Here is a 56760-nt window from a genome sequence, read left to right as displayed (position 1 = left end):
CGCTCGGACGGTCGATCCGCTCCGCCAACCGCGTTCGGCCCGTTCGCGGGTTCGGTGATGTTCCCTGGCGCGGACCCGTCACAGGTCGACGACCCTCGTTCTCGCGACGCACGCGACCGCAGCTGAACACCCGGTTAACGGCGTTTGAGCGGCCCGGACCATCGCACCGGACGGGTTCGCGACAACGGCCGATACCCATTACCAGTTGTTCCAACCGCGTAGAATGTCCTCCACTCATTTACGGAGTGGGTTAGTACACAGAGCCGCGTCACATGACAGCACAGACGAGACGCGACGTCCTTCGACTCGCAACGGCGACGACTGCGGCCGGCACCCTCCCCATCGGGTTCGCCGCCGGCCAATCGAATGGAACCGACTGGACCGTGGCCGAATCGCCGACCAGCAAGGCGCTCAACGACGCGGTCGGCACCCCGTCCGGGCCGTTCGCGGCCGGGGCAGACGGCAACGTGGTCGCCCGGTGCGACGACGGTTGGCACTTCGTCGTCAGGTACGGACCGCAAGCCAGGAGCCGCCGCCTGACCGGGATCGACGTCACGGACGACGGCGCCGCGGTCTGGTTCGTCGGCGGCAGCGGCGTCATCGGCGAGTACAACATCGAGACGCGGACGCTGACGAACTACTCCGCGCCGATGGGGATGACGAGCACGTGGGAGGACTGCGCCGTGCGGGGAACCGCCGGGGAGAACGAGCGCGTCTACTTCGTCAACGGCTCCGGCGAGTTGCTGGTCGGGACCCGCCAGGATAGCGGCGCGATGCAGTACGAAGACGTGATCAAGCCCGGCGGCGGTTCGACGATTCCCGGCATCGACTTCCACGCGCGGACGGCCGGCCACGTCTGCTCGACGAGTCAGTTCGTCGGGGAGACGACCGACGGCGGGGCCTCCTGGGAGCAGGTCGGCATCGATTTCGCGGGCGGCGCGTTCTACGACATCGCGAGCCAGGGGTTGCGGGACGCGAACGTCGCCGGCGGCGCCGGGATCGTCTACCGATACGACGGCTTCCGCTGGACGCCCCACGTGATCGACGACGGTCGGCGCGCCATCCGCGCGGTCGACCGCGCCGGGGACGCGGGCCTCGCCGCCGGCGACGGTGGAGCGGTGTACGAGCGACGGTCCGCGGGCCAGTGGGACCAGTTCCAGACGCCGGTCGAATCGACCCTCCGCGGGGCCGCGAAGGGCGACTCGTACGACGTCGCGGTCGGCGACGGCGGCACGATCGTGGAACGACAACTCGACGCGACGGGGGACGGAACCGACGAGACGACCGCCGCGGCGAACGCCGTCGAGACGTTCTCGACGGACGGAACCGTCGGCGCCGAACCGCCGTCCGTCGACACCGTCGTCCAGGGCGAGTGGACCCGAGCCGACGAATGAGGTGGCGCTTCCGCTTCGGTCCCGGCCAGGGCGGCGGTATCGGTCACGGATCGATTCAAGACGGAGATCGCAGGGCCGGATCGAGCACCGAGAGTACGGCCTTTCGGTTCCTCGACGGAACTGAATACTCCGGAAAAATACTTGTCGATGAACGTGACACGGGACGGTAGGGGATGGAATGATCGAGACAGTTACGTCACTCCTCTTCGGCGGCGAGGGAGCCGTCGTCTACGAGTGTCGCCGCTGCGGGACGACCGTCGACGCGACGGCGACGGCCTGTCCGAACTGCGGCGACGACGACATCGTCACGCACACGACGCGGTGACACGAGAGACGGATCCGTCGGCGGTCGCCCGGCCGTCGAGAACTCGGGAAAGCGCAAGCCCGTCGAACGAGGCTGGTGGACGAACGGCGCCAACCCGAGGCCGGACTACCGAGTCCGACACGATCACAGTGAGACGAATCGGCGTCGAGACTCGAGCAGGAGCGCGGACGATCGACTTCGAGTAGCCGTTTCGGAGCGGTAGCCGACTCAGAGGTGGCCGTCGTCCTTGAGGCCCGCGATGAGGTCGTCGACGAGCGAGTCGACGTCGTCGTAGGGGAAGTCGGCCTTTCCGGCGGCTTTGGAGTTGAGTTCCATCGCCGTCATGGAGAAGTCGCCGGACTCGAATTTGGTTCCCGGGCCGTTCGGCAGCGCCGGGACGAGGTCCATCGGGTTGGAGACGGGGTAGTCGGCGCCTTTGAACGCCTCGGTGAACTGCTCGCGGAGTTCGGCTTCGTCTGTCATTGCGAGTGGGGCTTCGCCCGCATAAATAATAAATTTTGAGGTAGTTGATTCGGGTCGACGCCGTCCGTACCGCCTCTCTCCGACCGGAACACGCTGGCGTCGTTGAGACACGTCTCGATCGGGTACGGCTTCGATACGAGTCGGTCGAACGAATCGATCCCGGATCGAGTGGACGAGCGGCGTGTCAGCAGTACGGAAGCGGACGGTCCGCGGTGACAGCGGATGGTCGTCACACGCGTCGCATGAATCCGGGCAAGACGCCGCGATCCGGCGTCGACTCGTCTTCCGGCGTCCCCTCGGTCGTCGACGCATCCGCGGGGCCGGTCGGCGCCGAATCGGTGGCGCTGGCCCCCGACGGATCGCTGGGATCGGTCGAGGGACGCTCCGCGCCAGCCGTCTCGCCCACGCCGGCCCTCCCATCCCGTGGAGACTGTGCGTTCGCGGCCGATTCGTCCGTCGAGGCGGCGTCACCTCGGAGGGTCGCCGCGATGGACCGGCCGGCGATCGCACTGGAGAGCCCGGCCCCGGGATCGTCGTCGGATCGCTCGACCGGGTCGCGAGTGCCCCACTCGCTTCCGTCGGCCGGCACCTCGTCGGGAGAGTCGGGCCCGAAATAGTAGGGCTCCACCGGGTGGAGAACGGCGAGCAGGTGCATGTTGGCGTAGCCCGCGACCGCGAGGGCGACGACGAACAGAATCTCCGGGAACAGGAGCACGAGGACCACCGAGAGCGGCGAGTAGAGCAGGTAGGCGGCCAGCCGGAACGGCTCCCCGACGTAGCCGTCCACGACGTAGGCGTACAGGCCGTAGAGACCGACGAAGAGCCCGACGTCCACGTACAGCGAGAGCGGCGCCCACAGCCCGCCGTTCAACAGGCTGTGGACCGAGAGCACGATCGCGGCGGAAAGCGGCGTCGTCCGGTTGACGTACGTCTCGTCGAGGGCCATTCCGGCGATCAAGACGGTGAGATACAGCATCGGGACGGCGATCCACCAGGGAAAACTATCGAAGAGTATCGCAGGAGCGCTGGCGATCATGGAGGCCCGATAGGCGAACTGACGTGGATTTCACCCTTCAACGTATCCTCCGTATCGAGCGTCGAATCGAACGCCGAGTCCGATGGTCGGCGGCAGATCCGTCCGTCAGCCCGCCGTCCCGTCGAGATACCGCTCCGTCCAGTAGGCGGCGGCCCGATTCGAGAGGACGACGCCGACGGCGGCCAGGATCGCGCTCGTCGCGACGAAGACGACCGCAATCCCCGGAGTCATCGACCCGAGGACAAACCCGACGACGAGCGTCGGGACGAGCGCGAGCGCGACGCCGAGTCCGAACGCGCCGAATCGCAGGCCGTCGAAGAGGAACTCGTTGGGCGAAAAACCCGCGAGTGCGACCGTGAGCCCGTAGTAATAGAGCGAGTAGCCGGCCAGGACGCAGGCACCCACGGCCGCGTCGAGGGCCGTCGCGTCGAACCAGACCACGGCGAGTGCGTATGGAATCGCCACCGTCGGCGCACCGACGAGGACGAACGCCAGTCGCTTCGCCGCGAAGAGATCCGGCACCGAGATCGGGTGGATGCGGTAGGCCTCGACGTCGTCGAACTGAGTGAGCCAGTTGTAGGTCGTGAAGGCGCTCAACCCGAGGACGCCGCCGAAGAACAGCCCCGGCGCGGGCGCGACGCCGGTGATAGACGCGACGACGTCGACCAGCCCGCCGACGAGGACGAGCAGGATCGTGACCGAGACGAACGGCTTCGCGTAGCCGCCGCTCGACCGGCCCAGATCCAGAATCGACTTGGCGACGAGCGGGTCACCGCCCGGAATTCGGGCCCGTAGCCACTCGTAGCGTCCCGGCGTGGTCCGCGACGGGGGGACGTGAGCGGGGTCGTAGATCGACAGGCCGCCGACGCTCATGACCAGCGTGAGACCCGCGAGTCCGGCCATCTCGACGACGACCCCCGCCGTCGTCACCAGCTCGACGACCGCGAGAAGCGAATCCGTCCACCAGAGGGCGACGATGGTTCCCCCGACAACTGCACCGATGGCCGACGACGGGACGCCCCGCGTCCGGACGGCGATGGCGCAGACGGTGACGGCCATTCCGAACGCGAACGCCAGCCAGAGCGAGAGCCACTGGATCGCCGTCGACGAGAGCGCAGCCGGCGCCGCGCCCTCGAGTCCGAGGACGGCCAGGGCCATCGGTCCGACGAAGAAGATGCCGTAGAAGACGGCGTCTTTCAACAGGAAGAGTCCGAGGACCAACCGTCGCGAGACGGGGAGCCAGGCGGCCGTCGTGAGCAGGAAGCTGTGCGGGCCGAAGACGTCCTCGATCATGTCCGAGCCCGCGAAGCCGCCCGTGCCCGCGTAGAGGCCGAACCCGAGCGCGAAGACGTGCAGCCCGCGAACGACCCCCGCCATCGAGGTTCCCGTCTCGGCGAGCGCGACCGCTGTCCCGACGGCGAACACCGCGAGGATCGCCGGAATCGCGAGGAATCGAACGCCGCCGAAGAGGCGGACGTGTAGTCGCCACTCCTCGCGGGCCAGCGCGCGGGCGATCGTTCGAACCTGCGCGGCTCGGCCCGGCCTCGTTCCCGGGACGGACTCGCCGCCGTCCGCGGCGACCGCAGGGGCCGAACCGTCTCTCGAATCGGCGCTCATGGCTGGATCGTCGGGACGTCACGCGGCTCCGCGTCGGAGACCGTCGTGAGGAAGGTATCGAGCAGCGACCCGTCGCGTCCCTCGACGGGCTGGTCGGCGACGATGCGTCCGTCCGCGACGATCCCCACCCGGGTGCAGAGTTCCTCGGCGACGTCGATGTTGTGCGTCGAGGCGAAGACCGTGTTGCCGTCCGCGACGTACGCGTCGAGGTGGGTCTTGACCTGTTCCTGGACGATCGGGTCGAGGTTCGCGAGCGGCTCGTCGATGAAGACGACGTCTGGATCGTGCAAGAAGGCCTGGACGATCATCGCCTTCTGCTGCTGGCCCCGGGAGAGGTCGGTCGAAAGCGTATCCAGCTTGCCGGCGAGGCCGAAGCGGTCGGCCAGCGACTCGCCGCGCTCCGCGACGCGGTCCGGATCGAGGCCCCGGATGCGCGCGACGTACTCGAAGTACTCGCGCGGGGTGAAGAAACTCGGCGGCGTGCCGTCTTCCGGCAGGATGCCGACGCGTCGGCGGGTCTCGATCGGGTCGACGGTCGGGTCCGTCCCGTTGACCTCGACGCTGCCCGCGTCCGGCCGGAGTTGCCCCGTCAGGATGCGTATCGTCGTCGTCTTCCCGGCCCCGTTCGGACCGAGAAAGCCGTACAGCTCCCCAGCGTCCACCTCGAAGCTCATTCCCGAGACCGCTTCGACGCCGTCGAAGGACTTCTCGAGGTTTCGAACCCGTATCTCAGCCATCGTTCGGCCAGGATTCGGTCGCGACACCTATAACGGTAGTGGCAGGGGAATTTTCGGGCGGTCTAGGTAAATTCGACCGCCTGGGCCGTGTTACGGATGACGAGAGAGCCAGCCGCCCGCGGAGAATCGAATCGAGGGTTTTCGCGAGACTGAGGTTGGAATATCGTGTCTCAGTACTCCGTCCCCTTTCGGGCGCGCTGACCGTCGTCGATCGGGTGGCGGTCTTTCCCCACGTGGGTCACCAGCTCCGCGAGGTCGGTCAGATAGTCCGGCCGATCGTGTCCCCCTGTGAGGACGAGTTCGAGGCCGGAGGGCTTCGATTCGACGAGGTCGCGCACGTCCTCGGGCGCGATCAGGTCGCGGTTGGCCGCGTAGCAGATCTCGTCGAGCACCAGCATGTGGACGCCGTCCTCGGGCGGCCCGTCGAGCGGTAGCGGGGCGTCAAGCGCCGCGTCGGCCGCGGCGTCGAGCAGCGTTCGAGCGCGATCCAGGCCCGCCTCGGCCTGCGCGACGTGATCCGCCTCCTCGGTTCCGTCCGCCATCCCGTGCCACCCGTAGTGTCCGATGTTCTCGTAGCTGATCCCGGGGAGCGCCTCGATCGCGTTGTACTCGCCGCGAACCCCCTCGACGCTCGACGCTCCGCCCTTCATGAACTGGAGCAGGTGCACCCGATAGCCGTGCCCTGCGGCTCGCATCGCCATGCCGAGCGCGGCCGTCGTCTTTCCCTTGCCGTCGCCCCACCAGACCTGCACCAGTCCGAATTCGGGTGGCGCGCTGGCCTCGATCGGTTCCGGCGTCGGCGGCTGACCCCCGCCCGGGGTCCGGGACCGCCCGTCGTCATCGCTCTCGTCGGTCGGCATGTCCGAGTCTCGGCGGGCGGCACCGAAGTAGATTGCCGTTCGGCCCGGTGGAGATGGCGAATTGCGGCGCGCGTCGGGGCTCCGAAACCGATCGCGTGACAGGAGACCCCCGCGGTGACGGAGTCGTTCTCTGAACGAACGCACGGTCGGTCCACCCTGCACCTACCGACTGATGGACCGAGCGACGACGGAAGAACGCCCGATCGCGTGACCTGTGACGGAATCGCACGGTGCTCAGGATTCGAACAGCCGATCGAGATCGACGTGGTCGACGAGGAGGTCGTGCATGCGCTCGACGGTCGCCTCGTCGCGGCTCCGGCCGCCCCTGACGACCGATTCCGCTCGTTCGACGGTGGTGAGCGTGTCCGTCCGAACGGCGATGACGGGAACCGACGCCTCCGAGGCGGCGCCGAGCACGGCCCCGGACGGGCGGTGGCCGCCGGTGAGGATGAGACAGCGCACGCCAGGGGCCTCCAGAGCGGCGGTCTGAATCTCCGAGCGGTCGCCGCCTGTCACCACCGCGGCGTTCTGGAGGCGGCGGAAGTGTCTGAGCGCGCTGTCGGGGCCCATCGCGCCGACGCTGAAGCGTTCGATCGTGTGGTCCTCCGTCGGTTCGACGAGGAGGTCGCCCCCGATCTCGGCCGCGAGTTCCTCCACGGTGACGCCGGCGAGCGTCTCGTTCCGGGGAACGATCCCCAGCACCGGAACGTCCCGCGATTCCAGGAACGAGATGCCGTCCGTATCCAGGCGCGATCGATCCGGCGATTCGACGGCGTTGAAGCAGACGCCGGCGAGGCGGTCCCCGAAGCGCTCGGCCGCGGCGAGCACCGAGTCGAGGTCGTAGACGTCGTCGTAGCCGGCGACGAGGAGGACCCGGGCGTCGAGCAGTTCGGCCAGGTCGACGTCCGTCAGCTCGATCACGCCGCCGAGGTCGATGCGCCCGCCGCCCTCGACCAGCATCCGATTGTGGTCGGCGGCCAGCGTCTCGAAGGCTTCGCGGACGCGCTCGCGTATTTCGGCCGGGTCGGCCCGGCCGGCGATCGCGCCCTCGACGAACGTCGGCGAGTAGACGACGGGTTCGAGCGTCTCGAGGTCGGCCTCGAGGCCGAGGACCGACATCGCGAGTTTCGGGTCCTCGTCGAGCGTCTTGCCGACGACGCTCCGGAGGCGGGTCCCCTTCGGTTTCATGTAGCCGGCCGACTCGCCGCGCTCCTTCGAGGCGCGGCCGAGCGCGACGGCGATCGCCGTCTTGCCGGTACTTTCCGCGAGCGAACACACCAGTATCGTATCGGTTTCGGTCATAGTTGCTCCGTATCTACCGTCAGTCTGAGGTCGATTGCCTGGACACCGTCCGGACCGGCCACGAGCGGGTTCACGTCGAGCTCGAGGATCGACGGGAAGTCCGTCACCAACTGCGAGAGGCGCTGGATCGTCTCGACGACCGCGTCGACGTCCGCCGGCTCCCGGCCGCGCGCGCCGTGTAACAGCGGACTCGCCCGGATCTCCGAGACCATCTCGCGAGCCTCGTCACCGCTGATCGGCGCGACGCGGACGGCCGTGTCGGAGAGCACCTCGACGAAGATGCCGCCGAGCCCGAAGACGAGCAGCGGGCCGAACTGCGGGTCGCGATTCGCGCCGAGGATGGTCTCCGTCGCGGCGTCGAGATCGACCATCGCCTGGACCTGGACGCCCAGCACCGTCGCGTCGGGCTGGTAGTTTCGCGCACGGGTCACCAGCGTCTCGTAGGTGTCGGCCACCGCCTCCGTCGCGACGCCGACCTCGACGCCCCCGATGTCGGACTTGTGGCTGATGTCCGGGCTCACGATCTTCATCACGACGTCGCCGTCGATGCCAGCCGCGACCTCGCGGGCCGCTTCGGGGTCCGACACGACGGCGCCCGGCGGCGTCGGGATCCCGTACGCCTCGAGCAGGTCCATCGACTCCACGCCCAGTCCGTTGCCGGGTCGGTCGATCGCCCGTTCGAGGATCGACCGGGCTCGCTCGCGATCGACGTCGAACGTTCGCGGCTCCGCGACACGGCGCTCGCGAGCGGCCCGGAAGCGAGCGAGCGCGTCGAGGCCTGCCACCGCCCGGGCGGGGTCGAAGTAGTTCGGCACGCCGGCGTCGTCGAGCAGCGCCTCCGCGGCGCGGGTCCGCTCGCCGCCCATGAAGCTCGTGATGACCGGTTTGCCGTGCGCTCGCTGGCGGTCGACCACGGCCTCGGCGAGGTCCTCGTAGGCGAGGACGGCCGTCGGGGCGCTGACGACGACGGCGCTCCCGACGTTCGGGTCCGAGAGGGCCAGATCCAGCGCCGTCCGGAACCGGTCGACGTCGGCGTCGCCGATCACGTCGATCGGGTTGTGCGTGTTCGCCGCCTCCGGCATCGCGTCGGCGAGCGCTTCGGCGGTGTCGTCGGCAAATCGGGCCATCGAGAGGCGGGAATCGCCAACCGCGTCCGTCGTGAGCACGCCCGGGCCGCCGGCGTTCGTGACGACCGCGACGCCGTCCGACGCCGCCGGTTCCAGCCCCGAGAGGGCCCGCGCCGCGTCGAAGAGTTCCTGCACCGAATCGGCTCGCTGGACACCTGCCTGGCCCAGTCCCGCCTCGTAGGCCCGTTCGCTGCCCGCGATCGCACCCGTATGGGACGACGCGGCCTGCGCGCCGGCGTCGGTCCGACCCGCTTTCACCAGGACGACCGGCGTCTCGCGGGTCACCTCGCGCGCCGTCTCGACGAACGCCGCGCCGTCGACGATGCTCTCGAGGTAGCCGACGATGACGTCGGTCTCCGGGTCCGCCCCCCACTCGCGCAGCAGGTCCGTCTCGTCGAGGACGGCCTTGTTCCCCAGCGAGACGACGTGGCGAAAGCCGAGGGTCCCCTCGCCGGCCCAGTCGAGCACCGCCGTGATGAACGCGCCCGACTGGCTCAACAGCGAGATCGATCCTTCGTCGGGCATGTCGGGCCCGAACGTCGCGTTGAGGCCGGCGGGCGTGCTCATCACCCCGAGGCTGTTCGGCCCGATCAGCGCCAGGTCGTACTCCGCCGCCGCCTCGCGCAGGCGCCGTTCGCGGGCGGCACCCTCGCCACCCGTTTCCGAGAACCCCGCCGTGATGACGACGACGGCGTCGACCCCGGCGTCACCCGCCTCGCGAACGGCCTCGACGGCGACGTCCGGCGGGACGACGACGATCGCCAGGTCGACCGGGGGGCCGTCGGTGATCGACGGGACGCACTCGAGCCCCAGCACCGACTCGCGGGACGGATTCACCGGGACGATCGGCCCGTCGAAGTGCGCCTGCAGGTTCGACGTGATCGCCCGGCCGACCGATCCCTCGCGGTCCGTCGCCCCGACGACGGCCACCGATCCCGGATCGAACAGGGAGTCCAGCGCACCCATCACCTGCGACGTCGCCCCGAACCGGGATAAAAGTCGGTCGTGATTCCCGCGACGGATCCGGTTTGTCCACGCGCGACCGTCAATCGGCGGTCGCGACCTCGATCGCCTCCGCGTCGGCCAAATCGCACAGCCGGTCCGGCGCGATCGGAAAGACCGCAGACGGCGTCCCCGCGGCTGCCCAGACCGTCTCGAACTCGCTCAGGCTGCGATCGAACAGCGTCGGCACGGTGGTCTCGTGGCAGATCGGGGGCACGCCGCCGATGGTCCACCCGAGCGTGTCACTGATCCGGTCGGGATCCGCCATCGAAACCGCGTCCGGCGTCGTCTCGAAGCGGGCGGCCAGGCGGTCCTCGCTCACGCGGCTGGCCCCGCTCGCGACCACCACGATCAGCTCGCCGTCGACGTCGAACGCGAGCGAACTCGCGATCTGGGCCGTCTCGCAACCGATCGCGTCGGCCGCGTCGGCGGCCGTCTTCGTCCCCTCGGGAAACTCGTGGACGGGCGGTTCGAAGCCGTAGCGATCGACCGCCTGGTCGAGGAACTCCGCCGCTCGCTCGTGCATGCGAACGTGCTGGCAAGCCGCGTTCGAAAATCCACCGGTCGCGGCAGCCCCCTCACCGCTATGCATCGACTCACGCGTCCGGCGGCGACAGGTCGGATGCAGCCATGATCGGGCACCTCAGGCCAGCGAGACGGTCACGCGGATCGCGTCACGTAACCGGTAGCCGGCGCCGGGCCCGGCCGTAACGGCGAAGGGTTCGATCCCGACGACGAGCCGATCCGTGTCGAGCGTCGCTCGCAGGAGCACGCCCCGGCTCGTCACCACGACGTACGGCGGTCCCGCGACGGGCGTCGCCTGCAGTTCCTGGTCCAGCGGCTCGACGACGGATTCGATGACGGCCGGTAACTCGGCAAGCACGCCGCGATCCTCGAGACGGGCTCGAAACGGCTCGACGACGGCGTCGCGATCGGTCGGCACGGGCTCCGCCCACGTCGCGGCCGCGCGTTCGGCACAGGCGTCGATCGTCTCGATCGTCTCCGCGTGCTCGTCAGTCAGTAGGTCCCTGGCTCGGCGTGTCGAGGAAGTGTTCTGGCCTGCCTCCGGGGTATCGTCCATACGTGTTCGACCCCGCGCCGGTCACTCGATCCGGTCGATTCGGTCCGCGGGCGAGTGCGACGAGGCGACGGACGGCGAGAACGACGCGACGCTATCGAGGAAGTTCACCCGGTAGCTCGCGGGGCCGTCGTGGTCGGCCTCGGCGGCGCGCTCGCCCGCGAGGTCGAACCCGAGCGCGGCGTAGAGGGACGCCTCGAACGGATCGTCGAGCGCCGCGTGGTACGTCGCGAGCGTCGCCCCGAGGAGACAGCCCGTGCCGACGACCTGGCCCATGCGCTCGTGCCCGGCCGATACCTCGCAGGCGACCTCGCCGTCCGCGACGACGTCCGTGACGCCGGAGGCGACGACCGTCGATCCCGTCGATTCGGCCAGCGCCCGGGCCGTCTCGCCGATCTCGTCGTACTCGCCGACGGACTCGACCCCGGCGACGTCGGCCTCGACGCCGGCCAGCGCGCTCACCTCGCCGTGATTGCCCTTGATCGCGGCGAAGTCGACCGTCGACAGGAGTCGCTCGGCGTACTCGTCTCGCGTGGGCGTCGCGCCCACGCCGACGGGGTCGAAGACGACCGGCACGTCGAGTTCGTTCGCGCGTTCGCCCACCGCGAGCATGGTGTCGATCTCGGTCGGCGAGGCGGTGCCGATGTTGAACAGCACCCCGCTCGCCCCCTCGACCATCTCCGCGGCGTCCCCGGGGGTGTCGGACATCACGGGCAGGCCGCCCCAGTGCAGCGTCACCTGCGCGACGTCGTTCATCGTCACGCGGTTGGTCAGGTGCTGGATCAGCGGGGACGTCTCCTCGATCGCGCGGCGGGCGTCGGCCAGCCCCTCGGCGGTCGCGAGCGACTCAGGCACGGACGCCCACCTCCCCGAGTTCCCGCGTGGCGGCCGCCGGATCGTCGGCCCGCGTGATCGCGCTGATGACCGCGACGCCGGCCGCCCCGGCGTCGACGACGGTGCCCGCGTTCTCGCGGGTGATGCCGCCGATTCCGATCACGGGGATCGAGACGGCCTCGACGACGCGTTCGATCCCCTCGGGGCCGATGCCGTCCTTGTCGGGGTCGACGTCCTTCGATGAGGTCCCGTAGACGGCGCCCGTGCCGAGGTAGTCCGCCCCCTGCCGTTCGGCCTCGCGGGCGTCCTCGACGCGCCAGGCCGAACAGCCGACGATCGCGTCGGTGCCGAGCTGGTCGCGGGCGACGGCGACCGGGAGGTCCGACTGGCCGAGGTGGACGCCGTCGGCGTCGATCGCCCGCGCCAGGTCGATCCGGTCGTTGACGAGCAACGGGACGCCGGCGTCGGCGGTCAGGTCGCGCACCTCCCGGCCGAGTTCGTAGCGTTCGCGCGCCGACCGATCCTTCTCGCGCAGCTGGACGGCGTCGACGCCGCCCTCGATCGCCGCGGCGACGATCTCCGGGGTCGTCCGCCCCGCTGAAAGGGATTCCTGCGTCACGAGGTACGTCCGCCAGGTGGCTGGATTCACGCGGGAGCCTTCGGCGAGCGAGCACAAAGTGGCTTCGACCGCCGCTCTCGTCCGGATCGGGTGCGCACCGACTGGATTGGTCCGGGTCGCGATTGCAGCGAGCGAGTGACGGCAGTGCGCTCATACGCGCGTATATCGAGCGTCGGGTATGCACTGGCCGGGACACGTCGGGCTAGGGGTGCTCGCGTACCTCCCGCTGTACCTGTGGCTCGCCGCGGCCGAATCGACGACGCTGGCGGTGATCGGCCTCGTCGTCGCCGTCGGCGCGTCGATGCTTCCCGACGTCGACATCGAGCTGTCGATTCCCCACCGCGGTCCGACGCATACCCTCTGGTTCGTCGCGATCGCGACGGTCCTGGCGACCGTGGTCGGCTACGCGCTGGGGATCTGGATCGGCCGTCCCGGCGCCACCGCTGCGCTCGCGATCGGCGGGGCGATGGGGCTCTCGCTCACCTCGCACGTCGCCGTCGACGCGCTCACGCCCATGGGCATCAGGCCCCTCGAACCGCTCTCCTCGGCGTCGATCTCGCTTCGCGTCGTCAAGTCCAGAAACCGGTTCGCGAACCGCTTCCTGTTCGCCACCGGTGGCCTCTCGATCCTCGCGACGATTCCGCTCGTCATCTGACGGGACGACCGATCGACCCTCGCACTATTCCGATCGGCGCGTGACCGGGCGAGCGACCCTCGTCGCTCGGTGAGCCGTGGTATCGTGTTTCGAACCGAAACCGGTCCTGGCTGCCGCGTCGAGAACTCATTTAAGCCGGCATCGAGAAGGGCCGCCCGATTCTCGTGGCGTGGCGTCCTCCCAATCCGGTCCGCCTGACGATCCTCTGGATCGGCCTCGGACTGGCCAGACTGGGCGTCATCGACCGGGAGCGCGCGCGACACACGACCGACCTGGCCTGGCCGCGCATCGTCACCGGCATCGCGCGGATGTCCAAGAACGCCGTCGACGTCGCGCTGGTCGGGATCGCCATCGGCGAGATGGCGATCGCCGGCGTCGGGTTCGCGGCCCCGTTCTGGGGCCTCGCGTTCACGGTCGGCGGGGGCGTCGCCGGCGGCACGATCGCGCTCGTCTCCCAGCGCTACGGCGCCGAGAAGTACGACGAACTCGGCATGGCGATCCGTTCGAGCGTCCTCCTCGTGCTGGTGATCAGCGTGCCGCTGGCGGCCGTCTTCAACGCGTTCGCGCCCGATTTCATCTCGATCATCAGCGACAATCCGGACGTGATCGACGAGGGTGCCGAGTACCTCGCGGTCGTCGCGTTCGGCGTCCCCTTCGCGGGCCTGAACCTGATCGGGAGCCGGACGTTCGTCGGCATGGACGACGCCTGGACGCCGATGATCCTCCGGGGCGGCGGCGCCCTCGCGAACATCGGGTTCAGCGCGATCCTCATCTTCGGCCTCGGAAAGGGCGTCGTCGGCGCGGCGCTCGGGACCGTCCTCTCGAACGTGATCGTCACCGCGGCGTTCGCCGTGCTCCTCCTTCGCGGGCGCTTCCCCGGCGTGCCCGACGTCGTCGTCACGGTCGACCCGTTCGGCACGTACCTCGATCCGGAGATGCTCCGCTCGCTGGTCACCATCGGGACGCCCGTCTTCCTTCGCAACATGGTCTGGACGGTCGCGGAGATTCCACTGCTCGGGATCGTGGACATCTTCGGGACCGACACCGCCTCGGCGTACGTCATCACGCGGCGCATCTGGGGGATCATGAACACGCCCGGCTGGGGCTTCGGCCTGGCCGCCTCCAGTCTCGTCGGCCAGGAACTCGGGCGGGGTGACGAAGACACCGCCGGCGAGTACGGCACCGAGATCATCACCTTCGCGGTGGCGGTCTACGCCGTCTCCGCGCTGCTCGTCGCGGTCTTCGCGGAACCGATCGTTCACGCGTTCGTCGACGATCCGGGTCCCAACACGATCCCGATCGCCATCTCGCTGGTCTACGCCGCGTGCGCGGCGATCGTGTTCAGAGGCGTCGTCGGCGCGGCTGAGGGGGCGTTGAACGCCGCGGGCGATACGCGCTGGCCGTTCTACGCCCAGGCGTCGGGCATGTTCCTCGGCGCGATCCCCCTCGCGTACCTCGGCGCGACCACCTCCCTCGGGCTCTGGGGGCTCTACCTGGCGTTCGCGGCGGAGACGATCCTGCCGGCCGCCATCAACTACTACCGCTTCGGGACCGGCCGCTGGAAGGCGATCAGCCGATCCTACCGCCCGGCGACGCCGACGGCCGACGACTGACGGATTCCCGGCCTCCCGCCGGGCGGCCCGAAAGGGTGGATTTACCCGCCTGGAACCCCTCGCTTCGCGTCGATGAAACACGGGTATCGGTCGAGTGGCGGGGCGAACGAGCGACCGGTGGTCGACCCGTGATTCCCCTCGAGGCCGCCATCGAGCGCTATCTCGACCGCAAGTCCGTCGGTCGGGGCGCCGACTCCGGCGGCACCTACGCCGCGAACGCCGCGTCGATCCTCACGCGCTGGGCCGACTGGCTCCAGCGCGAGTACGACGTCACGGCGCTGGAGGAACTGGAAACGGCCCACTGTACGGCCTACGCGAACGAACTGTCCCGCCGCGCGGAACGAGGCGAGTACGCGGCCTCGACCGCGCGGACCTACGTCGCGGTGGTGCGCGCCTTCCTCTCGTGGTGCGTCGACGCGGACATCAGCCGGGAGAACCCGGCTGAAGCGGACGCCGTCGCCGACGCCCTCCCGACGGTGAGCGAGACGACGCTCTCCCAGCACTGGTCGCCGGCGGCGCGCCGCGACCTCGAATCGCACGTCCGTTCGCGGGCGGCGGCCGCCGACGAGGGGAGCGACGAGCGCCTCGCGCGCCTCCGGGAGTACGCGATGGTCGCGCTGCTCGCCCACGCGGGGCTCCGCGGCGGCGAGCTCTTTCGCGTCCCGACTGACGACCGCCGAGCCGGGGCGACGTGGGACGACGTCGACTTCTACGCCGGCACGATCCGCGTCCTCGGCACGTCACAGCAGTACGAGGACGTCCCGCTACCCGCGCCCGCGCGAACGCCGCTTCGGCGCTACCGCGTCGCGCTCGATCCCCCGACGACCGACTGGCCGCTCTTTCCCACGCGTCACGCTCCATCGGTCGCCGCGACTGTCCGCGAGGAACTCGCCGCTCGCGGGCGGTCCGAGACGGAGATCGACGCGCTGTTCGAGGACCACACCGCGATCGAGCTCGCCCGCGAGCACGCCATCGCGCCGTCCGCGATCACGACCGAGGGCGCCCGGAGCATCCTCAAGCGACTCTGTGCGGACGCCGACGTCGACGTCGACGGCGATTATCTCAAACCGGTCGGGGCGCGCCGCGCGTTCGAGCCGGACGAGCCGCGCTCCGTCGCCAGCGGCATCAGCGGCGGCCTCCGAACGACCGTCCGGGAGGAGTCGCTCGTGGCCGTCGAGGACGCGGATCCGGACGCCGACGCCGACGAATCGGAAACGGAATGACGGGCGGGCCGGCCAACCCGCCGCGCCGACGATCGACCGATACCGCACACCGCTCAACCGTCACCGTTCTGCGATCGGTTGCTCGCGAGCGCGCGGGAGCGTCGCGTCGGTGAGCAGCGACCGAAGCACCGCCGTCCCGTCGCGTTTCGCTCGCATCACCCGACGACGGCGCGTCCGCCAGCGAGCCTTCGCCGACGGATCGGCAAGCAGTTCCTCGACGTGGGCGATCGCAGTCGCCTCCGCCGCCGTCGACCGTAACAGCCCGTACTCCTGCTCCAGGACGACGAAGTTGCTCATGTCCGACTCGGGGTCAGTCGCGAACGACTGGATGCGCACCGCGGGGGTTCCCAGGAGCGCTGCCTCGGTCGCCATCGTCCCGGAATCGCCGGCGTACCCGTCCGCGTAGTAGAGCAGGTCGTGGACGGCCGCCGGGGGAACGGGGAGGCGATACGGCTCGAGATCCGGCGGCAACGGGTCGGAACTCGAGATGTAGACCGAGCCCGCGTCGCGAAACCGCGAGACGATCTCGCGCTTACCGTCGGTCGAGAGGCCGCGGGCGCCGACGTCGTGCAGGGCGTCCCACGTGCGAAAGCGACAGACGAAGTACGGTTCGGCCGGATCCACGCCGGCGTCGCGCAACCGGGACGGATCGGGATCGAATCGGTTCGGATGCAGGTACGCCAGCTCCTGAAAACTGTCGTAACGAACGTGGTTTTCGCCGAGGTCGTCGCGGAAGTTCGCCGGCGTGGCGATCACGTCCGCGAACGGCGCCACGAGGCGGTGGGACGTCACCCCTTCGTTGTCGAGGAAGACGACGCTCCGCGCGCCGACGAGCGGGGCGACGTGGGAGACGGCGAGGCCGCCGATCGCCGTCATCACGTCCGGGTCGATCTGGCGCGCCCGTCGGAGGAGGCGCACCTCGTAGGCCGCCTGCGTGAGTCCGAGTCCGACCAGCGACCGGTGCTGGGAGGCCAGCACCTCGTGGGAGATGTCGAAGGCCTCGAGCAGCGGTACGGCGAGGTCGTTCTCGCGCGCGAACACGTACACCTCGTGACCCTCGGCTTCGAGTTCGTCGATCGCGTGCCGATAGAAGTGGACGTGGGCGGGGTGCTGGATCGTGACGACGATCCGCAGTGACCAGCTCTCAGGCCCTCGTCGACCACCGCCGCTCATTCGTCGACCACCACCAGGTCGTCGTTTTCCGCCCGGTCGAACGCCATCGCGAGGAGCAGGGCGGTCGTCGCCGACAGCAGCGCCGACAGCGTCGTGAGGCCGACCAGCAGCCGTCGCTCGCTCCGGGGATCGGGGTCGGACGAACCCCGCCGCCAGGACCGGAATCGAAGGACGGCCGCGCCGATCGCGAGGACGCCGCCGGCACCGAGCGCGTACAGGCCGACCAGCGGATGACAGTCGCGAACGAGGTACCGAACGCCGAGGCGTCGGAGGAACCGATCGACCAGGAGTTTCGAGATCGTCGGCACGAAGGATCCGTAGTCGATGTGGCTCTCCTCGTCGCCGTAGACGGCGGGCATCGCCACGTCGGCGATCGCGAGTTCGCGCTCGTTCAGCGCGATCAGGACGTCGTTTGCAAACCCGTACTGGTCGTAGAGGGCGTCGAGATCGAGCCGGCGGAGCGCCTCGTGCGAGATCGCGGTGTACCCGTTCTGCGGGTCGAGCATCCGCCAGTACCCGCTCGCGATCTTCGTCAGGAGCGAGAGGACGGCGTTGCCGAAGAGACGAAACCGGGACATTGATCCCCGACACGATCGATCGCGAAGGCGATCGCCCTTGGCGTAGTGGGCGCACCCCTCGACGATCGGGTCGAGCAGCCGATCCAGGTGGGCGGGATCCATCTGCCCGTCACCGGCCATGACCGCCGTGACGTCGATCCCGTCGCGCAAGGCGTGACGATAGCCCGTCGCGATCGACGCGCCGACGCCCCGGTTGCGATCGTGTCGGATCCCGACGACGCTCGGTCGCCCGGCGTCGTCGGAGGCACCCGGCTCGCGTGGCGCCGCCGTCTCCCGTGACGCAACCACCGTCTCGGCGGTCGACCGGATCGGCCGGGACGACTCGCCGGACGAATCGGCGGGGGCGTCCTCGGCCAGTGCACCGCCGTCGGACCGCGTGGTCGTCGGCCCGGTCGAGACCGACCGGATCGAATCCTCGGCGGCGGGTCGGTCCGTCCGATCGCCGAACGTAGACGGATCGGCGGCTCCCCGCGGCCGTGGGTCGTCGCCCGATCCGTCCGCCCGGTCGGCTGCGCGAGCGCGGACGGTTCGTCGAATCTCCGCCCAGGTGCCGTCCGTCGAGTGATCGTCCACGGCGTAGACGCGATCGACGAAGTCCGGGACCGAGTCGATGACGTCGGCGACGAACCCCGCCTCGTCGTACGCCGGGATCACGACGGCCACGCTGTGTTCACGATACATCGTCGACGCCCACCCGTCGGCCCGCGCTCGATCGGCCGGTCGACCGCGCTCGACGTCCAGTCTCGGTCATCGATGCACGCGTTACCCCGGGGAGGGCATTGTTATTCTCGACCTTTGGGCCGTAACGGTCGTCGAATCCGAATCGCGATCGTGCGGTGGGCGCTCGCCGAATCGTCGCGGGTCGATCGTCGCACGCGAAGCTGCCTGGACCTACTCCTGACGCCTCGTCCCGATTCCGACCGGTATCGACCGCCGACCGAATTACGGCTCCTCGAACAGCCGCCGACTGACGGACGGACAGTCGGCCCTACTCGGTCGGACACCGGGAAGAGACTCCCGACAGCCGGTATCGTCCAGGGAGGGTCGCCGATGTCGGTACGCTTCAGGTACAGCAGAGTGTTCGAGGCGATGAAAGACGGAGCCGGTGCGAACTCGGCCGTCCCGAACGGATACGGTCGTCGCAACGCGAGCGTGGTCCGCCGGGCAATCGGACCCGTCCTGCGGTCTATCTCGCGGCATGTTCGGTCGTGTTACCACGCCGTTACCGACGCGCCAGCGCCACGTTCGCCGGTCAGTTCGTGGGGCGAGTCGGTCGTATCTCGGCGCTCGTCACACCCGGGATATCGCGTCCGACGATCGTCGTCAGGTCCGAATTCCTCGCCGTATCGGATCGAGGACAGGCGGATCTCTTTGGACCCGACGGACCCGGACCGGAGCGATGGCCGGTACTCAGTGGGTGGACGGCCCCGCACCGTCACCTCGGACGAGAGCAGGCGAAGCGAATCGGGCGCGACGACGGCTACAGGAACGCGAGCAGCAGGACCGTCGCGACGATGACGACGATGAGGACGCCGATACCGATGCCGCCGCGTCTCGTGAACAGGACCCCCAGTCCGCGTTCGAGGAGCGTCGATCCGCCCGCGGGCGACGGTTCGGCTCCAACTGCTCGATCGCTGTCGGACGCGAGGGTCGTCCCGAGCGCCACCGTCCCGAGCGACGCGCGGGTGCTCGTCCGATCGAGAACGCCGATCGCGGCGTTGATCGTCCGGAGAACGCCCCGGCCGAGACCCACCGAGAGCGGGTTGTAGCCCAGGTCGCGGTCGGGTATCTTCCCGACGCGCGAGAGCGGGCGCTTGAGGAGCGCAAACCCGATCACGCCGGCCGCCGCGAGACCGAAGCCTTCCAGCAGGTGGTACAACGAGAACACCTCGAACTCGACGACCGCTTCCGCGCCCCGCTCCGGCAGGATCGCGAACAGGGCGTCCGGGAACAGCCCGTAGCCGACGCAGAGCGCGGCGACGGAAAGCATGGCGATCGACTGCCCGAGCGAGGCGCGATCGACGTCGTGGGTCTGCTCGCCGTAGAAGAACACGTAGTAGCCGAGTTTGATGAACGACATGAACGTGCCGACCCCGCCGAGTAGCAGCATGTACCAGAGCGCCTCGTACTTCTCGTAGTGGTGGGCCTCCGCGATCACCATCCCTTTGCTGACGAAGCCGTTGAAACCGGGGAAGCCGGCGATCGAGAGGGCGGCGATCGTGAACGCGACGAACGTGATCGGCATCGCGCGGCGCATCCCGTGGATCTTGTTCAGGCTCTCCGCACCCGTACGGTAGATGACGACGCCGACGGTCATGAACAGCAGCGCCTTGTAGAGGATGTGGTTGAAGACGTGGGCGAACGCGCCAGAGGTCGCGAGTGCGCCGCCCATCCCGACGCCGGCGACCATGTAGCCGACCTGGGACTGGATGTGGTAGGACAGCAGCCGACGCATGTCGCTCTGCAGCAATGCGAAGGTGACGCCGAAGACGGCCATCGCGCCGCCCATGTACGCGATCAGGAGCTCGCCCTGCGGGAATGCCCGGTAGAGCGCGTAGACGCCGGTCTTGGTGGTGTAGACGCAGAGAAAGACGCTCGCCGCGACGTGGGGACGCGGATAGGTGTCGGGCAACCACGCGTGGAAGCCGACGAACGCGACGTTGATCCCGATGCCGAGCGCGGCCAGCACCTGCGGGATGCCGGTCGCGATTCCCTCGTTGGTGATGACAAACGACCCAACGCCGGGGCTCTGATAGTGCCAGATGACGGCGGCCATCAGCAGGCTGCCGCCGATACCGTGCCAGACGGCGTAGCGGAAGCCGGCCCGTATCGCGGCCCCGCCGTGGTGCCAGACGAGCAGCGTCGAGGTGATCGCCATCAGCTCCCAGCTGAATAGCAGGAGGAGCCAGTCGCCGGCGAAGACGGCGCCGAGACTCGAGGCCACGTAGGCGAGCGCGTAGGCGGTCTGGGTCGGCGCGGCGTCGGTCGACCACGAGTAGAGCACGGCGATAAAGCCGATGAACGCGAAGATGAGTCCCATCAGGCGAGAGAACTCGTCGACCGAGACGAACACGACCTCGAAGCCGACGTCCGCCAGGAGGCCGCTCCCGAAGATCGTTCCCGTCAGTTCGTAGCCTTCGGGCACCGTCGCCGCGTACGCGAGCGCCGCGGCGGTGACGACCAGTCCGGCGGGGTGGATCAGTCGCGGCCGGATCGCGAAGACGACCAGCGCGGCCAGGACGAGCAGTACCGGCGGGACGACGAACGGATCGACGCCGAGCAGCCCTTCGAGTGTCATCAGTTCGGCACCTCCATCGCGGTCTCGACGATGCGCTCGATCAGGTCGAGGAAGACGACGCTATCCGGCACGAGCCCGAGGACGACCGCCCCGATCGCCGCGGCGGCGATCGGGCCGAGCATGAACCAGGTGCTCTCCGTGCGCCAGGTTCGACGCTCCCAGCCCGTCTCGTCCTGGTCGGCGTGGTACTCGTGGGCCGCCACGGCGTTCCCGTCGGCCGCGTCGCGATCGTCGTCCCCTCCGCCCCTCGTCGGTTCGTCGCCGTCCGGGACGTGTTCGGCGTGCGGCGTACCGCCGTTTGGCAGGGCGACGTCGGCCTCGGCGCCGGCGTCGCTCGACGCGACGCCGCCGGGCGGGAACTCGAGCAGCGGTTTCGGATCGGGATCGGCCTCGTCCTCGAAGAAGGCCTGGTAGACGATCGGCCAGTAGTACGCCACGTTGAGCACGCCCGAGAGGAGCAACGCGACCGCGAAGACGACGTGCTCGAGGTCGACGGCGCCGACCAGCAGGTACCACTTGCTGACGAAGCCGGCCAGCAGCGGCATGCCGGCCATCCCGGCCGCCGCGACGGCGAACGCCGACATCGTCAGCGGCATGCGCTTGCCGATGCCGGCCATCTCGCTGATGCGGTCGGTGTGGGTCTCGACGTGGATCGCCCCCGCACAGAAGAACAGGGTGATCTTCATGAACGCGTGAGCCGGGATGTGCAACAGCGCACCGACCAGCGCCGCCTGGTGGAACAGGCCGAGCCCCAGGACGATGTACGATAGTTGCGAGACCGTCGAGTAGGCGAGCCGGCGCTTGAGGTTGTCCTGTTTCAGCGCGATGACGCTCGCGGTGAGCAGCGTGATCGCCGCGACGATCGAGAGCGGGATTCCGACGCCGAGCGAGTCGACCGTCTCGGGCCCGAACACGTCGAGGACGACGCGCGCGATCCCGAAGACGCCGCTCTTGACGACCGCCACGGCGTGTAGCAGCGCCGAGACGGGCGTCGGCGCGACCATCGCGTCCGGCAGCCAGGAGTGAAGCGGCATCAGCGCGGCCTTCACGCCGAACCCGCCGACGAGCAGCGCGAACGCCATCCGGGCCATCGTCGCGTCGGTGCCGGTCGCGAGCCCTTCGAGGCCACCCGGCGTGAACGCGGTGGTCCCGGTCAGCGTGTAGACCATGATCGTCCCCGCGAGGACGGCGACGCCGCCGCCGAGCGTGTAGAGCAGGTACTTCCGGCCGGCCCAGATGGCTTCGTCCGTCTCGTCGTGAGCGACGAGCGGGTAGGTCGCCACCGAGAGCAGTTCGTAGAAGATAAAGAGCGTCACGAGGTTCGCGCCGAAGGCGACGCCCATCGCGCTCGCGATGCTGGCCGCGAACGCCGCGAAGTATCTCGTCTGGTCGTGCTCGTCCAGCCCGCGCATGTAGCCGATGCTGTAGAGGCTGGTGAAGATCCAGAGGAACGAGGCCAGCAGGGCGAAGAGCACCCCCAGCTGATCGGCGCGGAGTGCGAACTCCACGCCGGGGATAAACGCGCCCAGGCTCGTCTCGTAGACCGTCCCCGAGAGTGCGCCGGGAACCATGCTCGCGACGGTGAGGAACGTCGCGATCCCGGCCAGGAGCGTCCAGCCCTCCCGAATGTTCGGCCGACCCGCGGAGGCCAGGATCAGCGCGATCGAGACCGTCGGAATGGCGACGGCGAACAGCGGTCGCAGTTGCGACAGGGATTCGATGATCGCCGTCGTCATTCGAGTAGCACCTCCACGGCGGGTTCGAGCACGGCATCGAACCAGGCCCCGAGCAGCCCGAGGCCGATCGAGGCCAGCGCGGCGACGATCACGACCGCCAGCAGCGGGCGAGCGATCCGACCGTCGGATCCGCCGGATTGTGACTGACGGTCGGTCGAGGCACCCCCGTCGGCCGCGACGTCGGCCCCGGCCGTCGATTCGCCCGACGCCGGCGCCGGATCGGTGAAGTACATCCGCTCCAGGAGCCGGAGGACGTAGCCGAGCGTGAGGACGGTGCTCGCCACGATGACGGCGACGAGGACCCAGGCGTCCTGTTCGACCGCACCGATCGCGACGAACAGTTTGCCGACGAAGCCGACCGTCGGCGGGATGCCCACCAGCGCGAGCGCCAGCACGGCGACGGCCGCGCTCGCCCAGGGCGCGCGGCGAGCCAGACCGGCGTAGTCGTCGACCGTCCGAAGGCCGTAGGCGGCCGCGAAGCCGGCCACGCCGAGGAAGAGGCCGGCCTTGACGATCGCGTGACCGACGAGGTGGACGATCGCGCCGACCAGCGCCGTGTCGTTCAGCAGGAAGATGCCGACGACGACGAGGCCGAACTGCGACACCGACGAGTACGCGAACATCCGCTTGACCTCCGACTGAAGGACGGCGAGGACGCTGCCGGCGATCACGCTCGCGGCCGCCACGGCCAGCACGAGGTCGTGGACGATCGGGTTCGCGGCGAAGAAGGCCGGCGTGAAGACGTCGAGCGCGACGCGGGCGAGCGCGTAGGCGGCCGTCGTCGAGACGAGCGCGGCGATCAGCGCCGTCATGCGATCGGGCGCCTCCGTGTAGGCGTCGGGCTGCCAGGTGTGGACCGGGAAGAGCGCGATCTTGATGGCGAAGCCGGCCGCGATCAGGCCGAACGCGGCCTGCACCTGCGGATCCGCGTAACCGAACTCGCCGACTTCGGGGAGCGTCTCCGCGAGCTGGACCATGTTGAGGTAGCCCGTCGCGACGTACGCGTAGCCGACGCCGATGAGATAGAGCGACGCGCCGACGGTCCCGACGATGAGGTACTTGAGGGCGGCGAGCGCGGACGATCCGGTCCCGTCGCTCGCGATGAGCGCGTAGGCCGCCAGCCCGCTGATCTCGAGGAAGACGTACATGTTGAAGACGTCGTTGGTCACCGCGAGCCCCGAGAGCCCGGCGAGCAACAACACGTACAGCGAGTAGAAGCTGTCCGAGCGGCGCTCGTCGACGCTCGCGACCAGCACCGCGACGCCGACGGCGGCGATCAGGAGGACGACCAGCGCCGAGACGCCGTCGACGAACAGCTCGATACCGCCCTCTTCGGCCGGGAAGCCGGCGATCGTGGTCCGAACGCCGTCGCCGCCGAGCAGCGTCCGGCCGGCCAGGTAGAGTGCCATCGCGGCCTGGACGGCCGTCGCGAGCAGCGAGAGGCCGATCCCGGTCGCGCCGAACAGCCGACCGATCGCGAGGATGCCGGCCGCCGCGACGAGCGGCACGACGACGAGGAGGATCGGCAGCAGCGTCGGATCGAGTACCTCACTCATCGTTTCCGAGCACCTCCGCGAGGACGTCCTCCCTGATCGTCCCGTACTCCTCGTGGATGCGCACGACCAGCGCCAGCGCCAGCGCGGTGAGGCTGACGCCGACGACGATCGCCGTGAGGATCAGGACGTGGGGCAGCGGATTGACGAATTCGGACTCGCCCGAGTGCAGGACGGCCGGGGCGCCGCCCTCGCGAACCGACATCGTGATGAAAAACAGGAAGATCCCCGTCTGGAAGATGTTCAATCCGATGACCTTCTTCACCAGGTTCTCGTCGTCGATGACGATGTAGAGGCCGATACCCAGCAAGAGCGCGTACGCGACGTAGGCGTAGTGCGTAGAGAGGAGTTCGAGTCCGGTCATGCCTGCTCACCTGCGTTCGATGCGTCGGTGGACGTCGCCGGTTCCGTTCCGGTCGGTTCGTCGATCGATTCGGCCGATGGGTCGGTCCCGTCGGCAGGGGCCGAATCCGATGCTGGGTTCGACGGCGACCCGTCAGCCCGTGCGGCGCCAGCCGACCGCGGCGCGTCGGACGGTTTCGGGTACGGCTCGCCGCCCGGCGGCATCGCCCCGCGCGAGAGGGCGAAAAAGAGGATCGTGATGACGCCGGCGACGGTCATCCCGATCCCGACCTCGATCAGTTCGATGCCGTACTTGAACGGGTCCGGAACGTACGGGTAGACGCCGAGATCGAGGAACTCGGCCCCGAAGAGGATCGGTCCGAGCGCGACGATGGCGAAGACGGCGATCCCGCCGGCAGCGAGGCCGACGAGGACGCGCTTGTCCAGCCACTCCCATGTCGGGTCGATGCCGTAGGCGAACGAGAGCATGACGATCACCGACGCTGCGATGACCCCGCCCTGGAAACCCCCGCCCGGCGAACTCGCGCCGTGGAGCGTGACGAACAGGCCGTACGTGAGGACGAACGGCGCGACCAGCCGGACCGTCGCCATGATGATCGGGCTCTCGACGTACGGGCGCCGGATGCTCATTCGTCCACCTCCTGTTTCAGGACCGTCAGCACGGCGACGCCGGCCGTGAAGACCACCGTCGCCTCGCCGAGCGTGTCGAACCCGCGGTAGGCGACGAGGATGGCGGTCACGACGTTCTCGACGTGTGTTTGGTCGTAGGCTTCCGTTACGTAGTGTTCGTAGACGCCGTCGAACGCCGGGGCGGTCGGATCGCCGATCTCGGGCAGCGCCGGCACCGTCGCCAGGATGAGGACCGTAAAGGCCGCACAGGCCGCGACCGCGGTCCAGTTGATCGAGACCGGCGAGAGGTCGATCCCGGTCAGGCGCGTGGTTCGGGCGATCGAGACGAGCAACAGGATCGTCATGATGCCGGCGCCGACGGCCGCCTCGGTGAGCCCGACGTCTGGCGCGCGGAAGACGATCCAGAGGACGGCCATGCCGAGGCTGTAGGCGCCGAACATGATGATCGCGGCCAGGGCGTCGCGCAGGAGTGCCGTCAACAGGGCCGAGACGACGATGAACACGAGGAGGGCGACCTCGATCGAGGCGATCATTCGTTCTCACCTCGCGTCCAGGGTTCGATGTCCTGTTCGTGGGCCGCCCGGGCGATCGCGTGGGCGGCGGTCGGACTCGTGACGAGCATGAAGATCGCGAGCATGCCCACCTTGATCGTCGCGACGTCCGCCCCGAAGGCCACGGCGACGGCCGCGAGCGAGAGCACCGCGCCGAGGGTGTCGCTCTTCGACGCCGCGTGGGCGCGCGTGTAGAGGTCCGGAAGCCGGTAGAGCCCCACCGCCGAGACGAACGCGAAGAACAGGCCCCCGGCGACGAGGACCGAGACGACCGCGAGTTCGACCATCAGAGGACACCCCCGCGTTCGACGGTGAACTTCGAGATGGCGATGCTCATCAGGAAGTTGAGCAGCGCGTAAACGAGCGCGACGTCGAGGAACGACGGGAAGTCCATCGCCGCGGCGAGCAAGGCGATGACGACCACGACGTTCGAGCCGACGACGTTCAAGGCGATGACGCGATCCTGCATCGTCGGGCCGAGCAATACGCGTCCGAGGAGGACGATCGAGATCGTCACGAACCCGAGCGCGCCCGCGAACAGCGCCGTGGCGACGGGCCCCTCGATCACGTCGAATCATCCTCCGCGGCGTTCCGTTCGCGCGGCGAGGGATACGGCAGGGCCGTGCGACCGTAAAAGACGAATCGCACGGCTCGCTCAAGGCCACCATCGAGGAGGTCCTCGCGAGCGCCCCGCGTCAGCGAGTGGACGACGAGTTCGCGATCCTCGACGTCCACGGTCAGGGTACCCGGCGTGAGCGTGATGCTGTTGCCCAGCGTCGCGATCGGGAGTCCGCCCCAGACGCCGGGTTCGAAACGCTCCATCGAGGGATCGATCGGCAGCGACGGGTGCAACACTACATAGGCGATCTGGACGTTCGCCACGAGGATCTTCCAGCCGAGGTACGGCACGTAGAGCAGCCAGCGGGCGACGCTCGAGAGCATTCGGACGGGTCTGGGCCGCGTCTCGAACGTCACGCGAGAGAGGACGCCGGCGACGATGATCGCCGTGACCGCCCCCGTTGCGAGGTCGAAGACCAGGTCGCCGAAGCCGCCGACGAGCACGTAGAACCCAAAGGAGAGTACCGAAAGGGAGAGAAACTGTGCGACGCCGCCGCGGGTGACGAGCGAACTCGACTCGGTTTCGCGCTCGACGGGCGCGATCTCGACGTCGAACGAATTTGCCTCGCGAAGTTCGTCGACGAGCGAGCCGACGATCGTCGACTCGGCGCTGGCGGGCTCGGGCGGGTCGAGGATCACCGTGCCGATGGCGTGGTCCGCGGCGTAGGCGGTCACGGCGTCGGCGTACTCGTACGGATCGAACGGATACCGGTAGGAAAACAGCGTCTCCGTCTCGATCTCGACGTCACCGTCCGGATCCGTCAGCTCGATCGCCTCGGTGGCCGCGTCGGCCGCCGTCGCGAGGATCGCTTCGGGGTCGCGGCCGTGGGGCCCCGGAACGTCCGATCGGCCGCCCGGCGTGGCGATCGTCAGCGCGAGCCGTCGATCGGTTTCGGCCGCCAGTTCGCGCGCCGAACGGGCGGCGTAGCGGGCCGTCTCCTCGACGGTCGGCGAGTCCGAGACGAGAACGAGAACAGAAGAGCCAGTCGTCTCACCACCGGCTGTGTCGGTCATTTTGCGGAGCTATCGGTCGTACGCTCTTCAATGTTCCCGTTTGGCTTAGGGGTCGATAGGTAGATCTCCGGATCGAACAAATAACTCGTAGTACGCACTAGCTACTGAGTCTTTCCACCCTTCTTTGTATACATTTGATGGATTTTAGAGGGCCGACGGTCGGCGGGAATTCTCGATCGACCGCCATCGTCGCCGCACGGACCGCCTCGATCGCCGCGCCGCGAGACGAGGGCTTTACGTACCGGACGACCCGAGATGACGCCATGAGCCTGTACGAACGGGCCCGCCCGCTGTTGTTCCGCCTGCCGGCGGAGACGGCCCACGAACTCGCGAAGTACGGGTTACGCGGCGTCCAGTCGGTCCGCCCGCTCCGCAGGCTCGTCCGGTCTCGCTATCGCTACAGCCACCCGATGCTCGAAGTCGAACGATTCGGCGCGACGTTCCCGAATCCGGTCGGCGTCGCCGCCGGGTTCGACAAGGACGCGGCGGTCGCGCCGGCGCTGGCCGACCTCGGCTTCGGCTTCGTCGAGGCGGGGACCGTCACGCCGTATCCGCAGTCGGGCAATCCGCGACCGCGGCTCTTCAGGCTCCCGGACGACGGCGCGCTGATCAACCGGATGGGCTTTAACGGCCAGGGGATGGAACGGGTCAGGGAGCGACTCGAATCCCACGGCACGCCCGAGATCCCTCTGGGGATCAACGTCGGCAAGATGAACACCTCCGACGCGAACGAGGCGCTCGAGGACTACCGGCGCGTCTTCGATCGCCTCTCTCCGTTCGCCGACTACTGCGTCGTCAACGTCTCGTGTCCGAACACCCCTGATTCGTTCGACGAGTCCGACCCGGAGCACCTGCGAGCGATCTTCGAGACGCTCGAAGCGGAGAACGACGCGGACGTGCCCATCCTCGTCAAGATCGGCCCCGATTCGCCGACCGAGTCGCTCCACGACTTGCTGGACATCGTCGAGGCCGAGGACGTCGACGGCGTCGTCGCGACCAACACGACGACGAGTCGAGACGGACTCGACTCGCCCAAAAGCGAGGAGTGGGGTGGCTTGAGCGGCGAGCCGCTCGAATCGGAATCGACGGCCGTCGTTCGAGCGGTCGCCTCCTACAGCGACCTCCCCGTGATCGGCGTCGGCGGCGTCGACTCGGCGGAAAGCGCCTACGCGAAGATCCGGGCCGGGGCGTCGCTCGTCCAGCTGTACACCGCGTTCGTCTACGACGGCCCGACGACAGCCAGCGAGATCAATCGCGGACTCGTCCGGTTGCTCCAGCGCGACGGGTTCGAGTCGGTCGAGGATGCCGTCGGCGCCGACCTCGAGTGATCGGGGGCGTGGCGGTTCGTCGACCTGCTCTCGTCACCGCGCGGACCAGCCCCGGCCCGCTACGATGACTCGTCGGCGGAATCGACGTCGACCCGCGTGCCGTACCCCGACTTGCCGACGACGTCGCCGTCCTCGTAGACGATCTCGCCGCGGACGACCGTCGCCGTCGCCCGGCCGACGAACGATTCGCCGACGAACGGCGTGACCGTCTGCTTCGAGTGAAGCGCGTCGCGGTCGTCGAGCGTCCACGACGCGTCGGGGTCGACGATCGTGAAGTCGGCGTCCGTGCCGACGCGGAGCGATCCCTTCTGCGGGTACATGTCCCAGACCTGTGCGGGGCGTGTCGAATGGTGATAGATCCAGTCTTCGATCGACAGGCGGCCCTGCTCGACGAAGGTCAGCATCGCCGGCACCTCCGTCTCCAGGCCGACGAAGCCCGAGATCGACTCCCAGGTGTTCCCGAAGGGGTCGTCGACGCCCTTCTCTTCGTCGGTGTGAGGCGCGTGGTCGGTCGCGACGCAGTCGATGGCGCCGTCCTCGAACGCCCGCCAGAGGCGGTCGCGTTCGGCCGCGTCCCGGATCGGCGGCTGGATCCGGGCGACGTTGCCCTTCTCGCGCAGGACGTCCTCGGTGAACCAGAGGTAGTGCGGCGTCGTTTCGGCCGTGACGTCCACGCCGCGGGCCTTCGCGCGGGCGACCGCCTCGGCGCCAGACCCGGAGGAGACGTGGAACATGTGGACGGATGCACCCGTCTCCTCGGCGAACGTGCACATGCGTTCGATCGCCTCGCGTTCCGCGATCACCGGGCGCGATCGGGCGTGGTCGATCGGCCGATTCTTCGACGCCTCGCGGAACCGACGTTCGACGTGGTCGATGATCTCGCCGTTCTCCTCGTGAAAGCCCAGCCGCTTACCCGTCTCGGCGATCGACTCCATCGCCTCGAGAATCTCCCCGTCGTTCGGGGCCGGGACGTCGCCGACGGTCGAACCGAGGAAGATCTTGAACCCGAGCGGGCCCGCCTCCGCGATCGCCGGAATCAGATCGATGTTTTCCGACGTAACGACCGCGTAACTCTGGAAGTCGACGTGCGCGCCGGCCTCCCCGGTTTCGAACTTCCGTTCGAGGTGGGCCGGCCGATCGATGATCGGCTCCGTGTTGGGCATCCCGACGACCGTCGTTACACCGCCGGCCGCTGCCGCCCTGGTCGCGCTCTCCCAGTCCTCCTTGTACTCGAGTCCGGGCTCCCGGTTGTGGATGTGACAGTCGATCACCCCAGGCACCAAGAGGTTGCCTTCGGCGTCGACCGTCCGGTCGGCGGCGGGCATCCGGTCCGGCGTCCCGACCGCGACGATCGTCCCGTCCTCGACGGCGATCGCTGCGTCGGGCGTCCGATCGACGTGGGTTCCGATCGTACAGTTTCGAACGACGAGCTCGACGGTCATTGGCCGCTCTTGCGGCCGGCCGTCAAAATAGCTTCTGACACGGTCTCGCTCCGCCCGCGTACCGGCACCCGAGACGCCGAGTATCGTCGTTTTGGCGGGACAGTATTGCGAGGCTGCCGGTCGCGCGGTAACGTAACCCGATCCGCTCCGTCGAGACACCAGTGTACGTGCGAGATAACTAACGCCGCGCCCCGCCTGGTCCCGCTATGACTAGTTCAGTCGCCGCGCTCGATTCGCTCATCGTGTTCGCGATCAGCCTGCTAATCGGGGCCCTCGGGATCTACCTCGGGGCCAAAGTTATCGTCGACGTCGAGGACTACACGTACGCGATCGTCACGGCGCTCATCGGGGCGATCGTCTGGGCCGTCGTCGGGTTCTTCCTCGGGTGGATTCCCCTGCTCGGCCCCGCGCTCGTGTTGCTCTCGTACCTCGCAGTCGTGAACTGGCGTTATCCGGGCGGCTGGGTGCAGGCGGCGACGATCACGCTGCTCGCCTGGATCTCCGTCCTGGCCGTGCTCTACGTCCTGGCTGTGCTCGGGATAACCGGCTTCGAGGCCGCGGGCGTCCCGGGCGCCTGAGGGCCGACACGTGGTCCCGGCGCACGTTCGACGACCGTCTCGGGCGAGTGGTACCAGCACTGCGAATGAACGGCCGATTACTCCCGCGTTCGGCGACGTCTCGAACGGCCGTCGATCCAGGGCCCCGCTGCCAGTCGTGATAGGTTCCACGACGAATCAGCCGGGCAGAACACATCCGCCGGAAGTATCACACGGTCCCCTGAAAAAGTGCTTTACTTCCCGCTACTGTCTGTGCAGGCGTGACAGCGACACGGATCCGTCTCGAACGGTGATAGCATGACTGGCGAGAATCGGAACCGGCTCGTCACGGCGGTGACGGGAATCTGGGGGTCGGCCGTCCCGTTGCTCGCGAGCGGGTCGGGCCCTGATACCGTCGCCCGCTTTCCGCTGTCCGTTCCGAACCGGGCGGTCGGTCTCGTCCCGGCCGGCTTGCCGATCGTCGCCGTCGCCGTCGGGATCGTCGTCCTTATCGCCGTGGCCGTGGCGGCTGGTCGGTTCGTGCGCCGAACCGACGGCCAGGGGGGCCAGCCGGGGGCTGAGCAGCCCATTCTCACGGATCGCGAACGCGTCCTTCGTCTCCTCGACGGGAACGGCGGCCGAATGAAACAGAGCCAGATCGTCGAGTCCGTCGAGTGGTCGAAGGCGAAGGTGAGTCGTCTCCTCGCCGAACTGGAGTCCGAGGAGGAGATCATCAAACTCAGACTCGGGCGAGAGAACCTGATCTGTCGGCCGGGCTACGAACCGAAAGCGTCCCGGTCGCCGCGCGCCGACGGCGCGAAACCGACCGAATCAGCCCGCGAAACGACCGACGAGCACCTATCGGACGAATAGCCGATAGCCCGAAACAAGGGCGATGACACAGAGGGCCAGCGATCCCCAAACGGCCGGGGCGAGCGAGGCGAATCCGATCGCGTCCACGCCGCTCAGGAACGTCGTCGCGAGTCCGACCACCGCGATCGCGAGCACGGCGACGACGCCGCCCTCGATCGAGCGCTGCGTGGCCGTCAGGTACGTGCGAACGCGATCGAACTGCGGGCCGCGCGCGATCGTCTTCTCGTCGGGATCGTACGAGATCACCCCGTCCGATTCGAGCTGCGGGAGGTGCGTCTGCTGTAAGGAGACGTACACGCTCTTATAGAGGTTGTTCGGGACCTCCTCGTCGTCTGTCTCCCGGGCCGCGACCGCGGTCGCGACCGTCGAGACGTCGACCCGCTCCGGCCGGTCGGCCAGTTCGACGACGATCGCGCGACGACGATCGTTCCCGAGGATGTGGAATATATCGCTCTCTTCGAGAGCTGGCTCGGTCGAAGCTGTGTCCACCATCGTCAGGCATCACCCGGTCGAACGGCTCGAAGTACCGCCAACGGCTCCTGGGAGGGTGTCCTCGGTTCGGTTTCGCATGTCTACTACCCTCTAGAGGGGGCTCACTCTTTAACGTAGTGAATGACGACACATTCATTTTGACTTTCACGATCGACGCTCGAGCGCCGTCGACGCGTCGCTCGTGAACGGGACCACCGGGTATTCAAACGGAGAGACGCTTCGTTCTCCAGCCGAGAACGGATCGCAGGTGCATTCGATAGCCGGTCGAGGATCAGGGACTCGTATCGGCGGGTTCGGATTCGCCCGAGAGATGATCGCCCGCCTGCATCTCTCGATAGGTGGTACACTCCGGGCAGCCGTGCACTTCGTCACCATTATCGCCGAAGACGCGGGCGAACTGCTGGGTGACGTGGGTTCCGCATTTTCGACATCGGGTACCTGTTGCAGACGATTCCATCGGGGTCCAGTTGTGTGAATCCGAATTCATTGGGAAACCTCCGTGTTGGCAGACACCAGCCCTGCGTGTCGGCTCGTACCCCCGGCCAGCGACCTGTACGAACCCGCCGGGGCCGTACCTAAGGCAGGCTGGGGAACGTGGATAAAGTCGTCAGACCGTTCAGTCCGCTCGGTCCTGTAGTTCGGAATTACGCGGGATGACCCGGCGAGGCGAGGGAGACGTGGCCGGTCAGGACCGGCTCTGGCAGTCACAACGAAGGCGTCGCCGGGAGTGCCGAACATATCATCGTCGGAAATACTTTAGCCGGATCTAGTGGACCCAGGTGAAACAGGACGAGGTAAAGAGAGCATTTACTCGAGGAAACACATCGTTTTTGGAAGTAATTGTCCGATTGTTGTCTGGAACGTGGCCCGTTATCAAATACACCCATCGATAACGGACGGCGTAGATGGTCCAACGAGTGACAGAGATCGACGGTTGTATGAGACCGCGCCAGCCGGCGCCGAATCGAGCGAGGACGATGTCGAAGATCGCAATCGATGTCGAGTGAATACCGATCCCACGGACGGGCCCAGGACGCACGAGTCGAAGATAGCGAGCAGCCGGAAACCCAGCTCGACGTCCTCGGAAACGAGTGCTCGCGGACGATTCTCGTCGCGACTCAAGAAAAGCCGCGAACGGCGAAGGAGTTGACCGACCGAACTGACAGTTCATCCGCGACCGTCTATCGACGGATCAACGACCTGCTAGAAACCGGGCTGATCGAGGAGTGTATCCGATTCGATGCGGGCGGTTCGCACACGACTGCCTACCAGGCGACCGTCGAGGCGGTAACGGTCGCGTTCGATGCGGAATCGCTCTCGGTATCGCTCGTTCGAACCGAGGAGTGAGCACCGGCGGTACGGCCCCGTCCCCGACGGTGAGTGCGGTCCGGTCGGTTGCGTCCGACGGCGAGCGACTAGTTCTGCCGCGCCGTTGTCGCCGACTGCGCCAGTGATCACGATCAGTAGTACCGATTGCGTCGGCGACCCGAGTGACGGCTTCCACCGGACCCTCCTCGCGTGTTCAGCCCGCTTGACGCCGATCGAAGAGCGGGTCGGATACAGCCGGACGGTCACCGTCGCTACGGCTTCTGGACGTGCTCCCGTCTCGAACGACATGGGACTCCCGATACCGAGCCGCGTTAGGCGGCGTCCGGTGCCCTCAGCCGGCCGTACTGACGGCGTAACAAACCACACGCAGTGCGTCTGGACGGGTGATGCACACGCAGTTCTCGATCGAGAGCGGATCTCCCGCGCCTGTTTCGGACGGTTCGAACCGAACGACGCCGGAACTGACCGCCAACCGAACGGGCCGAGCGGCGGACCGCGATCCCTGCGTTGAACGATGAGTTCGGAAACCGAAACGACGGGCTGGGCCGGGTTGCTCCGATATTATCCGGCCGACGTCGCCGTCGCGACCGTGGTGACCGTCGGCTGCTGGTTCGCCGTGCGCGCGCTCCCGATCGGGAGCGAGCTTCGACCGCTCGTCGCCGTTCCGTTCCTCGTCGTGTTGCCGGGATACGCCCTGCTGTCCGTCCTCTTCCCGGCCGCGGCCCGGTCGGCTGCGGCCGGCGCGACCGACCGACCCCGTGGACTCGACTTCGTCGAACGGGCCGGCCTGACGATCGCCGTCTCGATTCCCCTGCTGATAGCGATCGCCGTCGCACTACCGCTCGGTGGGCGGGGCCTCGAAGCGGCGCCCGCCATCGACGCACTCGGGGCGGTAACGGTCGCGCTTCTGCAGCTGGCCGCGTTGCGTCGCGGACTGATCGGACCGGATGGGCAGTTCACGGTCGCCCCGCGGGCCGCGTTCGATCGGCTCGTCGGGACCGGGTCCGGCCGATCCCCCATCTCGGCTATCGTCCTCCTCGGGGCGATCGCGCTCGCGAGCGGTGTGCTCCTGTTCGCGATCGTCGCCCCGCCGGCGGCGGGATCGTACACCGAACTGGCGATCTACGGGGAGGCCGAGAACGGAACCGACGAGATCGGGGCGATCCCGACCGCGATCGAACCGGGAACGTCGGTCGACGCGAGGGTCGAGGTGTCGAACCAGCACGGGGACCGTCGCAGCTACGTCGCAATCGTTCAGCAACAGACCCTCGAGGGCGAAACCGTTCGCGACCGGACCCGATTGGGTACGATCGAGTACGACCTGGCGTCCGGCGAGTCGAACCGGCGCGACGTCGACATCACGCCGACGGCCCCGCTCGATCAACCCGTCCGAGTCGCCGTCTTGCTGTACGACACCGCCGCGGGGCCGGTTCCCGACGCGCCGACGATGGACAACGCCGACCGGACGCTCTACTTCTGGATCACCGTCACCGAGGATCCGTCCGACGACAGAACGACCGTTGGCGAGTAAGGGATCGGCGTCCGGCGGACGGCCGTCGGTTCGTCCAGGCGGACGCTGTATTCTCGACGACTCCACCGCCGTCCGGACGGGCGCGGGCCAAGCCGGAGGCGACGGGACACCGCCGACCACCCGCCGTCTAACTCCGACCGATTGTCAGGCGCCCGTCCGAGCAGTTCCTGCGGCGATTCACGGTCGATGATCGCACGATATGACCGCCCGTTCGCCGCGGTCAGTGGGACATACTCACCCATCAATCGCGACCGTCGAGCAACGAGTCGGTCGGCGCGTCGCGACGGCCCTGACGGGCTCGAGTCTCTGACGGCACTGGGTCACGCTGGACTGCCGGATCCGGCCCGGGATGGCCGGTCCACCGCAGTCACGTCCCGGTTCGGCTATCGAGACCGACGACGCGTCCGTCGCGAAAGCCGATCGGGTGCACGGCCGGTCTGGTCACAATCGATTCGTTCGCTCGACGCGCTGGACGAGCGCGACGATCAGGAACAGTCCGGCGACGAGGATCGCGAGCGAGGCGGTGACGACCGGCGTCGATGGACCCGGGACGAGCACGCCGACGCCGACCGCGGCCACGGCACAGATCGCAAGCGCCGCGTAGGCGCGATACCACTCCCGGCCGGCCCGGGGGTCGGTCGCGAGGTACGGCTCGAACACCCCATCGTCGAGCAGGAGTTCGATCCGGTGGGCGTCCGGCACCCACTCGACGATGCCGTGATCGGCGAGCATCGGCAGGTGCGTCTGGTAGAGCGAGATGTAGACGCGGCGACGCTGGGCGCGCGTCACCTCGTTCCGGTCGACGTCGTTCTCCTGTGCGGCGACGTACTCGACGAGGGGCGTCAGGTCGCACGTGCCGTCCCGTTCCGTGAGGAATCGAACCGCCAACCGACGACGCGCGTTGCTGAACACGTCGAACAGTTCCGCTCGAGAGAGTTCTGCTTCAGCCATCCGCGATCCCTCCATCCGTGCACTCGGCGGGGGGTGACCCGGCGCGAATCGAATACCTCACGGGCCACAGTGTGACGGAGTCGGGCATTACTATCAGCGGGCTACCCGGACGAAAGGCGGTTGTACCCGTCCGACCCGGTGACGGACATCGTAATCGACAGGTAGACTGGCCGATCGCGGGATTTCGGCCGAATCAGGCGCCAGCAGGTCGTGCCCGAGTCCCGACCGCAGCGGCCGTGTAGCTGCCGGCTACCGCCCGGGCAAGAGCGGGATAACAAAGCGCGCTTGGCGGTTGGGTTGGCCCGATTGCAACCGATTCCTGCAGTCGACCATGCATTCCACGACAGCACACCGCGCCGGAACGGGTGAATCGACATGACTCGGCTCGTCGAGGGAACGGCGTGCTCGATCGACGAGGACGTCACCGTCGGCTACGGCGACGCGGAGGAACCGACCCGCATCGGCGACGACGCGACGATCCGAGCGGGGAGCATCATCTACGGCGGCGTCACCGTCGGCAACGACTTCCGAACGGGCCACGACGTGCTCGTGCGGGAGGGGACGACCATCGGCGACGACGTCCTCGTGGGAACGAAGACCGTCATCGACGGCGAGACGGAGATCGGCTCCCACGTCAGCCTCCAGACGAACGTCTACGTGCCGACGGAGACCACGATCGGATCGAACACCTTCGTCGGCCCGGGCGCCGTCCTGACCAACGATCCCGCGCCGATCAGACGCGAGGCGGAACTCGCGGGCCCGACGATCGAGTCCGGCGCGTCCGTCGGGGCGAACGCGACGATCCTGCCGGACGTGACGATCGGCGAGAACGCGTTCGTCGCGGCGGGCGCGGTCGTGACCGAGGACGTCCCGCCGAATCGACTCGCGGTGGGCTGTCCGGCAGGCCACCGAGAACTGCCACCCGCGCTCGAGGGGGCGAACCAGCTCCGATGACCGACGTCTCCCTCGCCGACCCCGACGTCGGCCCGGCCGCCTACGACCGGATCGAGGCGCTGCTCGAACGCGGCGCGCTGGCGGACGGACCCGAGGTCCGCCGCTTCGAGGACGCCTTCGCCGACTACTGCGAGACGGACCACGCCGTGGCGACGTCGAACGGGACGACCGCGCTTCAGGCTGCACTCGAGGCGCTCGGCGTCGACGACGGCGACGCGGTGGTCACCTCGCCGTTCTCGTTCGTCGCGAGCGCGAACGCGATCCGCCTCGCCGGCGGCCGGCCGGTCTTCGCCGACGTCGATCCCGACACGTTCGTGATCGATCCCGACTCGGTCGAGCGACGGTGTCGCGAACGGGACGACGTCGTCGGGCTCCTCCCGGTCCACCTCTACGGACTGCCGGCGCCGATGGACGAACTGACCCCCATCGCCGACGAGCACGACTGCTTCGTCCTCGAGGACGCCTGTCAGGCTCACGGGGCGACGATCGACGGCCGACCGGCCGGCTCGATCGGCGACGCCGGCTGTTTCTCCTTCTATCCGACCAAGAACATGACGACCGGGGAAGGCGGCATGGTGACGACGAGTGATGCTGCCCTCGCCGCCCGCGTCCAAAGCTACGTCAACCACGGCCGCCGCGACGGCGACGACCGCGGCTACGAGCACGCCGAACTCGGCTCGAATCACCGCATGACGTCCATCGCGGCGGCGATCGGCCGACGACAGCTCGACCGGCTCCCCGAGCTGACACGCGCGCGCCGAGAACACGCCGAGTACTACGACGAGCACCTGGCCGACCTGCCCGTGCGTCCCCCAGCCGTCCCCAACGGCCGGACCCACGTCTACCACCAGTACACGGTTCGAGCCGACGACCGGGACGCCCTCCGCGAATCGCTCGACGACGCAGGGGTCGAGACGGGCGTTTACTACCCCACGCCGATCCACCGGCTACCGGCGTACGACTCGGTTCACACGGCCGCGACGACGCTGCCGAAAGCGGAGCGAGCGGCGCGCGAAGTGCTCTCGATTCCGGTCCACCCGGGGCTCGACGCGGACGATTGCCGCCGGGTGGTCCGAGCGATCGCGACCCACTACGAATCAGCATGACCAGACGACCCGCAACACTGGTCGGGAGCGACCCGGCCCACCGACGACTTCGATCGGGACCGAGACAATGAGCTTCGTATCCAACCAGCGACAGGTATCGAACCCGCCCCGCGCCGGCGTCGTCGGCGTCGGCGCGATGGGAGAGAATCACGCGCGCGTTTACAGCGAATCGCGCGGGGTCAGCCTCGCCGGCGTCACCGATTTGGACGACGAACTCGCCCGCTGCGTGGCCGCCGAGTACGAGACGACCACGATGGAGTTGGATTCCCTGCTCGAGACGTGCGACGTCGTCTCCGTCGCCGTCCCGACATCGGTCCACTACGACACCGTCCAGCGCTGTCTCGAGGCCGGCGTCCACGTCCTGGTGGAGAAACCCATCACCGACGACGTCGAACGGGGTCGCGAACTCGCGACGCTCGCTCGCGAGTCGGGACTCGTGTTGCAGGTCGGGCACGTCGAACGGTTCAATCCCGCGGTCAGGGCGGCGAAGCGACTGCTCTCGGACCTCGAGATCATCGCCGTCGACGCGAAACGACTGGGGCCGCCGATCGATCGAACGGCCACGGATCGCGTCACGCTCGATCTGATGATTCACGACGTCGACGTCGTCCAGTCGATGCTCGACGCGCGACCGACGAGCGTGTCGGCGACGGGGACGGCCGACGGGCAACACGCGACGGCGACGCTCGAATTCGACGACGTCGTGGCGACGCTGACGGCGAGTCGCGTCAGCCAGCGGAAGGTCCGTCGGTTGACGATCATGGCGGTCGACTGCCTCGTCGAAGTCGACTACCTCGACCAGTCGGTGCTGGTCTATCGCGATTCGTTCCCGGAGTACGTCACCGACGAGAGCGGAACGCACTACCGACACGAGAGCGTCATCGAACGGCCCGAGGTGAAAAACCGCGAACCGCTCCGGGCCGAGATCGAGTCGTTCGTCACGTCCGTGACGGAGGGCAGCGCGCCCGTCGTCACCGCCGAGGACGGATTGAACGCGCTCGAGACGATCGACTCGATCGACGATCGGATCCGCACGGCAGAGAGCGTCGAGGTGCGCCAGTGATGACGCCGAACGCACCCTCCGATCGGAACGATTCAGGGGCGCACACCGACCGGAGCGATTCGGGGACGTACGCCGATCGGAACGGACCGAGCGCGCTGTACGGCATCGACGCCTCCGACGACGAACTCCGGGCGGCGCTGCGCGACGGCGAGGTCACCACCTCGGTGTTCGGCCTCGGAAAGATGGGGTTGCCCCTGGCGGCCGTCGTGGCCGAGCGAACCGGCGACGTGATCGGCGTCGACATCGATCCCGACGTGGTCGACCGGATCGACGACGGGGCCTGTCCGGTCGAGGGAGAACCCGGCCTCGACTCGCTCGTGGCGTCGCAGGTTCGACGGGGACGGCTGCGAGCCACGACCGACGGCGTGGCCGCGGCGACGCGTGCGAGCGTGCACGTGATCCTCGTCCCGACGCTCGTGACGGCAGCGAACGAGCCGGACCTCTCCGCGCTCCAGGCGGCCGTCGAGACGATCGCGGACGGCCTCGCCGCGGGCGATCTGGTGATCGTCGAGAGCACCGTCCCGCCGCGCGTTCCGCGCGACGTGATCGAGCCGATCCTCCTCGAACGGTCCGGGCTCGAACCCGGATCGTTCGGCGTCGCCGTCTGTCCGGAACGCACGTCCTCGGGGACGGCGCTCAGGGACATCCAGGGGCGCTACCCGAAGGTTGTCGGCGGGATCGACGACGAGAGCGCGCGAGCGGCGGCGATCCTCTACGGCGAGGTGACCGACGGCGAGATCGACGTGGTCGGCGACGCGACGACGGCGGCGGCCGTCAAGGTCTTCGAAGGGATCTATCGCGACGTCAACATCGCGCTGGCCAACGAGCTGGCGACGACGGCGCGCGAACTCGGGATCTCCGTGCGCGAGGCGATCGCCACGGCGAACGAACTGCCCGTCTGCGATCTCCACGATCCGGGACCGGGCGTCGGCGGCCACTGCATCCCCAATTACCCGCACTTCGTCCGGGCCGAGACCGAAACGCCGACGCCGTTGCTCGCCACGGCCAGGCGGGTCAACGATCGGATGCCCGTCCACGCGGTGGATGCGTTCCAGGCGGGCCTCGAGGCGGACGGGCCCAGCCTCTCGGAGGCGAGCGTCGGCGTCTTCGGGCTGACGTACCGGCCCGGCGTGGCCGAACTGCGAAAGGCGCCGGCGCTCGACGCCATCGCGGAACTCGAAGCCAGGGGCGCGACGGTCGTCGCGATCGATCCCCTGGTCGACGCCGCGACCGTCGAAGCCGCGCTCGAATCCCGACGATCCAACGGTGACGGCCCGGCGACGGAGACGACGATCGTCACCGATCGAGCGACCGTTTCGTCGCTCGACCTCGACGCCGCGATGGTCGTGACGCCCCACGACGCCTTCGACGACGTGGCGTGGGATCGCCTCGACCTGTCGTACCTGTTCGACGGCAGAGAGGGACTCGCGTTCGAATCGCCGCCCTCGACCTACGACGTCCTCGGTGGGCGGACGGAACCAGCCGACCGAGAGCGTGCGTCGCCGTCAGGTCGGGCCGAGCGGCCGGTCGAGGATCGAGCCGTCGACGACGGACTCTCGGCCAGCCACGAGTGACGCGAGGGGTTCTCGACGCCGATTCGGTCGGTTCCCGCGTGCGACCCGACGCCGTCGATACTCGACCAGAGGCACTTCGATCGTGTTCCGCGACCGGGTGTTCGGCGATCACCCCGTCGACGGGATTTCGGCGACGGATTCAATCGACGGGGTACTCGGCGATCGTCCGGCGATCGCAGTGCGGACAGGCGGTCGAGGCGTCGTCGACGGTCGTCCCGCACCGTCGACACTCGTAGACGACCGATCGCTCCGCCTCCACCAACCGGGTCGTCCCCGGTTCGAGCGATCGATCGTGCTTCCGGTCACGCTCGTGAGGCCGCCCGTTGTCCGGTCGCGCCTCGACCGGCGGCCCCGACGAGTAGACGAGCGCCGCGAGATACTCTCGCAATGTCATGCGGGCGTCGTCGGACGTTCACCGAACCGGTACATAAACGTCCGCCGATACGTCACTCGCTGCGACGGTAAACGACCGCGTAACGCCCTGGCGACGTCGTCCGCGGACCCTATCGGTTTCGCCGTCGAAACCGCCACCCGGCGCCCCGGTATGGAGTGGTTTCCGGCAGTCAATTTGTGCGACTAACAATGCAGCGGCCCCGCGACGGCCCCCGCGTGACGCGTCGCGATCGGCAGATCGGCGTCCTCGCCCTGACCTCGAACCGAGCGGCGCCGTTTTTCGCCCAGCAGGTCGAGGCGCTCGAAACGGCCGGCGTCGAGACGAGGGTGTGTAGCGTCCCCGGCGATCCGTCGTCGCCGTCGGGTCGAAGCCCGCTCGACTACGTTCGGTTCCTCGCCCGGGTTCGGGACGCGATCGACGAATCGATCGATCTCGTTCACGCCCACTACGGTCTCCTCGCCCCCGCCGCGTTCGTCCAGCGACGCCTGCCGGTCGTCCTCTCCCTGTGGGGGTCTGACCTGTACAATCCGGCGGTCGCCCCGATCAGCAGGCTCGCCGCTCGCGCCAGCGCCGAGACGATCGTCATGTCGCGGGAGATGGCGCGGCTGGTGGGGACCGATTGTCACGTCATTCCCGACGGCGTGGACATGGATCTGTTTCGCCCGATGGACCGCGAGCGAGCGCGGCGCGCACTCGGCTGGGTCGGAGACGGATTCGACGTCCTCTTCCCGTACGCGAAGACCCGATCGGTGAAGGACTATCCGCGCGCGAAATCGGTCGTCGACGCGCTCGATCCGGAGTTCGACCGACCGCTCAGACTGCGGACCGTCTCCGGCGTCGCACACGACCGGATCCCGCTGTACATGAACGCGGCCGACTCGCTCCTGCTGACGTCTCGACACGAGGGCTCTCCCAACGCCGTCAAGGAAGCGATGGCCTGTAACCTGCCGGTCGTCGCGACCGCGGTCGGCGACGTGCCCGAGCGCCTCGACGGTGTCGAGCCGAGCGCGGTCTGTCGGACCGACCGGGAGTTGCGCGACGGACTGCGGCGCGTATTGGGCCACGGCGGCCGCTCGAACGGGCGCGAGACGGTCGAACCGGTACGACTCGAACGGACGACCGCGGCCGTCCGGGAGGTGTACGATCGCGCGCTCGACCGCGCGGACGGACCGTCCAGCCGTCCGCCGAGGACGGTCCCGATCGACGATCGGTGACGGGCGCCCTCCGCGGCGGATCTATTCTTCCACAGACGGTGACGAGACGGACTCAGAGTCGGTCACATCGCCGGTCAGTCGGTCGCGAGCGGACGTTGGTCTGCGGGCGAAGGTGCCCGGGCCTCCCCCGTCGGCGCCGACGAGAGGGTTCGACGAGCTACCGACGCCATGGTCTCCGTCTGCAGATCGGTTCGACTTCGCACGCGGTCGACGTACGACAGGATCCGCCGGAGTCGCGTCACGTCCTCGCGGGTCGTGACGTTGTTCGGATGGAACCAGAGGTGAAAGATGCCGTCGCCAGCGGCAGCCTGGTCGATCCCGCGACGCGCGAGGACGACGATCGGGTCGAGTCGCAGCGCCGACCCGAGCCGGCGCAACCGGCCCTCGAACCCGAACGCGAAGAGCGACGGCGGGACGTCGACCAGGCCGACGTCGTCGATCCGGGGCGTGACGAGCAGCGACGGCGATCGCACGACGTCCCCGAGAACCCGCACCGCCCCTTCAGGAGCGGGTTCTCTGGAGCGGTAGGCGAGAAAGCCCGACGCGGCGAGGACGTCGCGGTGGCCGACCTCGTTTCGCGGAAAGATGAACGACTCGAGCGAGAGGCCCCGCTCGTCGGCGACCTCGATCGCGCGCTCGCACTCGGCGCGGGCCAGTTCAGCCGACGTCGTCGGATCGCCGAAGCGCACGTGGGAGAACGAGTGACAGGCGATCTCGTGGTCGACCGGCGAGTCGACGACGGCCGAGACGAGCTCCGGCCCGAACCGTCGATCCGGCCGATCCGCCCAGTCGGCTCGCTCGCGGGCGAACCAGTCGGGCGCCGTCGGGTGTGATTCGTGGCGACCGTCGCAGGTCTCGAGCATGAGGTGGCCGACGACCCCCCAGGTGGCCGGGACGTCGTACTCGTCGAGGAGGGCGAGCGTCTCGCGCCATCCCCACCGGGCGCGTTCGAGGCGCTCGCGCGGGGGCGTTTCGATGTCGTGAAACCCCCAGCCGAGTTCGGCGTCGAGGGAGACGACGACGCTACCCACCGCGGCCACCTCGCTCCAGCGGGCGCATACGGCTAGTCCGTCCGGGACGCCGGTTTGTTATGACCGGCCTTGCTGCGACCGCCTTCGAGTCGTGAGCGATTACGACGGTCGATCGGGACGGGTCGGATGGCTGACGCGGCGGTCGGAACGGGACGAGGCGGTCGTGATTCGAGTCCGGCGGTCGGACGAACGCTCCCGGCCCCCATCGCGTATCGATGCGACTGCGTGCGGGAGTGTCTCGCTATCGGACGCCAAAGCACTTGCATAACAAAACCCTTCTCGGCCATCTTGGTCCGTAACTGGTCCGCGCCAGCCCGACCCGACCCATGCCTACAACACAGACCGGAGCCGATCGAGCGTTCGTCCTCGGGCTCGACGGCGTCCCGTGGCGGTTCGTCGAACGGTGGAGTGAGGCCGGCCACCTCCCGAACTTCGCGCGGTTGCGCGAACGGGGCGCGTCGGGGCCGCTCGAGAGCACGCACCCGCCGACGACGCCGCTCGCGTGGCCGTCGATCGCCACCGGCGTCTGGCCCGACAAACACGGCATCTACGGCTTTCAGAAGCTCTCGAGTAGCTACACCCATCGGATGTACACCAGCCGCGACTGTCGGCAGCCGCCGATCTGGCGCTCGCTCTCGCCGGCGATCGTCGGGAACGTCCCGCTGAGTTACCCGCCCGCCGAGATCGACGGCGCCGTCGTCTCGGGAATGATGGCGCCCTCGACCGATCGAACGTACACCGAGCCGCCCGAGCTCGCGACCGAGATCGACGAGCGCATCCCCGATTACCGGATCTCGCTCGAGTATCCGGACTACGCGGACGACCGCGACGCCTTCGAGACGGCCGTCGAGGACGTGATGGACGATCGTCGCGAACTGCTCGATCTCCTCTGCAACCGGGTCGAGGACTGGCGGCTCTGTTTTTTCGTCTTCACCGCCCCCGATCGCTTCCAGCATCTCGTCTGGGACGAGGATCGGCTCCTCGATCACTATCGCCGCCTCGACGAGGTCGTCGGCGAGGCGATGGATCGCGCGGCCGCGGCGAACGCGACCCTCTACGTCGTCTCCGATCACGGGTTCGGGCCGATTCACACGCTCGTCTACGTCAACCACCTGCTGGAGCGCGAGGGACTACTCACTCGGCGCGATGACGAGGGCACCCGCGGCGTCCTCTCGACGCTCGGCATCACCCGCGATAGCGTCACGTCGGTGCTCGAGACGCTCGGCATTTCCGAGGAACGGCTCGCGACCGCGTTACCGCGCGACCTCGTCGACTCCGTGGCCGAGCAACTGCCCGGCGACCACGCGCTCTACGACGTCGATTACGAGCGGACGAAGGCGTTCGTCCACAACGCGGGTACGGTCTACATTAACGACGTCGAACGCTTCGAATCGGGCATCGTCGAGCCGCGCGACGTCCCGGCGGTCAAAGAATCCGTCAGGCGAACGTTCGAAGCGGTGACCGACCCGGAGACCGACGAGCGGGTGCTTCGCGTCTTCGACGGCGACGACCTCTTCCCGACCGACGACGCGTCGCCCGACCTCGTCGTCAACGGTCGCGACGGCTACGAGAGCCGACCCACGATCACCGACGAACCGTTCGGGGAGCCCGGCGACACCGCGGCGAGTCATCGATCGACCGGGATCATGCTCTGTTCCGGTCCGGGGATCGAGGCGGGAGCGACCCTGCGCGGGGCGCGAGTCGTCGACGTCGCCCCCACGCTCTTGCACGGACTCGGCGAACCGGTCCCCGACAACGTCGACGGCCGGGTGCTCTTCGACGCGTTCGACCCCGACTCCCGACCGGCGACGACCAAAGTACGACGCCAGGACATCCGCGCGACGGTGACCGACGAACCGGTCGACGACGATTTCGACGCCGTCGAGCGACGGCTCAAAGGGCTCGGCTACATGGAGTAGCCCGGCCGGCCGTCACCCGGACGCGAGCGAGTCGTTCGTCCGCAAATTCGCTTCGAAGGCGTCCGTCGATCGCGTTCGAACCCGGGTTCTCCGGATGCGGTTGGGCTCAGCGCGCCGAGTCGGTCAGGTCGCCGATCGCGTTCGCGCGGCGCCAGACGGGATACAGTCGCCGGTAGAGCGCCGTCGGCGTGTGACGCGCCCCCGCTCGCAACAGGCGATGGGTGAGCGGCGGCGTCGCGTCGTCGACCAGGTCGTCGAGATCCGCGTCGGCGAGCCACTCGAAGAACGCGCGTTCGGTCGCCGATCGGGGCGTCGTCTCCCCCACGCGGTCGCGAATGTCGGCCCACATGTAACGTTCGTCCTGCCCGAGGACCCACCGGCCGCGCTCGAATCCGCGCCTGATCGTCTCGTAGTCGCGCTCGGTGAACGAATAGCCGTGATCCGTCGGGTCGAGTCCGGCGAGTCGCAACCCGACGGCCGTCCGATAGCACTTCTCGCACGCCCCGCAGTTGCCGTCCGTGCGATCGTTGCAGGTCTGCAGTTCGAGCGCGTCGTCGGTCTCCGCGACGTAGTCGGCGATCGCGTCGATGCGCTCCTGCCGCGTGCGGTCGTAGCCGTCGTGGTGACAGCGCGTGCCCGTCCAGGCCACGGCGTTCTCGATCCGGGGGTGCGAGCCCCAGGCCAGGTCGACGCCGTCCCAGTGGGTCGCGGCGACGTAGAGGTCCGACAGCCCGCTCGCGTACGCCAGCGGCGCGCACAGCCCCGTGAGACCGAGGCCGTGTCCCACGGAGCTGTACCACGCCCCGTCGACGTGGCGCTTGTAGTGGGCGAGCAGCATCGGGTGATCGAGAAACTCGAGGACGTTCGACTCGACGAACGCCGTCTCCAGCCCCCGCTCCCGGGCGAACGTTTCCACGCGTCGGCGGAGGGCGTCCCACTTCTCGTCGTCCGAGGGGGCCGGCGTGATCGTCCACCCGCGAACGCTGATCAGCGTCGGGTCTTCGTCCCGGTGAGCGACGTACGAGGCGGTCGAATCGACCCCGCCCGTGAACAGCAATCCGGCGTTCCCCGACGCCTCGACTGGCTCCGTTTCACTCCCCGTCTCCGATTCATCAGCCGTCGTCGATTCCGACGGCCGATCCGGCGCGTCCGGCGGGTCGGGTTCGACCGTCCTGGCGACGAGCCGGCCGCCCTCGAGGAAATCGTGCATGTCGAGGAGCGCCTCGCCGGCTTTCGAGACGGACTCGGCGAAGGTCGCGTCGACGACGGGTGCTTCGACGGTCGCGCCGCGGGCCCAGGCGACCGGAAGGACCTGCGCGAGGACGGGAACGACGAGGATCGACTCGGGCACCCCCTCGATCGACCGGTCGTAGTTCACCCGGAACGGTTCGGCACTGACGAAACGCTCCATCCCGCCGCGCGCGCTGACGGTCGCCCCGAGCGTCGTCCCGTCGGCCTCGACGGCGTCGATGCTGAGTCGTGACATGGAAGCGAAGATCGGTACCCCGACGCCCAACGCGGGACGGCTAAAACCGACCGGGCGCTCGCACGAGCGGAGAACGATGGAATCACGCGCGAAGCGAATGGGGTCGATCCCCTCGTTCGGCCGGATCGGGCTCCGTACCGGCGCTCGGGATCCCGTATCGCGCCCCTAGACGCGTCGACGGCCGCGTTCCCGAGCGCTTCGATCGACGCCAAAATCGGTAGCGCGCGGCTAACAAACGTCGTCGGACCCGTCGAGCGGGTCGAATGGGTTCGCAGTCGCACGTCCCGGGAGCGATCGACGCATGAGCGACCGACCGAGTAGCGGCGGCTGGTTCGTGAACGGTGGTCTCGCGGTCGGATTCCTGGCGATCACCGCTGCGCTCCTCGTCGCGCGGGCGACACCGGCGACCGAGTACGAGCCGTCGATCTACGCCGCGACGCCCCCGGCGACCTGGGCCGCCATCGGGCTCGCGTTCGCCGTCGCGATCGTCGCGGCGCTCTCGCTTCGAGGCGCCGCCCAGGCGGTCGCGATCGCACTCGGGGCGCTGGCGACGACGACCGTGATCAGTCTGCCCGTCGTTCGCGGGTACTACTTCCTGGGGAAGGGTGACGCGATGACCCACCTCGGCTGGGTGCGCGACCTCCTCGCCGGGACGATGGCGCCCCACGAGTTGCTCTACCCCGGCGTCCACAGCGTCGCCTCGCTCTTCGTCCTGATAGCCGGCGTCGAACCGCCGCACGCGCTGTTGCTCACGGTGATCGTGCTGTTCGTCTCGTTCGTCCTGGTCGTCCCGCTGGCCGTCAGGGCCATCACCGACGATCCGCTCGCGATCGGCACCGGGGCGGTCGTCTCGTGGTTCGTCCTCCCGGTCAACAACGTCGCGACGTACGCGGGCGTCCACACGAACTCGAACGCGCTCTTTTACGCGCCGGCCTTCGTCTTCGCGCTCCTCGTCTACCTGGGCCGCCGGTCGGGTGACGATCGGCTCCCCGCGGCGCTCTCGCCGTTCGGGCTATTGGTCGTCATCAGCGGCGTCGGCCTGTTGCTCTTGCATCCCCAGCAGATGGTCAACGCCGTCGTCATCCTGGCGACGATCAGCGCGATACAATTGCTCGCGCGCTACCGGTTCGACGACCATCCGATCCTGGAACACCCGACGACGCACGCCTACACGGCGGTGCTCGGTGGCGCGTTCGTCGTCTGGGCGTTCGCCAACCCCCGGTTCAGGGAGGCGTTCGAGGGCCTGCTGTACGGCTTGCTGTCCGGCGCCTTCGGGGCGAGCGGCACCGTCGACCAGCGCGGCGCGTCGCTGACGGAGATCGGTGCGAGCCTGCCGGAACTCTTCGCGAAGCTCTTCCTCGTGAGCGCGGTGATCGGGCTCGCGGTCGGCGCCTATCTGCTCGTCGTCTGGACCGGTCGAAGCCGGGGACCGAGAGAGACCCGGGCGGTCGTCTCGTACCTCGGGGTCTCGCTGCTCCCCCTCGGGGGTATCTTCGCCGTCTACTTCCTGGGGACGCCGACGATGGCGTTTCGCCAGCTCGGCTTCATCTTCGTCGTCGTGACCGTTCTCGCGGGGCTGGCCGTCGCCGGCGGGGCCGGTCGGGTCGAGAAACACGTGCCCGGGTCGGCCGTGTCGGGCGTGCTGGCGGTCGTACTCGGCCTCTGTCTCGTCGTCGCCCTTCTGGGCGTCTTCTCCTCGCCGTTCATCTACAACCCCACCCAGCACGTTTCCGAGGCGACCTACCACGGCTACGAGACCGCGATCACCGGCGGCGTCGACGACAGGCCGTACGCCGGCTACGGCTACACGACGACGCGATACAATCACGCGATCAACGGGGTCGAGTCGATGAACGCCACCGAGGCCGGCATCGCCTGGCCCGGCGACGGGACGATCGAGATGGACGCGTTCAACCGCCGGGCCTATCACGAGGCCTATCCCGGCGACGGCCCCTACTTCCTCGCCCTCAGCTCGTACGATCGGGTGCGCGAACACGACGTCTACCGGGGGCTGAATTACGACCCCGAGTCGCTTTCGGCCCTGCCGGCCGATCGGGGATCGGCCCGCTACGTGTCGAACGCCGAGTTCGAACTGTACGAGATCCGCGACCGCTGACCCACGGCGGCAATCCTACATCGACGCGACAGCCGCTTTCCGATCTATCCCGGACGGCTTCTGTTGCGCGATCGGTCGGCTCGCTATCGATCACCCGAGCGGTCCGCTGCGATCCATCGTGGGGACGTTCGATCGGTACTGGCGATGTCCCCCCTAACCACCAGTTACCGGGCGGCAGCAGTCGATTGCAGACCGCCAGCCCAGCAGGGAGGAACCAGTCCGCCAGAATTCGGCCGGTTCAGCCGGGCGGGTCGGAACCACCGATACTCGCGCACGTGTGACTCTCTCGGCAGCCGACTATAATTGCATGGGAAGATTTATGCATTTAACGTTCCGCTACGCGACTACATGCCTTCAGACCCCCGCCAGTCCGACGTTTCCGATTCGACGACGCAGACGGGTAAACACGCCATTACTCGACGATCTGCGCTCCGAACGTTCGCTACGGGCGCCGTCGCGACGCTCGGCGTCCAGTCCGTATCGGCCGCGGACGGGACGTTCGAGCGACGCTCCGTCGACGCCGGCGAGCGCCGCGTGATCGAGGTCGCTTCGGGCGAAACCCTCGAGAACGTCCTGATCGACTGCACGGCGCCCGGCGCCCACGTCACCGTCTCAGCCCAGGGGACCGACTGGACGATTCGAAACGTCGGTATCGAGGGTCGCGTCGGGTCCGACAGCGCCGTTTTCGGCGTGGCCGACACGGACGGGAACACGTCGACGGTCGAGAACGTGTACGTCGGCGACGGCGCCGAGGACGGCCACCGCGTCGGCCTGGGCGTCTGGGTGGCGCCCGCCCACTCCGGCCACCTGGACATCGAACGGGTCAACGTGCAGGAGATGGGCGACAACTCGTTCTACTGTTCCGCTCCCGGCGGCAAAGGAGGCGGCACGGTCGCCCTCCGGGACTGTTACTCGGCGAACTCGTGGGTCGCGCACTTCCGCCTGGCCGAAGGGACGGTCGAGAACTGCACAGCCGTCAACGACGAGCGCCACAAGGACGGCCGCGGCGTCTGGGCGTGGGCGCCCGGATCGGTCGAAGTCGCGGGGTGCGATCTCGCCATGAACGGTCGTCACTACGCGATCTCCGCCGGCGCCAACGGCGCCGCCACGACCGTCGACGTCGCCGATACCGCGTTCTCGACGGACTTCCACGGGGGCCTCGAGGAAACCCACGGGAGCACGATCGACGTCGGAGACGAGCCCGGTCGAGAGCCGACCGACGAGCGGCCCGAGGGCTGTCCGGCCGACCCGACGGACGCCGCGGCCGGCGACGCCTGACCGGGACGCTCCGCCGGTCCCCGTCAACTCCGATCCCGCGGTCCTCCCGGTGTCCGTCCGGCCCGCCGCCACTCGCTCGGCGATCGATCACTCCACACACCCCCGGCTAACCGGCCAGAGCGGATTCGATCGATCCGTTCGCCGGAATCGGGCGAAGCGGTCAGTTTCGAACGAATGTGTTCGAATACGTCGATAAATACCCGCTCGTCTGTTGGAGTGTTCCAGATTCCAAGATGTTGGTCGCATTTTTGGCGATCGTTCCGAGAAAGCTTATACCGGTATCCTGGGATTACCGCCGCATGCCCCACGAACGGTCGCCACCGGACGACGGCCGGGGAGAAACGGACGACGTCAACCGGCGGAAGACGAGGAGTAGCGGCCGATTACTCGGTCGCCGACGGTACCTCGGTCTCGCCGGGGCGGCGACCGCCGCCGTCGGGTTGGTCGGCTCGGCGAGTACCCTGGCTACAAACGACGGCTACGAGACGATCGTCGTCGGCGCCGGCGACCACCGGCTGCTCACCGTCGGCGCCGGCGAGACGCTCGAGAACGTGCTCGTCGACGTGACCGCCGACGGCGCGTCGGCGACGATCGACGCCCACGCCTCCGGGACCAGGATTCGAAACGTCGGATTCCGCGGGCGGATGGACGACCCGCCGACGGGGATCATCGGCGTCTCGGAGACCGGCGGGGGGACGTCTGTCGTCGAGAACGTCTACCTCGGGGACGGCGCCGGACGCGGACACCGGAACGGGCTCGGCGTCTGGGTCTCGCCCGCCCACTCCGGCCACCTCCTGATCGACCGGGTCAACGTCCAGGAGATGGGCGACAACTCGTTCTACTGTTCCGCTTCCGGCGACCGTGGGACCGTAGCCCTACGCAACTGCTACTCGGCGAACTCGTGGGTCGCCCACTACCGGCTGGCGCGAGGATCGGTCGACAACTGCGTGGCGCTGAACGACGAGCGCCGCGACGACGGGCGGGGCATCTGGGCCTGGTCGCCGGGGGCCGTCGAAGTCACCGACTGCGATCTCGCGACGAACGGCCGTCACTACGCCATCGTCGCGGGGGCGAACGGCCACGCGAGTCGCGTCACCGTGAGCGACACGAGGATGGATGCGGACTTCCACGGCGGCGTCCGCCGAACGAGCGGGTCGTCGGTGACGTTCGAAGACGGGGTGGGCGGCGATCCGAACGGGCACCGGATTCCCGACGGCTGTCCGACAAGCGCCGAAGCCGCCGCGAGCGGGGCCAGCACCGACCGCCGTCCCGACTCGGGCGACGCGTCGTCACGATCCGAACGCACGCTCGAACTCGCGGGCCAGTTTCGCTATCGCATCGAAGTCGACGGCTCGATCGCGCCGAGCGACTCGGCCGCCAGGTGGCTCACCGAGGGCGAAGCCTACGGCGAGGATTGGGTCGAGTGGTGGCTCTCCGGGAGCGAGGACGCCCGCACCGAGTGGACCGTCACCGGCGAGCTCACCGACGTGACGATCGACCCGTACGACGGCGTCGCGAACGTCGCGACGTTCCGACTCGGCGGCGAATCGGTCGTCCCCGAGTCGAAATGAGACACTCGCGGGAGCCGCAACGAGGCGGTCGCTGCACCATCGGCCAGTCGTCGAGAAGCGCGCAGTGAGAATCGTCCGCGAGTCCGCGGACCCCGGCCGGACGGGCGACTCGATCACTCGATTCGCGAGAGTTTGCCGTCGACGGCCAGCTTGCGACGGTAATTGACGACGACGTGGGCGGCGCTCAGGAGGACGAACGAACAGACGACGATCGCGGCGAGGATCGACATCGAGACGGAGTCGAGGGGGCCCGCGCCGACGGCGCCGGCGCCGATCAGCGCCAGGCTGGCGAGGCTCACGGCGACGTACCACCGGTCCCACCGATCCGTGTGGTGGGTGTCCGTGTCGAGGTACATCACCAGCAGGTCGGCGTTGTCGGCGAGCTCGATCAGCCCTCGATCCTGGTCGTAGTCGATGATTCCGGCGTCGTCCATCTTCGGCAAGTGCGTCTGGTAGAGGGCGACGTAGACGCGCTTTCGTTGGTCGGAGTTTAACGCCGCGACCGTCGTATCGTTCTCCCAGGCCGCGATCTGCTCGGCCAGCTCGCCGAGCGTCACCGTCTCCTCGGCCTCCAGCAGGTACTGCAACACCTCCCGACGCCGCCGGTTCTTCAGCAGTTCGAAGATGACGTCTTTCGAGAGACCGTCGGCTCCGTCGTCCTCGGTGACCGACGTGATCTCTTCGGGCAGGGACGTATCGACGGACGCCATCACTCGAGCCCCTCGTCCGGTCGCGGACGGTCGACCCGACAGCCGTGTCGATTCCCTGTCGGTTCGTTCGGCGGGCGCGGGACTGCGCTGGGACCCCTGCGGCTCTCGATCGAAGTCACGTATGACACACCAATTGGTGTCCCAACGGTGAAACTCTTAAACACCCCCACGTTTTGCACCGCTTGCAATGGTATTTCGGGGGCGTACGTTTCGATACCCCGAGCGTGCGTCCGATACGCCGAGAGCGTCGAGAGCGGCTCCGCCGGCCGAGCGTCGACCGGGTCGCCCCGAGTGGGTCGTCGGCGAACCGGGCTCTCATCCCCGTTATATCCCGTTATTCGCCGATGCCTGGGCCTGGCTCCCGACGACCGCCAGCGTCCGATCCGATCCCCCGCGGGCGGGGTCGGCCAGCTCTGTTCGGATCGTTCCATCAGCCGAAGCATCACGCCGGGGTGTCAAAAGTCTGATCGACAGTTCTCTGACGCAAGCGCCCATTACGGGCCGTACGAACTAGTTTCACCGAGCGGGACGGCGAGAAACCCTTCGATTCGACCGTCTACGCTCGGTTTACGGCGGCGACGCACGTCCGTCCGTCTCTGGCCGCCGTTCCCGGTCGGCGAGCGGGCCCGCCATCCCCGCGAGCGTGAGACCCCATCCGAGATGCGCGCCCCACGTCCCGTTCGAGCGCGGGGCCGCCGTTCGCCCCGGAGACGGCGGGTCCCGCGGGCGGTGGCGAGCCGGCGGAACCACCGTCGGTAAGTGCGTGTTTCCGGCGAAACCATGCAAACCCCTTACAGTGAGTGCCTGGGTCTGCCAATACACTGATGACACGGACCGTAACGAACAACCTTTCGGAGGAAACGACGACCGGGGAGGGACAGTGTCCGGACTGCGAAACCGACACGGTCGTCCACGATCCGGATCGGCGCGAACTGGTCTGTGACGAGTGCGGGCTCGTCCTCTCCGACGAACCGATCGATTACGGCCCGGAGTGGCGAGCCTTCGACGCGCGCGAACACGAACAGCTGTCGCGGGTCGGCGCCCCGCTCACGCAGTCGATGCACGACCGCGGGCTGACGACGACGATCGACTGGCGCAACCGCGACGCGAACGGGCACTCGATGGACGCCGCCAAGCACGGGCAGATTCACCGCCTCCGGGTCTGGCAGGAGCGAATTCGAACGAAAAACGCCGGCGAACGCAACCTGAAGTACGCCCTGAGCGAGATCGACCGGATGGTGAGCGCGCTCGGCGTCCCGAACCCCGTCAAGGAGACCGCGAGCGTGATCTACCGCCAGGCGCTCGATCGCGACCTCATCCGCGGCCGGTCGATCGAGGGCGTCGCCACGAGCGCCCTCTACATCGCGTGTCGAAAGGACGGGATTCCCCGCAGCCTCGAGGAACTGACGGCGGTCTCGCGCGTCGAACAGCGCGAGATCGGGCGAACCTACCGCTACATCGCCGACGAACTCGACATCAACCTCGAGCCGACGAATCCCCGACAGTTCGTCCCGCGGTTCTGTTCGGATCTCGACGTCAGCAGCGACGTCGAATCCAGAGCGGTCGAGATCATCGACGAGACGACGGATCTCGGACTCCACTCGGGGAAGTCGCCGACCGGGTTCGCCGCCGCCGCGATCTACGCCGCCGGCCTGCTCTGCGAAGAGACGATTCCGCAGCGTGCGGTTGCCGAGACGGCCCAGACCACCGTCGTTACGGTTCGAAACCGCTACCGCGAGCAGCTCGAGGCCATCGACGAGTCGGCCGCGGTGTAGCGAACCGACACCCGTCCTACGTCCTGTCGTATTCGAACCGAGAGTAGTCGAACGCCGTCACATGATCGATCGCTCGTCCTCGGCGTACGCCGACTCGTCGATCAACGCGTTGAGCGCCCCGTAGGGCACGAACGCCACGAACTGATCGTCCTCGTCGAAGAGTTCGACGCCTTCGTCGGCGTGTTCGTAGCTCGCACAGACGATCTGGCCTTCCGGGAGGAGTGCCCGATACATACGACCACCTACGCGAGCAACGGGAATAGGCGTTCCCCACGAGACGAACGCGGTGACAACGCACCCGTCGGCGAATCGATCGACCGGCGGGGCCGAGTCGATCGGCAAGCGGCGTGCCGAACGACGTCAGTTCGGGACGCCGTGCGAGACGAAACCCGTATCCGGGCCACGCCAGTACGGTCGTGCGTGACGGAGCAACCGCCAGGAGACCGCGAGCCGTCGGGCGCCGACGGGGCTGGGCGTTCGAGCGAATCCGATGGTTCGACGGCCGGCGAGACGGGTCTGGACGCCTCCGACGGAGCCGAGTTCTCGCTCGCCGACTTCCACGACGCCTGTCAGCAGGCCGGCCGGCCGGTCCTCACCGCCGACGCGCTCGCCCAATCGATCGACGTCACGCACGAACGGGCGAACGAGTACCTCGACGCACTCGAAGCGCGGAACGAGGTCTCGCAGCTCAACGTTCGATCGGATCCGATCGTCTGGTACCCGACCGAACTGGAGGACCTGACCGAGCGCGAGCGGGCCGTCGTCTTCCCGAAACGCCGCGAGATCGTCCTCGATCAGCCCTCGCAGTTCACCCGCGCGCAGCTCACCCAGTTCGCACACCTGACCGACACCAACGGCGACGGCGGCTATCGCTACGTCGTCCGGCCGGAGGACGTCTGGCAGGCCCCGCACGAGGACGTCGAGGGACTCCGGCGAACGGTTCGGCAAGCCCTGGGAGCGACGAACGAGGCGCTCGAGTCATGGATCGAGAGCCAGTACGACCGCGCCCGGCAGTTCCGCCTCTACACGCACGAGGAGGGCTACACCGTCCTCGAAGCCCGATCGCCCGAGATCATGGGGAACGTCGCTCGACAGACGCTCGACGACACGCACGTGCACGCCCCCATCTCCGAGACGGAAGACTGGGTCCGCGAGGGGAGCGAGGCGGCCATCAAGCGCCTGCTCTACGAGGCGGGCTACCCCGTTCGTGACGAACGGGATCTCGCGGGCGGGGCCGAACTCGACTTCGAACTCGACGTCACCCTCCGCGAGTATCAGCGGACCTGGGTCGACCGGTTCGCGGACGAGGGCTCGGGCGTCCTCGTCGGCCCACCGGGCAGCGGCAAGACGATCGCCGCGCTGGGCGTGATGGAACGCCTCGGCGGGGAGACGCTGATCCTGGTGCCGAGTCGCGACCTCGCGCGCCAGTGGGCCGAAACGATCGAGGCGAACACGGACCTCGATCCCGACCAGATCGGGCAGTACCACGGCGGGCAGAAGGCGATTCGCCCGGTCACCATCGCGACCTACCAGATCGCCGGCATGGACCGTCACCGGCGCCTGTTCGACGACCGCGAGTGGGGACTGGTCGTCTTCGACGAGGTCCACCACGTCCCGAGCGACGTCTACCGCCGGAGCACGCACCTCCAGTCGCGCTACCGTCTCGGGCTCTCCGCGTCGCCGATCCGGGAGGACGACCGCCAGTCGGAGATCTACTCGCTGGTCGGGCCGCCGATCGGGACCGACTGGAACGCGCTGTTCGACGCCGGGTTCGTGGCCGAACCCGAACTCGAAATCCGCTACGTCCCCTGGACCGACGACGAGGAGGCCAACGCCTACGGATCGGCCGAGGGCCGCGAGCGCTACCGGATCGCCGCGGAGAACCCGGCGAAGATCGAGGAGATCAGGTACCTCCTCGCGGCGCACCCGGACGGCAACGTCCTCATCTTCGTGGAGTACCTCGATCAGGGTCGCGAGATCGCGGAGGCACTCTCTGTCCCGTTTCTCAGCGGCGAGACGCCCCACCGCCGCCGCGAGGGCCTGCTCGCGTCGTTTCGCGACGGCGACACGCCCGTCCTCGTCGTCTCGCGCGTCGGGGACGAAGGGATCGATCTCCCGACGGCGGATCTCGCCATCGTGGCGTCGGGACTCGGCGGCTCACGACGGCAGGGAACCCAGCGAGCGGGCCGGACGATGCGTCCCGCGGGCGGCTCGCTCGTCTACGTCCTGGCCACGCGGGGCACGCGAGAAGAGGAGTTCGCGAGACGACAGCTGCAACACCTCGGTCGAAAAGGCATCACCGTCCGCGAGGAGACCGTCGATCGCGAGCGGGACGAGTCGGCGGCTGCGGACGAGGGAACGACGAGCTGAGTCTCGATAACCCGGCTTCCCGGTACTACCGGTGAGCTTCCGGGATGAAGTCGGCCGTCTTCATCTCCCGGTAGGTCGAGCACTCCGGACAGGCGTGCACGACGTCGCGATTGTCTCCGAAGACGCGCGCGAACTGTCGCGTGACGCGGTTGTTACAGTTGACACACCGGGGGGCCGAGGACTGCGTTTCGGTCTCCGTCTCGAGCGGGGTCCACTTCGCGCCGTGATTCGTCGGCATGATTCACGGGATGCGACAGAACGGTATTTATTATGCGTCCCATACCAGCGAGCAACACAGTCGCTCGCAGTGACCGGTTCC

Annotated in this window: 53 protein-coding genes; 21 read left to right on the top strand and 32 right to left on the bottom strand. The window is 68.3% G+C overall.

All coding sequences use genetic code 11. From position 1 onward, the window contains the following. The first annotated feature begins 272 nt into the window (after nucleotides 1-272). Together MXA07_RS10155 and MXA07_RS10150 are read left to right on the top strand one after the other, a co-directional pair. Complete coding sequence (locus MXA07_RS10155) at nucleotides 273-1394, top strand: hypothetical protein (RefSeq protein ID WP_247728488.1); 1122 nt, start codon at nucleotides 273-275, stop codon at nucleotides 1392-1394. Between the two features lie 178 nt (nucleotides 1395-1572). Next, nucleotides 1573-1719 (top strand): hypothetical protein, encoded by a 147-nt coding sequence (locus MXA07_RS10150; protein WP_247728487.1) that lies wholly within the window; start codon nucleotides 1573-1575, stop codon nucleotides 1717-1719. Between the two features lie 207 nt (nucleotides 1720-1926). On the opposite strand, the gene MXA07_RS10145 is transcribed toward MXA07_RS10150, so the two are convergent. The 11 genes from MXA07_RS10145 to thiE all read right to left on the bottom strand — a co-directional run bounded on the left by MXA07_RS10145 (nucleotide 1927) and on the right by thiE (nucleotide 12423). After that, nucleotides 1927-2181, bottom strand: a complete 255-nt coding sequence (locus MXA07_RS10145) for an MTH865 family protein (RefSeq protein ID WP_247728486.1) — start codon at nucleotides 2179-2181, stop codon at nucleotides 1927-1929. Nucleotides 2182-2410: 229 nt separating this feature from the next. Continuing rightward, nucleotides 2411-3217, bottom strand: a complete 807-nt coding sequence (locus MXA07_RS10140; RefSeq protein ID WP_247728485.1) for a hypothetical protein — start codon at nucleotides 3215-3217, stop codon at nucleotides 2411-2413. Nucleotides 3218-3322: 105 nt separating this feature from the next. Continuing rightward, on the bottom strand, nucleotides 3323-4834 hold the full coding sequence (locus tag MXA07_RS10135) for a hypothetical protein (RefSeq protein ID WP_247728484.1): 1512 nt from the start codon (nucleotides 4832-4834) through the stop codon (nucleotides 3323-3325). Further along, nucleotides 4831-5571 (bottom strand): ABC transporter ATP-binding protein, encoded by a 741-nt coding sequence (locus MXA07_RS10130; RefSeq protein WP_247728483.1) that lies wholly within the window; start codon nucleotides 5569-5571, stop codon nucleotides 4831-4833. Before MXA07_RS10130 ends, MXA07_RS10135 begins: the two co-directional genes overlap by 4 nt. A 170-nt stretch (nucleotides 5572-5741) precedes the next feature. Beyond that, nucleotides 5742-6431: a cob(I)yrinic acid a,c-diamide adenosyltransferase gene (locus MXA07_RS10125; RefSeq protein WP_247728482.1), complete on the bottom strand. Its 690-nt coding sequence runs from the start codon at nucleotides 6429-6431 to the stop codon at nucleotides 5742-5744. A gap of 234 nt (nucleotides 6432-6665) precedes the next feature. Then, nucleotides 6666-7733: a phosphotransacetylase family protein gene (locus MXA07_RS10120; protein ID WP_247728481.1), complete on the bottom strand. Its 1068-nt coding sequence runs from the start codon at nucleotides 7731-7733 to the stop codon at nucleotides 6666-6668. Beyond that, the gene (locus MXA07_RS10115; protein ID WP_247728480.1) at nucleotides 7730-9826 is read right to left on the bottom strand and encodes an acetate--CoA ligase family protein; all 2097 of its coding nucleotides are present in this window, start codon (nucleotides 9824-9826) and stop codon (nucleotides 7730-7732) included. Before MXA07_RS10115 ends, MXA07_RS10120 begins: the two co-directional genes overlap by 4 nt. Before the next feature lie 79 nt (nucleotides 9827-9905). Then, nucleotides 9906-10388, bottom strand: coding sequence for a YbaK/EbsC family protein (locus tag MXA07_RS10110; RefSeq protein WP_247728479.1), 483 nt, complete (start codon nucleotides 10386-10388; stop codon nucleotides 9906-9908). Between the two features lie 117 nt (nucleotides 10389-10505). Then, a complete protein-coding gene (locus tag MXA07_RS10105) occupies nucleotides 10506-10943 on the bottom strand; it encodes a DUF7988 family protein (protein ID WP_247728478.1) in 438 nt (145 codons plus the stop codon). Between the two features lie 21 nt (nucleotides 10944-10964). After that, nucleotides 10965-11795, bottom strand: a complete 831-nt coding sequence (thiM, locus tag MXA07_RS10100; RefSeq protein WP_247728477.1) for a hydroxyethylthiazole kinase — start codon at nucleotides 11793-11795, stop codon at nucleotides 10965-10967. Then, nucleotides 11788-12423, bottom strand: coding sequence for a thiamine phosphate synthase (gene thiE, locus MXA07_RS10095; protein ID WP_247728476.1), 636 nt, complete (start codon nucleotides 12421-12423; stop codon nucleotides 11788-11790). The genes thiM and thiE overlap by 8 nt, the downstream gene beginning before the upstream one ends. Nucleotides 12424-12571: 148 nt before the next feature. On the opposite strand from thiE, the gene MXA07_RS10090 reads away from it, so the two are divergent. From MXA07_RS10090 to MXA07_RS10080, 3 genes are all read left to right on the top strand, one after another. Continuing rightward, nucleotides 12572-13048 carry a metal-dependent hydrolase gene (locus MXA07_RS10090; RefSeq protein WP_247728475.1) on the top strand — a complete coding sequence of 159 codons (477 nt, stop codon included), beginning with the start codon at nucleotides 12572-12574 and terminating at the stop codon, nucleotides 13046-13048. Nucleotides 13049-13212: 164 nt separating this feature from the next. Beyond that, the gene (locus tag MXA07_RS10085; protein WP_247728474.1) at nucleotides 13213-14661 is read left to right on the top strand and encodes an MATE family efflux transporter; all 1449 of its coding nucleotides are present in this window, start codon (nucleotides 13213-13215) and stop codon (nucleotides 14659-14661) included. Between the two features lie 128 nt (nucleotides 14662-14789). After that, nucleotides 14790-15884, top strand: coding sequence for a tyrosine-type recombinase/integrase (locus MXA07_RS10080; protein ID WP_247728473.1), 1095 nt, complete (start codon nucleotides 14790-14792; stop codon nucleotides 15882-15884). Between the two features lie 60 nt (nucleotides 15885-15944). Here the strand turns inward: MXA07_RS10080 and MXA07_RS10075 are convergent, their stop codons facing one another. The 11 genes from MXA07_RS10075 to MXA07_RS10025 form a co-directional block, all read right to left on the bottom strand. Then, nucleotides 15945-17057 (bottom strand): DUF354 domain-containing protein, encoded by a 1113-nt coding sequence (locus MXA07_RS10075; protein WP_247728472.1) that lies wholly within the window; start codon nucleotides 17055-17057, stop codon nucleotides 15945-15947. Then, nucleotides 17054-18316 (bottom strand): glycosyltransferase family 2 protein, encoded by a 1263-nt coding sequence (locus MXA07_RS10070; protein WP_247728471.1) that lies wholly within the window; start codon nucleotides 18314-18316, stop codon nucleotides 17054-17056. The genes MXA07_RS10075 and MXA07_RS10070 overlap by 4 nt, the downstream gene beginning before the upstream one ends. A gap of 799 nt (nucleotides 18317-19115) precedes the next feature. After that, nucleotides 19116-20933 (bottom strand): Na(+)/H(+) antiporter subunit D, encoded by a 1818-nt coding sequence (locus MXA07_RS10065; RefSeq protein WP_247728470.1) that lies wholly within the window; start codon nucleotides 20931-20933, stop codon nucleotides 19116-19118. Further along, nucleotides 20933-22669, bottom strand: coding sequence for a proton-conducting transporter transmembrane domain-containing protein (locus MXA07_RS10060; protein WP_247728469.1), 1737 nt, complete (start codon nucleotides 22667-22669; stop codon nucleotides 20933-20935). The genes MXA07_RS10065 and MXA07_RS10060 overlap by 1 nt, the downstream gene beginning before the upstream one ends. Then, the gene (locus MXA07_RS10055; protein ID WP_247728468.1) at nucleotides 22666-24225 is read right to left on the bottom strand and encodes a proton-conducting transporter transmembrane domain-containing protein; all 1560 of its coding nucleotides are present in this window, start codon (nucleotides 24223-24225) and stop codon (nucleotides 22666-22668) included. Before MXA07_RS10055 ends, MXA07_RS10060 begins: the two co-directional genes overlap by 4 nt. Further along, on the bottom strand, nucleotides 24218-24586 hold the full coding sequence (locus MXA07_RS10050; RefSeq protein ID WP_247728467.1) for a cation:proton antiporter subunit C: 369 nt from the start codon (nucleotides 24584-24586) through the stop codon (nucleotides 24218-24220). The genes MXA07_RS10055 and MXA07_RS10050 overlap by 8 nt, the downstream gene beginning before the upstream one ends. Further along, a complete protein-coding gene (locus MXA07_RS10045; protein ID WP_247728466.1) occupies nucleotides 24583-25215 on the bottom strand; it encodes an MnhB domain-containing protein in 633 nt (210 codons plus the stop codon). Before MXA07_RS10045 ends, MXA07_RS10050 begins: the two co-directional genes overlap by 4 nt. After that, on the bottom strand, nucleotides 25212-25748 hold the full coding sequence (locus tag MXA07_RS10040) for a DUF4040 domain-containing protein (RefSeq protein ID WP_247728465.1): 537 nt from the start codon (nucleotides 25746-25748) through the stop codon (nucleotides 25212-25214). Before MXA07_RS10040 ends, MXA07_RS10045 begins: the two co-directional genes overlap by 4 nt. After that, nucleotides 25745-26053 carry a monovalent cation/H(+) antiporter subunit G gene (gene mnhG, locus MXA07_RS10035; protein WP_247728464.1) on the bottom strand — a complete coding sequence of 103 codons (309 nt, stop codon included), beginning with the start codon at nucleotides 26051-26053 and terminating at the stop codon, nucleotides 25745-25747. The genes MXA07_RS10040 and mnhG overlap by 4 nt, the downstream gene beginning before the upstream one ends. Further along, nucleotides 26053-26334 (bottom strand): monovalent cation/H+ antiporter complex subunit F, encoded by a 282-nt coding sequence (locus MXA07_RS10030; protein WP_247728463.1) that lies wholly within the window; start codon nucleotides 26332-26334, stop codon nucleotides 26053-26055. Before MXA07_RS10030 ends, mnhG begins: the two co-directional genes overlap by 1 nt. After that, nucleotides 26331-27398, bottom strand: a complete 1068-nt coding sequence (locus tag MXA07_RS10025) for a monovalent cation/H+ antiporter subunit E (protein ID WP_247728462.1) — start codon at nucleotides 27396-27398, stop codon at nucleotides 26331-26333. The genes MXA07_RS10030 and MXA07_RS10025 overlap by 4 nt, the downstream gene beginning before the upstream one ends. 263 nt (nucleotides 27399-27661) lie before the next feature. Here MXA07_RS10025 and MXA07_RS10020 point away from each other — a divergent pair, with 263 nt between their 5' ends. Next, nucleotides 27662-28726 (top strand): quinone-dependent dihydroorotate dehydrogenase, encoded by a 1065-nt coding sequence (locus MXA07_RS10020; protein ID WP_247731739.1) that lies wholly within the window; start codon nucleotides 27662-27664, stop codon nucleotides 28724-28726. 59 nt (nucleotides 28727-28785) lie between these two features. On the opposite strand, the gene MXA07_RS10015 is transcribed toward MXA07_RS10020, so the two are convergent. Next, nucleotides 28786-30168, bottom strand: a complete 1383-nt coding sequence (locus MXA07_RS10015) for a dihydroorotase (RefSeq protein WP_247728461.1) — start codon at nucleotides 30166-30168, stop codon at nucleotides 28786-28788. A 206-nt stretch (nucleotides 30169-30374) separates the two neighbouring features. On the opposite strand from MXA07_RS10015, the gene MXA07_RS10010 reads away from it, so the two are divergent. Both MXA07_RS10010 and MXA07_RS10005 read left to right on the top strand, forming a co-directional pair. Continuing rightward, the gene (locus MXA07_RS10010; RefSeq protein WP_247728460.1) at nucleotides 30375-30746 is read left to right on the top strand and encodes a hypothetical protein; all 372 of its coding nucleotides are present in this window, start codon (nucleotides 30375-30377) and stop codon (nucleotides 30744-30746) included. Nucleotides 30747-31022: 276 nt separating this feature from the next. After that, nucleotides 31023-31577, top strand: coding sequence for a helix-turn-helix transcriptional regulator (locus tag MXA07_RS10005; protein WP_247728459.1), 555 nt, complete (start codon nucleotides 31023-31025; stop codon nucleotides 31575-31577). Here MXA07_RS10005 and MXA07_RS10000 read toward each other — a convergent pair. Together MXA07_RS10000 and MXA07_RS09995 are read right to left on the bottom strand one after the other, a co-directional pair. After that, the gene (locus MXA07_RS10000) at nucleotides 31563-32069 is read right to left on the bottom strand and encodes a DUF7344 domain-containing protein (RefSeq protein WP_247728458.1); all 507 of its coding nucleotides are present in this window, start codon (nucleotides 32067-32069) and stop codon (nucleotides 31563-31565) included. The genes MXA07_RS10005 and MXA07_RS10000 overlap by 15 nt on opposite strands. A gap of 271 nt (nucleotides 32070-32340) precedes the next feature. After that, entirely contained in the window at nucleotides 32341-32526 is a 186-nt protein-coding gene (locus MXA07_RS09995) for a DUF7563 family protein (protein ID WP_247731738.1), read from the bottom strand. Between the two features lie 539 nt (nucleotides 32527-33065). Between MXA07_RS09995 and MXA07_RS09990 the strand changes: the two genes are divergently transcribed. Together MXA07_RS09990 and MXA07_RS09985 are read left to right on the top strand one after the other, a co-directional pair. After that, nucleotides 33066-33416: a winged helix-turn-helix domain-containing protein gene (locus tag MXA07_RS09990; protein WP_247728457.1), complete on the top strand. Its 351-nt coding sequence runs from the start codon at nucleotides 33066-33068 to the stop codon at nucleotides 33414-33416. Between the two features lie 496 nt (nucleotides 33417-33912). Beyond that, nucleotides 33913-34929 carry a DUF1616 domain-containing protein gene (locus MXA07_RS09985; RefSeq protein WP_247728456.1) on the top strand — a complete coding sequence of 339 codons (1017 nt, stop codon included), beginning with the start codon at nucleotides 33913-33915 and terminating at the stop codon, nucleotides 34927-34929. Between the two features lie 441 nt (nucleotides 34930-35370). Here the strand turns inward: MXA07_RS09985 and MXA07_RS09980 are convergent, their stop codons facing one another. Beyond that, complete coding sequence (locus tag MXA07_RS09980) at nucleotides 35371-35880, bottom strand: DUF7344 domain-containing protein (RefSeq protein ID WP_247728455.1); 510 nt, start codon at nucleotides 35878-35880, stop codon at nucleotides 35371-35373. 375 nt (nucleotides 35881-36255) lie between these two features. On the opposite strand from MXA07_RS09980, the gene MXA07_RS18295 reads away from it, so the two are divergent. The 4 genes from MXA07_RS18295 (at nucleotide 36256) to MXA07_RS09950 (ending at nucleotide 40577) form a co-directional block, all read left to right on the top strand. Continuing rightward, nucleotides 36256-36834, top strand: coding sequence for an acyltransferase (locus MXA07_RS18295; RefSeq protein ID WP_425492152.1), 579 nt, complete (start codon nucleotides 36256-36258; stop codon nucleotides 36832-36834). Next, nucleotides 36831-37940 (top strand): DegT/DnrJ/EryC1/StrS family aminotransferase, encoded by a 1110-nt coding sequence (locus tag MXA07_RS09960; RefSeq protein WP_247731736.1) that lies wholly within the window; start codon nucleotides 36831-36833, stop codon nucleotides 37938-37940. The genes MXA07_RS18295 and MXA07_RS09960 overlap by 4 nt, the downstream gene beginning before the upstream one ends. A 67-nt stretch (nucleotides 37941-38007) precedes the next feature. Then, nucleotides 38008-39003, top strand: a complete 996-nt coding sequence (locus tag MXA07_RS09955; RefSeq protein ID WP_247728454.1) for a Gfo/Idh/MocA family protein — start codon at nucleotides 38008-38010, stop codon at nucleotides 39001-39003. Further along, on the top strand, nucleotides 39003-40577 hold the full coding sequence (locus tag MXA07_RS09950; protein ID WP_247728453.1) for a nucleotide sugar dehydrogenase: 1575 nt from the start codon (nucleotides 39003-39005) through the stop codon (nucleotides 40575-40577). The genes MXA07_RS09955 and MXA07_RS09950 overlap by 1 nt, the downstream gene beginning before the upstream one ends. A gap of 139 nt (nucleotides 40578-40716) precedes the next feature. Here MXA07_RS09950 and MXA07_RS09945 read toward each other — a convergent pair whose 3' ends face one another. Continuing rightward, on the bottom strand, nucleotides 40717-40971 hold the full coding sequence (locus MXA07_RS09945; protein ID WP_247728452.1) for a hypothetical protein: 255 nt from the start codon (nucleotides 40969-40971) through the stop codon (nucleotides 40717-40719). Nucleotides 40972-41207: 236 nt separating this feature from the next. Here MXA07_RS09945 and MXA07_RS09940 point away from each other — a divergent pair, with 236 nt between their 5' ends. Continuing rightward, nucleotides 41208-42185 (top strand): glycosyltransferase, encoded by a 978-nt coding sequence (locus tag MXA07_RS09940; RefSeq protein ID WP_247731735.1) that lies wholly within the window; start codon nucleotides 41208-41210, stop codon nucleotides 42183-42185. A 74-nt stretch (nucleotides 42186-42259) separates the two neighbouring features. Here MXA07_RS09940 and MXA07_RS09935 read toward each other — a convergent pair whose 3' ends face one another. After that, nucleotides 42260-43216, bottom strand: a complete 957-nt coding sequence (locus MXA07_RS09935) for a polysaccharide deacetylase family protein (RefSeq protein WP_247728451.1) — start codon at nucleotides 43214-43216, stop codon at nucleotides 42260-42262. 326 nt (nucleotides 43217-43542) lie between these two features. On the opposite strand from MXA07_RS09935, the gene MXA07_RS09930 reads away from it, so the two are divergent. Further along, entirely contained in the window at nucleotides 43543-45135 is a 1593-nt protein-coding gene (locus MXA07_RS09930; RefSeq protein WP_247728450.1) for an alkaline phosphatase family protein, read from the top strand. A gap of 106 nt (nucleotides 45136-45241) precedes the next feature. Here MXA07_RS09930 and MXA07_RS09925 read toward each other — a convergent pair whose 3' ends face one another. After that, nucleotides 45242-46621 carry a hypothetical protein gene (locus MXA07_RS09925; protein ID WP_247728449.1) on the bottom strand — a complete coding sequence of 460 codons (1380 nt, stop codon included), beginning with the start codon at nucleotides 46619-46621 and terminating at the stop codon, nucleotides 45242-45244. Nucleotides 46622-46922: 301 nt separating this feature from the next. On the opposite strand from MXA07_RS09925, the gene MXA07_RS09920 reads away from it, so the two are divergent. The 3 genes from MXA07_RS09920 (at nucleotide 46923) to MXA07_RS09910 (ending at nucleotide 51586) form a co-directional block, all read left to right on the top strand. Next, nucleotides 46923-48737, top strand: a complete 1815-nt coding sequence (locus tag MXA07_RS09920; protein ID WP_247728448.1) for a hypothetical protein — start codon at nucleotides 46923-46925, stop codon at nucleotides 48735-48737. 348 nt (nucleotides 48738-49085) lie between these two features. Then, on the top strand, nucleotides 49086-50015 hold the full coding sequence (locus MXA07_RS09915; protein ID WP_247728447.1) for a hypothetical protein: 930 nt from the start codon (nucleotides 49086-49088) through the stop codon (nucleotides 50013-50015). A gap of 299 nt (nucleotides 50016-50314) precedes the next feature. Further along, on the top strand, nucleotides 50315-51586 hold the full coding sequence (locus MXA07_RS09910; protein WP_247728446.1) for a hypothetical protein: 1272 nt from the start codon (nucleotides 50315-50317) through the stop codon (nucleotides 51584-51586). A 113-nt stretch (nucleotides 51587-51699) separates the two neighbouring features. Here MXA07_RS09910 and MXA07_RS09905 read toward each other — a convergent pair whose 3' ends face one another. After that, nucleotides 51700-52296, bottom strand: a complete 597-nt coding sequence (locus MXA07_RS09905) for a DUF7344 domain-containing protein (RefSeq protein WP_247728445.1) — start codon at nucleotides 52294-52296, stop codon at nucleotides 51700-51702. A gap of 824 nt (nucleotides 52297-53120) precedes the next feature. Between MXA07_RS09905 and MXA07_RS09900 the strand changes: the two genes are divergently transcribed. Continuing rightward, nucleotides 53121-54071: a transcription initiation factor IIB gene (locus tag MXA07_RS09900; protein ID WP_247728444.1), complete on the top strand. Its 951-nt coding sequence runs from the start codon at nucleotides 53121-53123 to the stop codon at nucleotides 54069-54071. 57 nt (nucleotides 54072-54128) lie between these two features. On the opposite strand, the gene MXA07_RS09895 is transcribed toward MXA07_RS09900, so the two are convergent. Then, on the bottom strand, nucleotides 54129-54305 hold the full coding sequence (locus tag MXA07_RS09895; RefSeq protein WP_247728443.1) for a hypothetical protein: 177 nt from the start codon (nucleotides 54303-54305) through the stop codon (nucleotides 54129-54131). 186 nt (nucleotides 54306-54491) lie between these two features. Here MXA07_RS09895 and MXA07_RS09890 point away from each other — a divergent pair, with 186 nt between their 5' ends. Continuing rightward, complete coding sequence (locus MXA07_RS09890; RefSeq protein ID WP_425492151.1) at nucleotides 54492-56441, top strand: DEAD/DEAH box helicase; 1950 nt, start codon at nucleotides 54492-54494, stop codon at nucleotides 56439-56441. Nucleotides 56442-56466: 25 nt separating this feature from the next. Here MXA07_RS09890 and MXA07_RS09885 read toward each other — a convergent pair whose 3' ends face one another. After that, entirely contained in the window at nucleotides 56467-56679 is a 213-nt protein-coding gene (locus MXA07_RS09885) for a DUF7563 family protein (protein ID WP_247728442.1), read from the bottom strand. Nucleotides 56680-56760: the final 81 nt, after the last annotated feature.

The organism is Halovivax limisalsi, assembly GCF_023093535.1.
GTDB lineage: Archaea > Halobacteriota > Halobacteria > Halobacteriales > Natrialbaceae > Halovivax > Halovivax limisalsi.
Note: the sequence above shows the minus strand (reverse complement) of the source record. Positions and strands in the feature narration are given on the sequence as shown.

Coding starts and splice junctions, on each gene's coding strand:
- MXA07_RS09980 (WP_247728455.1), bottom strand. CDS start 35,880: ATGGCTGAAGCAGAACTCTCTCGAGCGGAACTGTTCGACGTGTTCAGC.
- MXA07_RS09905 (WP_247728445.1), bottom strand. CDS start 52,296: ATGGCGTCCGTCGATACGTCCCTGCCCGAAGAGATCACGTCGGTCACC.
- MXA07_RS09915 (WP_247728447.1), top strand. CDS start 49,086: ATGCCTTCAGACCCCCGCCAGTCCGACGTTTCCGATTCGACGACGCAG.
- MXA07_RS10020 (WP_247731739.1), top strand. CDS start 27,662: ATGAGCCTGTACGAACGGGCCCGCCCGCTGTTGTTCCGCCTGCCGGCG.
- MXA07_RS10060 (WP_247728469.1), bottom strand. CDS start 22,669: ATGACGACGGCGATCATCGAATCCCTGTCGCAACTGCGACCGCTGTTC.
- MXA07_RS09900 (WP_247728444.1), top strand. CDS start 53,121: ATGACACGGACCGTAACGAACAACCTTTCGGAGGAAACGACGACCGGG.
- MXA07_RS10050 (WP_247728467.1), bottom strand. CDS start 24,586: ATGACCGGACTCGAACTCCTCTCTACGCACTACGCCTACGTCGCGTAC.
- MXA07_RS10135 (WP_247728484.1), bottom strand. CDS start 4,834: ATGAGCGCCGATTCGAGAGACGGTTCGGCCCCTGCGGTCGCCGCGGAC.
- MXA07_RS10005 (WP_247728459.1), top strand. CDS start 31,023: ATGACTGGCGAGAATCGGAACCGGCTCGTCACGGCGGTGACGGGAATC.
- MXA07_RS10025 (WP_247728462.1), bottom strand. CDS start 27,398: ATGACCGACACAGCCGGTGGTGAGACGACTGGCTCTTCTGTTCTCGTT.
- MXA07_RS10145 (WP_247728486.1), bottom strand. CDS start 2,181: ATGACAGACGAAGCCGAACTCCGCGAGCAGTTCACCGAGGCGTTCAAA.
- MXA07_RS10115 (WP_247728480.1), bottom strand. CDS start 9,826: ATGGGTGCGCTGGACTCCCTGTTCGATCCGGGATCGGTGGCCGTCGTC.
- MXA07_RS10155 (WP_247728488.1), top strand. CDS start 273: ATGACAGCACAGACGAGACGCGACGTCCTTCGACTCGCAACGGCGACG.
- MXA07_RS10055 (WP_247728468.1), bottom strand. CDS start 24,225: ATGAGTGAGGTACTCGATCCGACGCTGCTGCCGATCCTCCTCGTCGTC.
- mnhG (WP_247728464.1), bottom strand. CDS start 26,053: ATGGTCGAACTCGCGGTCGTCTCGGTCCTCGTCGCCGGGGGCCTGTTC.
- MXA07_RS10075 (WP_247728472.1), bottom strand. CDS start 17,057: ATGAGCGGCGGTGGTCGACGAGGGCCTGAGAGCTGGTCACTGCGGATC.
- MXA07_RS09985 (WP_247728456.1), top strand. CDS start 33,913: ATGAGTTCGGAAACCGAAACGACGGGCTGGGCCGGGTTGCTCCGATAT.
- MXA07_RS10130 (WP_247728483.1), bottom strand. CDS start 5,571: ATGGCTGAGATACGGGTTCGAAACCTCGAGAAGTCCTTCGACGGCGTC.
- MXA07_RS10000 (WP_247728458.1), bottom strand. CDS start 32,069: ATGGTGGACACAGCTTCGACCGAGCCAGCTCTCGAAGAGAGCGATATA.
- MXA07_RS10110 (WP_247728479.1), bottom strand. CDS start 10,388: ATGCACGAGCGAGCGGCGGAGTTCCTCGACCAGGCGGTCGATCGCTAC.
- MXA07_RS09895 (WP_247728443.1), bottom strand. CDS start 54,305: ATGTATCGGGCACTCCTCCCGGAAGGCCAGATCGTCTGTGCGAGCTAC.
- MXA07_RS09920 (WP_247728448.1), top strand. CDS start 46,923: ATGAGCGACCGACCGAGTAGCGGCGGCTGGTTCGTGAACGGTGGTCTC.
- MXA07_RS09995 (WP_247731738.1), bottom strand. CDS start 32,526: ATGGAATCGTCTGCAACAGGTACCCGATGTCGAAAATGCGGAACCCAC.
- MXA07_RS09960 (WP_247731736.1), top strand. CDS start 36,831: ATGACCGACGTCTCCCTCGCCGACCCCGACGTCGGCCCGGCCGCCTAC.
- MXA07_RS10140 (WP_247728485.1), bottom strand. CDS start 3,217: ATGATCGCCAGCGCTCCTGCGATACTCTTCGATAGTTTTCCCTGGTGG.
- MXA07_RS10120 (WP_247728481.1), bottom strand. CDS start 7,733: ATGACCGAAACCGATACGATACTGGTGTGTTCGCTCGCGGAAAGTACC.
- MXA07_RS10070 (WP_247728471.1), bottom strand. CDS start 18,316: ATGTATCGTGAACACAGCGTGGCCGTCGTGATCCCGGCGTACGACGAG.
- MXA07_RS09910 (WP_247728446.1), top strand. CDS start 50,315: ATGCCCCACGAACGGTCGCCACCGGACGACGGCCGGGGAGAAACGGAC.
- MXA07_RS09955 (WP_247728454.1), top strand. CDS start 38,008: ATGAGCTTCGTATCCAACCAGCGACAGGTATCGAACCCGCCCCGCGCC.
- MXA07_RS10010 (WP_247728460.1), top strand. CDS start 30,375: ATGACTAGTTCAGTCGCCGCGCTCGATTCGCTCATCGTGTTCGCGATC.
- MXA07_RS09930 (WP_247728450.1), top strand. CDS start 43,543: ATGCCTACAACACAGACCGGAGCCGATCGAGCGTTCGTCCTCGGGCTC.
- MXA07_RS18295 (WP_425492152.1), top strand. CDS start 36,256: ATGACTCGGCTCGTCGAGGGAACGGCGTGCTCGATCGACGAGGACGTC.
- MXA07_RS10045 (WP_247728466.1), bottom strand. CDS start 25,215: ATGAGCATCCGGCGCCCGTACGTCGAGAGCCCGATCATCATGGCGACG.
- MXA07_RS10065 (WP_247728470.1), bottom strand. CDS start 20,933: ATGACACTCGAAGGGCTGCTCGGCGTCGATCCGTTCGTCGTCCCGCCG.
- MXA07_RS09950 (WP_247728453.1), top strand. CDS start 39,003: ATGACGCCGAACGCACCCTCCGATCGGAACGATTCAGGGGCGCACACC.
- MXA07_RS09925 (WP_247728449.1), bottom strand. CDS start 46,621: ATGTCACGACTCAGCATCGACGCCGTCGAGGCCGACGGGACGACGCTC.
- MXA07_RS09945 (WP_247728452.1), bottom strand. CDS start 40,971: ATGACATTGCGAGAGTATCTCGCGGCGCTCGTCTACTCGTCGGGGCCG.
- MXA07_RS10040 (WP_247728465.1), bottom strand. CDS start 25,748: ATGATCGCCTCGATCGAGGTCGCCCTCCTCGTGTTCATCGTCGTCTCG.
- MXA07_RS09990 (WP_247728457.1), top strand. CDS start 33,066: ATGTCGAGTGAATACCGATCCCACGGACGGGCCCAGGACGCACGAGTC.
- MXA07_RS10090 (WP_247728475.1), top strand. CDS start 12,572: ATGCACTGGCCGGGACACGTCGGGCTAGGGGTGCTCGCGTACCTCCCG.
- MXA07_RS09885 (WP_247728442.1), bottom strand. CDS start 56,679: ATGCCGACGAATCACGGCGCGAAGTGGACCCCGCTCGAGACGGAGACC.
- MXA07_RS10015 (WP_247728461.1), bottom strand. CDS start 30,168: ATGACCGTCGAGCTCGTCGTTCGAAACTGTACGATCGGAACCCACGTC.
- MXA07_RS10150 (WP_247728487.1), top strand. CDS start 1,573: ATGATCGAGACAGTTACGTCACTCCTCTTCGGCGGCGAGGGAGCCGTC.
- MXA07_RS10105 (WP_247728478.1), bottom strand. CDS start 10,943: ATGGACGATACCCCGGAGGCAGGCCAGAACACTTCCTCGACACGCCGA.
- MXA07_RS10125 (WP_247728482.1), bottom strand. CDS start 6,431: ATGCCGACCGACGAGAGCGATGACGACGGGCGGTCCCGGACCCCGGGC.